Origin of the sequence: Pseudomonas sp., from assembly GCF_048265905.1 — a bacterium.
GTDB lineage: Bacteria > Pseudomonadota > Gammaproteobacteria > Pseudomonadales > Pseudomonadaceae > Aquipseudomonas.
In genome coordinates this window covers 63,688-120,662 of sequence record NZ_JBLXAP010000013.1, presented here as the reverse complement: position 1 = coordinate 120,662, position 56,975 = coordinate 63,688, and the positions used below count along the sequence as shown (strand labels likewise).

The 56,975-nt window shown below is 54.0% G+C and carries 53 protein-coding genes and 3 tRNA genes (1 of these 56 running past the window's edge); 23 read left to right on the top strand and 33 right to left on the bottom strand.

The window, feature by feature from the left end:
- On the bottom strand, nt 1-783 hold a 783-nt coding region (locus ACN0UH_RS16560; RefSeq protein ID WP_417663084.1), incomplete at its 3' end, for a globin domain-containing protein.
- 181 nt (nt 784-964) lie between these two features.
- Here ACN0UH_RS16560 and norR point away from each other — a divergent pair.
- Both norR and ACN0UH_RS16550 read left to right on the top strand, forming a co-directional pair.
- A complete protein-coding gene (gene norR / locus ACN0UH_RS16555) occupies nt 965-2,518 on the top strand; it encodes a nitric oxide reductase transcriptional regulator NorR (protein ID WP_417663092.1) in 1,554 nt (517 codons plus the stop codon).
- Between the two features lie 96 nt (nt 2,519-2,614).
- A complete protein-coding gene (locus tag ACN0UH_RS16550) occupies nt 2,615-3,079 on the top strand; it encodes a nuclear transport factor 2 family protein (RefSeq protein WP_417663083.1) in 465 nt (154 codons plus the stop codon).
- Between the two features lie 177 nt (nt 3,080-3,256).
- Here ACN0UH_RS16550 and ACN0UH_RS16545 read toward each other — a convergent pair whose 3' ends face one another.
- Entirely contained in the window at nt 3,257-3,925 is a 669-nt protein-coding gene (locus tag ACN0UH_RS16545) for a TIGR04211 family SH3 domain-containing protein (RefSeq protein WP_417663082.1), read from the bottom strand.
- Between the two features lie 388 nt (nt 3,926-4,313).
- Between ACN0UH_RS16545 and ACN0UH_RS16540 the strand changes: the two genes are divergently transcribed.
- On the top strand, nt 4,314-4,868 hold the full coding sequence (locus ACN0UH_RS16540; protein WP_417663081.1) for a UPF0149 family protein: 555 nt from the start codon (nt 4,314-4,316) through the stop codon (nt 4,866-4,868).
- A 25-nt stretch (nt 4,869-4,893) separates the two neighbouring features.
- Here the strand turns inward: ACN0UH_RS16540 and ACN0UH_RS16535 are convergent, their stop codons facing one another.
- From ACN0UH_RS16535 to ACN0UH_RS16520, 4 genes are all read right to left on the bottom strand, one after another.
- Nucleotides 4,894-6,393, bottom strand: coding sequence for a flavin-containing monooxygenase (locus ACN0UH_RS16535; RefSeq protein ID WP_417663080.1), 1,500 nt, complete (start codon nt 6,391-6,393; stop codon nt 4,894-4,896).
- Nucleotides 6,394-6,565: 172 nt separating this feature from the next.
- On the bottom strand, nt 6,566-7,798 hold the full coding sequence (locus ACN0UH_RS16530; RefSeq protein WP_417663079.1) for a c-type cytochrome: 1,233 nt from the start codon (nt 7,796-7,798) through the stop codon (nt 6,566-6,568).
- Between the two features lie 10 nt (nt 7,799-7,808).
- The gene (locus tag ACN0UH_RS16525) at nt 7,809-9,995 is read right to left on the bottom strand and encodes a molybdopterin cofactor-binding domain-containing protein (RefSeq protein ID WP_417663078.1); all 2,187 of its coding nucleotides are present in this window, start codon (nt 9,993-9,995) and stop codon (nt 7,809-7,811) included.
- Nucleotides 9,996-10,009: 14 nt separating this feature from the next.
- Nucleotides 10,010-10,462: a (2Fe-2S)-binding protein gene (locus ACN0UH_RS16520; protein WP_417663077.1), complete on the bottom strand. Its 453-nt coding sequence runs from the start codon at nt 10,460-10,462 to the stop codon at nt 10,010-10,012.
- 761 nt (nt 10,463-11,223) lie between these two features.
- Between ACN0UH_RS16520 and ACN0UH_RS16515 the strand changes: the two genes are divergently transcribed.
- Nucleotides 11,224-12,657: a catalase gene (locus ACN0UH_RS16515; RefSeq protein WP_417663076.1), complete on the top strand. Its 1,434-nt coding sequence runs from the start codon at nt 11,224-11,226 to the stop codon at nt 12,655-12,657.
- Nucleotides 12,658-12,720: 63 nt separating this feature from the next.
- On the opposite strand, the gene lpdA is transcribed toward ACN0UH_RS16515, so the two are convergent.
- Nucleotides 12,721-14,124 carry a dihydrolipoyl dehydrogenase gene (gene lpdA / locus ACN0UH_RS16510; RefSeq protein WP_417663075.1) on the bottom strand — a complete coding sequence of 468 codons (1,404 nt, stop codon included), beginning with the start codon at nt 14,122-14,124 and terminating at the stop codon, nt 12,721-12,723.
- A gap of 64 nt (nt 14,125-14,188) precedes the next feature.
- Nucleotides 14,189-15,397 carry an MFS transporter gene (locus ACN0UH_RS16505; protein WP_417663074.1) on the bottom strand — a complete coding sequence of 403 codons (1,209 nt, stop codon included), beginning with the start codon at nt 15,395-15,397 and terminating at the stop codon, nt 14,189-14,191.
- A gap of 145 nt (nt 15,398-15,542) precedes the next feature.
- Here ACN0UH_RS16505 and ACN0UH_RS16500 point away from each other — a divergent pair, with 145 nt between their 5' ends.
- Together ACN0UH_RS16500 and ACN0UH_RS16495 are read left to right on the top strand one after the other, a co-directional pair.
- On the top strand, nt 15,543-16,082 hold the full coding sequence (locus ACN0UH_RS16500; RefSeq protein ID WP_417663073.1) for a PaaI family thioesterase: 540 nt from the start codon (nt 15,543-15,545) through the stop codon (nt 16,080-16,082).
- Between the two features lie 94 nt (nt 16,083-16,176).
- Nucleotides 16,177-16,740, top strand: a complete 564-nt coding sequence (locus ACN0UH_RS16495) for a TetR/AcrR family transcriptional regulator (RefSeq protein ID WP_417663072.1) — start codon at nt 16,177-16,179, stop codon at nt 16,738-16,740.
- Nucleotides 16,741-16,813: 73 nt separating this feature from the next.
- On the opposite strand, the gene ACN0UH_RS16490 is transcribed toward ACN0UH_RS16495, so the two are convergent.
- The 4 genes from ACN0UH_RS16490 to ACN0UH_RS16475 form a co-directional block, all read right to left on the bottom strand.
- Nucleotides 16,814-17,608, bottom strand: coding sequence for an SDR family NAD(P)-dependent oxidoreductase (locus ACN0UH_RS16490; RefSeq protein ID WP_417663071.1), 795 nt, complete (start codon nt 17,606-17,608; stop codon nt 16,814-16,816).
- A gap of 280 nt (nt 17,609-17,888) precedes the next feature.
- A complete protein-coding gene (ahpF, locus tag ACN0UH_RS16485; protein WP_087516285.1) occupies nt 17,889-19,445 on the bottom strand; it encodes an alkyl hydroperoxide reductase subunit F in 1,557 nt (518 codons plus the stop codon).
- Nucleotides 19,446-19,624: 179 nt separating this feature from the next.
- Nucleotides 19,625-20,188 (bottom strand): alkyl hydroperoxide reductase subunit C, encoded by a 564-nt coding sequence (ahpC, locus tag ACN0UH_RS16480; protein WP_087516284.1) that lies wholly within the window; start codon nt 20,186-20,188, stop codon nt 19,625-19,627.
- Nucleotides 20,189-20,441: 253 nt separating this feature from the next.
- Complete coding sequence (locus tag ACN0UH_RS16475) at nt 20,442-21,407, bottom strand: NAD(P)H-quinone oxidoreductase (RefSeq protein ID WP_417663070.1); 966 nt, start codon at nt 21,405-21,407, stop codon at nt 20,442-20,444.
- A 127-nt stretch (nt 21,408-21,534) separates the two neighbouring features.
- Here ACN0UH_RS16475 and ACN0UH_RS16470 point away from each other — a divergent pair, with 127 nt between their 5' ends.
- From ACN0UH_RS16470 to ACN0UH_RS16460, 3 genes are all read left to right on the top strand, one after another.
- Nucleotides 21,535-23,616: a carboxy terminal-processing peptidase gene (locus ACN0UH_RS16470; RefSeq protein WP_417663069.1), complete on the top strand. Its 2,082-nt coding sequence runs from the start codon at nt 21,535-21,537 to the stop codon at nt 23,614-23,616.
- A gap of 157 nt (nt 23,617-23,773) precedes the next feature.
- Entirely contained in the window at nt 23,774-25,534 is a 1,761-nt protein-coding gene (locus ACN0UH_RS16465) for a bifunctional diguanylate cyclase/phosphodiesterase (protein ID WP_417663068.1), read from the top strand.
- Between the two features lie 212 nt (nt 25,535-25,746).
- The gene (locus ACN0UH_RS16460) at nt 25,747-26,793 is read left to right on the top strand and encodes an FUSC family protein (protein ID WP_417663091.1); all 1,047 of its coding nucleotides are present in this window, start codon (nt 25,747-25,749) and stop codon (nt 26,791-26,793) included.
- A 51-nt stretch (nt 26,794-26,844) separates the two neighbouring features.
- On the opposite strand, the gene ACN0UH_RS16455 is transcribed toward ACN0UH_RS16460, so the two are convergent.
- The 7 genes from ACN0UH_RS16455 to ACN0UH_RS16425 form a co-directional block, all read right to left on the bottom strand.
- Complete coding sequence (locus ACN0UH_RS16455; RefSeq protein WP_417663067.1) at nt 26,845-27,312, bottom strand: sel1 repeat family protein; 468 nt, start codon at nt 27,310-27,312, stop codon at nt 26,845-26,847.
- Nucleotides 27,313-27,678 (bottom strand): hypothetical protein, encoded by a 366-nt coding sequence (locus ACN0UH_RS16450; protein ID WP_417663066.1) that lies wholly within the window; start codon nt 27,676-27,678, stop codon nt 27,313-27,315.
- On the bottom strand, nt 27,675-27,992 hold the full coding sequence (locus ACN0UH_RS16445; RefSeq protein WP_417663065.1) for a helix-turn-helix domain-containing protein: 318 nt from the start codon (nt 27,990-27,992) through the stop codon (nt 27,675-27,677). The genes ACN0UH_RS16450 and ACN0UH_RS16445 overlap by 4 nt, the downstream gene beginning before the upstream one ends.
- Before the next feature lie 223 nt (nt 27,993-28,215).
- Nucleotides 28,216-28,665: a YkvA family protein gene (locus ACN0UH_RS16440; RefSeq protein ID WP_417663064.1), complete on the bottom strand. Its 450-nt coding sequence runs from the start codon at nt 28,663-28,665 to the stop codon at nt 28,216-28,218.
- 368 nt (nt 28,666-29,033) lie between these two features.
- A complete protein-coding gene (locus tag ACN0UH_RS16435) occupies nt 29,034-29,783 on the bottom strand; it encodes an FKBP-type peptidyl-prolyl cis-trans isomerase (RefSeq protein ID WP_417663063.1) in 750 nt (249 codons plus the stop codon).
- A gap of 220 nt (nt 29,784-30,003) precedes the next feature.
- A tRNA-Asp gene (locus ACN0UH_RS16430) sits at nt 30,004-30,080 on the bottom strand.
- 22 nt (nt 30,081-30,102) lie between these two features.
- Nucleotides 30,103-30,178, bottom strand: a tRNA-Val gene (locus ACN0UH_RS16425).
- Between the two features lie 299 nt (nt 30,179-30,477).
- Here ACN0UH_RS16425 and rdgC point away from each other — a divergent pair.
- The 3 genes from rdgC (at nt 30,478) to sugE (ending at nt 32,969) form a co-directional block, all read left to right on the top strand.
- The gene (gene rdgC, locus ACN0UH_RS16420; protein ID WP_417663062.1) at nt 30,478-31,398 is read left to right on the top strand and encodes a recombination-associated protein RdgC; all 921 of its coding nucleotides are present in this window, start codon (nt 30,478-30,480) and stop codon (nt 31,396-31,398) included.
- A gap of 166 nt (nt 31,399-31,564) precedes the next feature.
- Complete coding sequence (locus ACN0UH_RS16415) at nt 31,565-32,512, top strand: bile acid:sodium symporter family protein (protein WP_417663061.1); 948 nt, start codon at nt 31,565-31,567, stop codon at nt 32,510-32,512.
- Between the two features lie 142 nt (nt 32,513-32,654).
- On the top strand, nt 32,655-32,969 hold the full coding sequence (gene sugE, locus ACN0UH_RS16410) for a quaternary ammonium compound efflux SMR transporter SugE (RefSeq protein WP_417663060.1): 315 nt from the start codon (nt 32,655-32,657) through the stop codon (nt 32,967-32,969).
- Nucleotides 32,970-33,027: 58 nt separating this feature from the next.
- On the opposite strand, the gene ACN0UH_RS16405 is transcribed toward sugE, so the two are convergent.
- The 5 genes from ACN0UH_RS16405 to ACN0UH_RS16385 form a co-directional block, all read right to left on the bottom strand.
- Nucleotides 33,028-34,902: an MFS transporter gene (locus ACN0UH_RS16405; RefSeq protein ID WP_417663059.1), complete on the bottom strand. Its 1,875-nt coding sequence runs from the start codon at nt 34,900-34,902 to the stop codon at nt 33,028-33,030.
- Between the two features lie 252 nt (nt 34,903-35,154).
- Complete coding sequence (locus ACN0UH_RS16400) at nt 35,155-35,484, bottom strand: AzlD domain-containing protein (RefSeq protein WP_417663058.1); 330 nt, start codon at nt 35,482-35,484, stop codon at nt 35,155-35,157.
- The gene (locus tag ACN0UH_RS16395; RefSeq protein ID WP_417663057.1) at nt 35,484-36,194 is read right to left on the bottom strand and encodes an AzlC family ABC transporter permease; all 711 of its coding nucleotides are present in this window, start codon (nt 36,192-36,194) and stop codon (nt 35,484-35,486) included. Before ACN0UH_RS16395 ends, ACN0UH_RS16400 begins: the two co-directional genes overlap by 1 nt.
- An 88-nt stretch (nt 36,195-36,282) precedes the next feature.
- Nucleotides 36,283-37,125, bottom strand: coding sequence for an AraC family transcriptional regulator (locus ACN0UH_RS16390; RefSeq protein WP_417663056.1), 843 nt, complete (start codon nt 37,123-37,125; stop codon nt 36,283-36,285).
- 4 nt (nt 37,126-37,129) lie between these two features.
- Nucleotides 37,130-37,702 carry a GNAT family N-acetyltransferase gene (locus tag ACN0UH_RS16385; protein ID WP_417663055.1) on the bottom strand — a complete coding sequence of 191 codons (573 nt, stop codon included), beginning with the start codon at nt 37,700-37,702 and terminating at the stop codon, nt 37,130-37,132.
- Between the two features lie 282 nt (nt 37,703-37,984).
- Here ACN0UH_RS16385 and ACN0UH_RS16380 point away from each other — a divergent pair, with 282 nt between their 5' ends.
- Nucleotides 37,985-41,461, top strand: a complete 3,477-nt coding sequence (locus ACN0UH_RS16380; RefSeq protein WP_417663054.1) for a NahK/ErcS family hybrid sensor histidine kinase/response regulator — start codon at nt 37,985-37,987, stop codon at nt 41,459-41,461.
- A 209-nt stretch (nt 41,462-41,670) separates the two neighbouring features.
- On the opposite strand, the gene rmuC is transcribed toward ACN0UH_RS16380, so the two are convergent.
- The 4 genes from rmuC to ACN0UH_RS16360 all read right to left on the bottom strand — a co-directional run bounded on the left by rmuC (nt 41,671) and on the right by ACN0UH_RS16360 (nt 45,422).
- Nucleotides 41,671-43,026 (bottom strand): DNA recombination protein RmuC, encoded by a 1,356-nt coding sequence (gene rmuC, locus ACN0UH_RS16375; protein WP_417663090.1) that lies wholly within the window; start codon nt 43,024-43,026, stop codon nt 41,671-41,673.
- Nucleotides 43,027-43,312: 286 nt separating this feature from the next.
- Nucleotides 43,313-43,660, bottom strand: coding sequence for a tetratricopeptide repeat protein (locus ACN0UH_RS16370; protein WP_417663089.1), 348 nt, complete (start codon nt 43,658-43,660; stop codon nt 43,313-43,315).
- Nucleotides 43,661-44,264: 604 nt separating this feature from the next.
- On the bottom strand, nt 44,265-45,017 hold the full coding sequence (locus tag ACN0UH_RS16365) for an RES family NAD+ phosphorylase (protein WP_417663053.1): 753 nt from the start codon (nt 45,015-45,017) through the stop codon (nt 44,265-44,267).
- A gap of 36 nt (nt 45,018-45,053) precedes the next feature.
- Nucleotides 45,054-45,422 (bottom strand): antitoxin Xre/MbcA/ParS toxin-binding domain-containing protein, encoded by a 369-nt coding sequence (locus ACN0UH_RS16360; protein WP_417663052.1) that lies wholly within the window; start codon nt 45,420-45,422, stop codon nt 45,054-45,056.
- Between the two features lie 229 nt (nt 45,423-45,651).
- Between ACN0UH_RS16360 and ACN0UH_RS16355 the strand changes: the two genes are divergently transcribed.
- The 3 genes from ACN0UH_RS16355 to ACN0UH_RS16345 are packed head-to-tail and all read left to right on the top strand — an operon-like array spanning nt 45,652 to nt 48,845.
- Nucleotides 45,652-48,282: an intermembrane phospholipid transport protein YdbH family protein gene (locus ACN0UH_RS16355; RefSeq protein ID WP_417663051.1), complete on the top strand. Its 2,631-nt coding sequence runs from the start codon at nt 45,652-45,654 to the stop codon at nt 48,280-48,282.
- A 15-nt stretch (nt 48,283-48,297) separates the two neighbouring features.
- The gene (locus ACN0UH_RS16350) at nt 48,298-48,489 is read left to right on the top strand and encodes a YnbE family lipoprotein (RefSeq protein WP_087516262.1); all 192 of its coding nucleotides are present in this window, start codon (nt 48,298-48,300) and stop codon (nt 48,487-48,489) included.
- Nucleotides 48,490-48,500: 11 nt separating this feature from the next.
- Nucleotides 48,501-48,845 carry a YdbL family protein gene (locus ACN0UH_RS16345; RefSeq protein ID WP_417663050.1) on the top strand — a complete coding sequence of 115 codons (345 nt, stop codon included), beginning with the start codon at nt 48,501-48,503 and terminating at the stop codon, nt 48,843-48,845.
- A gap of 71 nt (nt 48,846-48,916) precedes the next feature.
- On the opposite strand, the gene ACN0UH_RS16340 is transcribed toward ACN0UH_RS16345, so the two are convergent.
- Nucleotides 48,917-49,342 (bottom strand): organic hydroperoxide resistance protein, encoded by a 426-nt coding sequence (locus ACN0UH_RS16340; protein ID WP_417663049.1) that lies wholly within the window; start codon nt 49,340-49,342, stop codon nt 48,917-48,919.
- 274 nt (nt 49,343-49,616) lie between these two features.
- On the opposite strand from ACN0UH_RS16340, the gene ACN0UH_RS16335 reads away from it, so the two are divergent.
- The 3 genes from ACN0UH_RS16335 to ada all read left to right on the top strand — a co-directional run bounded on the left by ACN0UH_RS16335 (nt 49,617) and on the right by ada (nt 51,609).
- Nucleotides 49,617-50,078, top strand: a complete 462-nt coding sequence (locus ACN0UH_RS16335; RefSeq protein WP_417663048.1) for a MarR family winged helix-turn-helix transcriptional regulator — start codon at nt 49,617-49,619, stop codon at nt 50,076-50,078.
- Nucleotides 50,079-50,087: 9 nt separating this feature from the next.
- A complete protein-coding gene (locus ACN0UH_RS16330; protein ID WP_417663047.1) occupies nt 50,088-50,429 on the top strand; it encodes an FKBP-type peptidyl-prolyl cis-trans isomerase in 342 nt (113 codons plus the stop codon).
- A 100-nt stretch (nt 50,430-50,529) separates the two neighbouring features.
- Nucleotides 50,530-51,609, top strand: a complete 1,080-nt coding sequence (gene ada, locus ACN0UH_RS16325; protein ID WP_417663046.1) for a bifunctional DNA-binding transcriptional regulator/O6-methylguanine-DNA methyltransferase Ada — start codon at nt 50,530-50,532, stop codon at nt 51,607-51,609.
- A 14-nt stretch (nt 51,610-51,623) separates the two neighbouring features.
- Here the strand turns inward: ada and ACN0UH_RS16320 are convergent, their stop codons facing one another.
- Nucleotides 51,624-52,460 carry an alpha/beta fold hydrolase gene (locus ACN0UH_RS16320; protein ID WP_417663045.1) on the bottom strand — a complete coding sequence of 279 codons (837 nt, stop codon included), beginning with the start codon at nt 52,458-52,460 and terminating at the stop codon, nt 51,624-51,626.
- 79 nt (nt 52,461-52,539) lie between these two features.
- Between ACN0UH_RS16320 and ACN0UH_RS16315 the strand changes: the two genes are divergently transcribed.
- Nucleotides 52,540-53,163 (top strand): CGNR zinc finger domain-containing protein, encoded by a 624-nt coding sequence (locus ACN0UH_RS16315; RefSeq protein ID WP_417663044.1) that lies wholly within the window; start codon nt 52,540-52,542, stop codon nt 53,161-53,163.
- Between the two features lie 84 nt (nt 53,164-53,247).
- Here ACN0UH_RS16315 and ACN0UH_RS16310 read toward each other — a convergent pair whose 3' ends face one another.
- Nucleotides 53,248-53,685, bottom strand: coding sequence for an HIT family protein (locus ACN0UH_RS16310; RefSeq protein ID WP_417663043.1), 438 nt, complete (start codon nt 53,683-53,685; stop codon nt 53,248-53,250).
- Between the two features lie 115 nt (nt 53,686-53,800).
- Between ACN0UH_RS16310 and ACN0UH_RS16305 the strand changes: the two genes are divergently transcribed.
- From ACN0UH_RS16305 to ACN0UH_RS16295, 3 genes are all read left to right on the top strand, one after another.
- Nucleotides 53,801-54,505 (top strand): glutathione binding-like protein, encoded by a 705-nt coding sequence (locus tag ACN0UH_RS16305; protein WP_417663042.1) that lies wholly within the window; start codon nt 53,801-53,803, stop codon nt 54,503-54,505.
- A 120-nt stretch (nt 54,506-54,625) separates the two neighbouring features.
- Nucleotides 54,626-54,715: transfer RNA gene (locus tag ACN0UH_RS16300), tRNA-Ser, on the top strand.
- A gap of 253 nt (nt 54,716-54,968) precedes the next feature.
- Nucleotides 54,969-55,343: an HNH endonuclease gene (locus ACN0UH_RS16295; protein WP_417663041.1), complete on the top strand. Its 375-nt coding sequence runs from the start codon at nt 54,969-54,971 to the stop codon at nt 55,341-55,343.
- On the opposite strand, the gene ACN0UH_RS16290 is transcribed toward ACN0UH_RS16295, so the two are convergent.
- A complete protein-coding gene (locus ACN0UH_RS16290) occupies nt 55,338-56,351 on the bottom strand; it encodes a tyrosine-type recombinase/integrase (RefSeq protein ID WP_417663088.1) in 1,014 nt (337 codons plus the stop codon). The two genes, ACN0UH_RS16295 and ACN0UH_RS16290, sit on opposite strands and share 6 nt — an antisense overlap.
- On the bottom strand, nt 56,351-56,975 hold the 3' portion of the coding sequence (locus ACN0UH_RS16285) for a hypothetical protein (RefSeq protein WP_417663040.1). The gene runs 659 nt beyond the window's last position; the window shows 625 of its 1,284 coding nt (coding positions 660-1,284); its start codon lies beyond the right edge, outside the window — the gene reads right to left on this strand; it ends in the stop codon at nt 56,351-56,353. Before ACN0UH_RS16285 ends, ACN0UH_RS16290 begins: the two co-directional genes overlap by 1 nt.

The window sequence follows — 56,975 nt, the reverse complement described above, 5'->3', positions numbered from 1 at the left end:
TTTAGCCGTGAATGATGAGATTGAACTGTTTGCACCGGCCGGTGCAAACAGTTCAATCTCATCATTCACGGCTAAATTGTCATGCAAATGATTGGAGACCAAGCCCTGCGGCTCGCGCTTGACACTAATTCGATAAGTCTGACCATTACTCAGTGCAGACAATGAATAATTACGTCGTACTTCTTCACCGTTAAGCGTTACAACAAGGCAGATATATTGGCCAGGCTGATGCGCCAGCACCGCCTTGCCATCGACTGGCGTCAGGTAAAACGAAGTGATTTCATCGCTCTCAACGATCTTCTGCGCAACCTTGAAGGTACGGCGCCCACGCCAACCACCTGCCGCTTGCTCATTAGTTTTGTAGGCGCTCTCTTCAGCGGCAATCAGAATGTCTGCCAGTTGGCCGTAGGCCAGCGCCCAGGCTTCAATCACTGGGTCAGTGGCGATCTCTTCACCCAGGACTTCACGAATTGCCCGCAGCAAACAGGTGCCAACGATTGGGTAGTGTTCCGGCAAGATATTCAACGACACATGTTTACTGACAATCTGGCCGACTAGCGGGCCTAACGCCTCCAGACGATCAATATGCTTGGCATACATCAACACGCCATTAGCCAACGCACGTTGCTGATCACCACTGGCTTGATGCGTCTGATTGAACAAAGAACGCACCTGCGGATATTCAGTGAACATCAGCGCGTAAAAATGTCGAGTAAGCGCCTCACCAGCCGTTTCTAGCAATGGCACAGTTGATTTAACGATGGCACGCTGTTCTGGAGTCATTCAGGAGTTTCCTTGAGTCAATATTACAAACTGGTCGGCTTTGCGGCCGCGTGGTAATGTTCTTTCACTCATAGATAATCATTTTCCATGCCAAATAATTAAATCAATAAATTCAATGACTTATTAATTTATTAGTCTTTATGACTCGTACAACTTGCAGTCATAAAGACCCAAAGGAGTCATTTTGACAAACCCTTTGCTACTGGCCCTGATACCGCTAATCGCTGATCTTTCGCGAGACTTGTCAGACGATGAACGCTACCGACGCCTGCTTATGGCGTTGCGCCAACTGTTGCCTTGCGATGCTGTGGCACTGCTCAAGCTTGAAGGCCAAGTGTTAGTGCCTTTGGCGGTTGACGGCTTGAGCGCGGACACGCTGGGGCGACGGTTTAAGGTGGACGAGCACCCACGCCTGGACGCATTGCTGAAGAACAGTGGCCCCATGCGGTTTGCTACCGATTGCGAACTCCCGGACCCCTATGACGGTTTAGTTGAAAACCACCGAGGTCATTTGGTGGTCCACGACTGCCTAGGCTGTCCGCTGTATGTGCAGGAACAGATCTGGGGATTGATCACGCTGGACTCACTTGATCCGTCCAGTTTTGGCAAGGTGGAACTGAGCACGCTTGATGCTTTCGCCAGCCTTGCTGCGGCGACGGTGATGGCTGGCGAACGCATCAATCTTCTCGCCCGTAACGCCGAGGATCAACGCCAACTGGCCGAGATCTACAAACGCGCTGCAGGGAGCAAGCACGACCAAGAACTCATTGGCCAAAGCAGTAGCCTGCGACAACTGCGAAAAGAAATCGACGTCGTCGCCAACAGCGCTTTGAGTGTGTTAATTACCGGTGAAACCGGAGTCGGTAAAGAGTTGGTCGCCGAAGCCATTCACAAGCACTCGCCGCGAGCCAGCAAACCGCTAATCAGCCTTAACTGCGCCGCCTTGCCAGAAACCTTGGCCGAAAGCGAATTGTTTGGCCATGTAAAAGGCGCCTTCTCTGGCGCCATGAGTGAGCGCAGCGGCAAGTTTGAGTTAGCCGATGGCGGTACGTTATTTCTCGATGAAGTCGGCGAGTTACCGCTGGCCATGCAAGCCAAGTTGCTGCGCGTATTACAGAGCGGCCAGTTACAGCGTGTGGGGTCCGACAGCGAGCACCATGTTGATGTGCGGTTGATTGCGGCAACCAACCGCGACCTGGCTGAAGAAGTGCGCAGCGGTCGGTTTCGCGCCGATCTTTATCATCGCCTCAGTGTTTATCCACTGCATGTGCCCGCATTACGTGAGCGCGGTCGCGATGTATTGCTGCTTGCGGGCTACTTTCTCGAACAAAATCGCGCACGCCTCGGCTTGCGCAGCTTGCGTTTAAGCAGCGACAGCCAACGCGCATTGCTCGCCTACACCTGGCCCGGCAACGTGCGCGAACTCGAACATTTGGTCAGCCGAGCCGCGCTCAAAGCCATGCAGACGAAACCTGAGCGGCCGCGCGTTCTGACCATCGATGAAGAGGCCTTAGGTCTGGACTTTCAAACCCGGAACAACGCAGCCTCAGCCAGTGATAGTGGCGCCTCAACCGTGCGTGGACGAGACTTAAAAGAGTCGATCGATATCTACCAAAGCAGCTTGATCAGCGAGGCACTGACTCGCCATCAGGGTAAATGGGCCGAAGTCGCACGCGAACTCGGAGTTGATCGTGCCAACCTTAACCGGCTCGCCAAACGCCTGGGACTTCGCTGAGTACAGATCAAACCAATGCAGTTTTGAGCTCGCAAAATAACCAATCAATCCGCGACAGCGAATTTATCTTGCTCAAACCTAACCGAGGAAAACCAAGTGATACCGACAGTAAGCGCACTCGAATTCATGGCCATAAACGATACCTTGAGCCGTTTTTTTCTGGCATTCGATGAACGTAACTGGCAACAGATGAGTGACTGTCTAGCACCTCAACTGCATATTGATTACGCCTCTTCAGGACGAGAGCAGCCAAGCAGGATGAGCAATCAGGAATTTGTGCAACGCCGTCAAAATGCCGTGGACAACCTGAGCAAACACCACAGCTTTTCCAACCTGTTGCTATCGAAAAACGCCGCAGGCATCAACGCCCGTTGCAATTACTTGATCTTGCGATTCGACAGTACCGCGCGTGAAGACGGCGATGACTTTTTCCACTCATGCGGCGCCTATGAGTTTGTTTTCAGCGAAGTGGACGGACAACTAAAGATCGCCAGCATTACCCAGCGGGCGCTGCGCAGCTGGGGTAACCGCCAACTGCATGGCGGTTCACGAAAAAGTTAGCTCTGCTTTGGTGTGAAGCAGTGGTGGACAAGCTTCGCGTTGTCGCACCCTACCCGCCGCTTGCCGCTTGCCGCTTCACATTCAGCTTGATTTGTAGATACCGTCTTAACCCTCAGGGTGGACAACGTTTTTGTCCACCAACTGCCGCAACTGAACGCTAGATATTTACTACACAGTTTAAAACCACTGGTCATTACGCTTGCGCCGAACACGCAGCAAAGCTGGCAAGATCAAACCGGCAAACAAGCCTGCCCCGGCAATACCGCCGCCGTAAACCATATAACGCATCAATACTTGCTGCTGTTCATTGCCGAGCTGCGCCTTGGCTTCGCGCAGTTCAGAACGCGCCTGGCTCAACGCAGTATCTTGCGTGGTTCGCGCAGTCTGTAACTCGTCGATCAGTTTCTTGCGCGCATCCATGGTTTCCTGCATGCCCTGAACCCGGTTTTTCCATGTCTCGTCAATGCCAGCCAGCTCAGATGTCAGCTCAGCCAGCTTTTCTTCCAACTGCGGCAAGCGCTCAGCCTGGCCCGGTACATTCTGCAGGTCGCGACTTGGGATCCACACGCTGTCGCCATTTTCACTGCGCACTTGACTGTAATCCCCCTGGGTTTTCAGCAGCTCAAGTTTCTGCCCCGATACCAAAGTACCGACAATACGGTAACCATCTGTAGGGCCGCTGCGCACATAAGTAGTAAGGCTATCGCTCACCCAACGCACATTTGCTGCAGCCTCCTCGGCCTGCACCGAAGCACCGGCGATCAGCAAACCGCCGAGGACACAGGCGTTAAGTGCATGACGCTTAAATGGAATGACACGAACAAGGGAATGGCTAAATAGGGACATGAGGCAATATCTTCGCATGGCAATCAAAAGAAGCCCGGCAAACGGGCACGCAAAAAAATCGGCCAAGTATAAAGTGCAGAAATACGCGCTGGTGAAGGTAAAAGCTGCCAAGCAGTCCCTTGGATGACTAACACCCCACACCCACCCGGCGGGCCGACAAAGGACAGACAGCAGTTGAATGGATTGAGTTCACTGCAAAGGGATAGATGGTGCCAAGGATTTGCCAAACCGTGAAATGTAACCACTCAGACAAACTTAATTAATCCTGAAACTCATACGATTAAGCCTCGCGGAGACTGGATAAAGCCAGCCAAGAGCTCCATCCTTAGCGGATATTTTCCACGCAGCCCAAGATGCTGCTGTTATCGACTCCGGAAGGAACCCTGCCATGCAAAATCAACCTCTCAATGCTGCTGACTTCGACTTGATCGAGAACACTCTGCTCAAGTACGGAGACGACAACAGCGTACTCAACGGCTCCGAACTTGATGGCTTTTTCACCGCGCTGGTTTCAAGCCCCACGCAGGTGGATATAAGTGAATGGTTCCCGGCCATCTGGGGCGGGCAAAATCCTGATTGGGATAACCCAGACGAAGCTAAACAATTTATCGAGCTTAGCGTGCGTCACATGAATGTACTGGCAAGCCAACTGGCTTTGGAACCGCAGGCGTTTAGCCCTCGTTTTGAAGAAATTGAGCATCAAGGTCAGCCATTAACCTTGGCAGAGGAATGGTGCTTTGGTTACCTGCGCGGCGTTTCGCTGGGCAACTGGCCGGAACTGCCTGCACCACTGACCGCCAAATTCCAGACAATCACACTTTGCGCTGAACAGGACAATTTCGAGCTTCCTGCTGATCTCGACGTCGCCTTACATCAACAGAACGTTGCGGCAATTGGACCAGCAGCGCTGGCGATTCACGACTACTGGGCTGCGCAGCGTTAAGCAACGCTGCACTGACAAGCCACAGTTACCCAAGGTGCGCCTCAGCCGTAGCAGGCGCACGCACTGCACAGGCCGGACCAAACTGCAGATAACGGTCAACAATCGGTTCCTCTAGCAACATACGCGAATCGCGAGCGTAGTCATTTAGCAGTCGCCATGGCAGCTTTGAGCCTTGACGCGGCAGCACCTCATTGGCGCGTTGTACGTACCCGGACTGCAGTGAACCCATGATCGACTCACCCACCGCGCAGCCTTCAGCATCCTGTGCTTGCACGGTTTTGTATTGTTGCTCATCCATGTGCTTGAGCAGGCGGCATAAGTAACGCGCAGCGATATCGGCCTTGAGCGTCCAGGATGCGTTGGTGTAGCCGAATATCCACCCCATATTGGGTACACCTTCCATCATCACGCCTTTGTAGGTCAGCTGTTGATTGATCAAACACGGCTTACCGTCAATGCTCAACGCCATACCGCCGAGCACCTGCAACTGCAGACCTGTCGCAGTAATAATGATGTCGGCATCGAGCTGTTGCCCTGACTTGAGGCGAATCCCCTGTTCGGTAAAGGTTTCAATTTGATCAGTGACTATCGAGGCTTTACCACTGCTGATTGCCTTGAATAAATTACCATCAGGCACTGCGCACAGCCGCTCATCCCAAGGGTTATAGCTCGGACTGAAATGCCTCATGTCAAAGTCATCTGGCAGTTGTTTACGCACACCATTAAGCAATAGTTTGCGCACTTTATCTGGCCAGCGCTTGGCGGCTTTAAACATCCAGCGTTGCAGGTTGATATTGCGTTTACGCGCCAGTTTGTAAACCCAGGCATCAGGAAGAAAACGGCGCAATACGGCACTCAACTTATCTTGCCCCGGCACCGAAAAGATGTATGACGGGGAACGCTGCAGCATGGTGATATGCGCAGCACTTTCAGCCATTGCCGGAACCAGCGTGACCGCGGTCGCGCCACTGCCAATCACCACAACCTTCTTGCCTGCATAGTCCAGATGCTCTGGCCAGTGTTGCGGATGGATGCACTGGCCGTTGAACTGCTCAATGCCGGGAAAATCGGGTAGATAACCACTGCGGTGGTTGTAATAGCCGGTGCAGGAAATCAGGAAATCACAGGTCATCGTCCGGCTCTGGCCACTGGCGCTTGACTGTACCGTTAGTTTCCAGCATTGCTCAGCGCTCGACCAGTCGGCTGCCGTCACTTCAGAGCCAAACTGAATATGCTGAGTGATGCCGTATTGCTCAGCCGTTTCGCCTATGTACTCACGGATGGAGGGACCACCAGCCAGCACTTTCAATTCATTCCATGGGCGGAACTGATAACCGAAACTGAACATATCCGAGTCAGATCGAATGCCCGGATAGCGAAACAGATCCCAGGTACCGCCGATGTTTTCAGCCCGTTCGATAATGCTGAAGCGCTTGTCTGGACAATCGCGGACAAGATGGCAGGCCATGCCGATACCTGACAAACCTGCACCGATAATCACTACATGCTGATGTTCAAGAGCCATTGTTTTTGTTCTCTCGCTGAACACTTTAGGAACTCAAACAATAGCACCAAGCAGGTGCTTGGTTTCACTCTGTGACGGATATAATCATCGCCATAAAAAAACCGTCGGACCTCGATAGTCGAAGCCCGACGGTATTAATGGTTCACGCAAATGACGTACAGGACACGCTCAATCAGTGGCTTTGCACCTTGCGCCGCTCTGCCACGGCTTCTGGTGTAACCACGCCATCACTCTGGCCAAAACGCTTGAGCACGAAGGTGCTCACGGCAGCCAGTTCCTGATCGCTATAGCCCTTGGCAAAGTTGGGCATGCGTTGATCAACAGGCGCATTAAGATTCATATGACCATTGAGCAAAACACCTAGCAAATTCGCCGCCGCGGGATCATTAACTGTTTTCAGCCCAGCCAGCTTGGCAACCGGACTCTGATTACCTTCACCATCCCAACGGTGACACGCAGCACAGGCTTCAGCAAAAACTTTACTGCCCAGATCACCGGCAACCGCAGCTCTAGCGCTCAGGTCCTCGGTTACCGCACGAGCCACTCCAGTTGTTTGCGCAGGCGTACTTTTCAGGTACAGAGCTATGGCTTTTTGATCTTCAGGGGTGAGTTGGCTCAAGCTGTGCTCAACCACCGAAGCCATTGGTCCGCCAGCAAAGCCGTTGCCTGAGGAATAGCCTTTAGCCATGTAACCGGTGAGGTCTTCAACCGACCAGGCGCCAATCCCGTACTGCGGATCAGAGCTAATGTTGTATGCGTGCCAACCTTGAATCAGCGCCCCTCCCAATTGCTTGTCTGAATCAAGCGATTGGAACAAGGTCCGTGGCGTATGACACTCACCGCAGTGACCGGGGCCTTTGACCAGATAGGCACCACGGTTCCACTCGGCCGACTGCTTGCCATCCGGCTCATACCGCTGGTTATCGAGAAACAACGCATTCCAGAAGAACATGCCCCACCGTTGATTGAACGGAAAGGCTAAGGTGTTTTCAATTGGCGCTTGTTTAACCTTGGGCAAGCTGAATAAGTATGCCTTGATCGCCAAAATCTCATCTCTGGGCATCAGGGTATAGGAGGTATACGGGAACGCGGGGTAATAGTGTTTACCGTCACGCCCCACTCCTTCTTGCAGAGCGCTGACAAAATCGTCATCGCTCCAGGCACCAATTCCGGTCTCAACATCCGCCGTGATATTTGGCGAAAACAATGAGCCAAATGGCAGCTCAAACTCAACACCGCCCGCAAAAGGCTTGCCTCTCTCAGTGGTGTGGCAGGCAACGCAATCTGCTGCCTTGGCCAAGTAGGCGCCCTTCTCGATCAATCCCGCATCAACGCCAGCAGCAGTCGCGCTACCCGTTGCAACAGATAAACCTAAAAGCACCAGGATGTTTTTCAAATAGTTCATGAGTTCATCCTTAAACAATGTAGTAACCAGCGCGGGTCAACGGCAAACGGCGCACACGCTCACTAGACGCGGCATGCAGAGCATTGACCAATGCCGGTGCAATAAGCGCCGTACCAGCTTCACCCACACCGCCGGGCACTTCCAGGCTCGGCATCAGATGTACTTCCACGCCCGGCACCTCACTGATGCGCACCTGGCGATAGTTATGGAAGTTGGTTTGTTGAACCTGGCCTTGCTCTAGCAAAATCTCGTTGAAGAACGCAGCGGACAGGCCAAACAATGTGCCCCCTTCAATCTGCGCCATGACCGATGTTGGATTGGTCACCAGACCGCAGTCGATAACACTGACCAGGCGCTTGATACGCACGCCTTTGTCACCCTGCATCTCCAGCTCAACCATGGTCGCGACGAAACTACCGAACACGGCACTCACCGATAATCCGCGGCCTTGCCCAGCCGGTAGCGGCGTTTTCCAATCTGACTTTTCCGCGAGCATTTTCAACACGGCTTGTGCACGAGGCTGGTCACGCATCAGCTTGAGGCGATACTCAACAGGATCGGCCTTGGCATTGTGTGCCAGTTCATCGATAAAACTTTCGATTGCATAAGTGCTGCGCAACGGTCCAACACCCCGCCACCAGGCAACCGGGATGACTTTCGGTTCTTCGCGGATGTAATGCACTTGCAAGTTGTCCATGGCGTATATTGGGTCGATCGCCACTTCTACGGCGTCCGCATCAACACCACTTTCCGGTAGACTGCCAACATAACGAGCCAATACCGATCCACCGGCAATACGATGTTGCCAGCCCAGCAACTTATCGCCGTCAAAGGCAGCATTCATGCGGTCAACGTAATGAGGGCGATACATGCCATGAGTCATGTCCTCTTCCCGGCTCCAGATCAACTTGATCGGATAGCTGACCTGCTTGGCGATGGCCACAGCCTGAGCGATAAAGTCGACATCCAAGCGCCGACCAAAAGCGCCACCAATCAGTTGGTTATGCAAAATGACTTTGTCTTGAGCTAAACCTGCAACTTTTGCAGCGGCCTGCTGAGCAATCACTGGCGCCTGAGTGCCGACCCAAAGCTCACAGGCATCAGGGCGAACATGTGCAACACAGGTCATAGGTTCGAGCGGCGAATGAGACAAGAAAGGTTGCTCGTAAACCGCTTCAAATTGGCTGCTAGCGGCCTTCAAGCTAGCAGTGATATCACCCGCTTTATGGGCAATAACCCCATCGCGACTACTAGCGTCTTGTAGGGCCTTGTCTAGCATTGCAGAATTAACCGAGGCATGGGGGCCAAGATCCCATTCGATAACTAGGGCCTTGAGCCCCTGCTGGCAAGCCCAGTAATTACTGGCAGTGACTGCAACGGCATTGTCCAGTTTTATCACATCACGCACACCGAGCACTTTACGCGCAGCACTGTCGTCAACACTGCGCAAGGTACCACCACCTACAGGGCAAGTACGTGTCGAGGCGATCTGCATGTCCGGGACACTAAGATCAATAGTGAATTTGGCTTTGCCATTGACCTTGTTCGGTGTATCAACACGCTGCAGCGGTTTACCAATAACTTTGAACTGATCAGGTTTCTTAAGTGGCACATCAGCCGCAACCGGAACCGGCAAAGCACTGGCCGCATCGACCAGTTCACCGTAGCCAGCTCGCAAACCATTGGGGCCGAAGACGACTGCGTTTTCAGCGTGACACTGGCTCGGGGCAACCTTCCAGCCTAACGCAGCGGCCTGAATCAACAGGATTCGCGCAGTTGCGCCAGCTTGACGCAACGGCTCCCAAGTAGCACGAGTTGCAGTTGACCCCCCGGTACCTTGAAACTCCAATAATGCATCGTAATAGACTTTCTCATTAGGCGGGGCTTCGACAACTTCTACCTGGTCAAGGCTCACCTCAAGCTCTTCGGCCACCATCATCGCAATACCAGTGTGCGTGCCTTGACCCATTTCAATCTTGGGCGAGATCACTGTTACCCGGCCATCATGCCCAACCCGCACGTAGGCGCCATAACCGGCAGGGTTCTTTTCGCCGAGACGGCCTGGGGCTACAGCTTCTGCCGCAGCGCTGCGCGCCACCATTGGTGGCAGCCAAGTGCTTAAGACCAGTCCACCCATGGCCAGAGTGCTGCCCTGCAAAAAGCGTCGACGAGAAGATTTAAAGCTTGGCTTTTCCATAAGTAAGTTACTCCTTAAGCCTGGCTAACACTTTTAATGGCAGCCCGAATGCGCGTGTAAGTGGCGCAGCGGCAAAGGTTACCTGCCATGGCCGTATCGATCGCCGCGTCATCCGCGTCAGGCTGTTTCTCAAGCAAGGCCACCGCGGACATTATTTGGCCCGACTGACAATAACCGCACTGCACTACTTCGTGTTCAAGCCAGGAAGCCTGCACTTTCTTGCCGACTTCGGTTTCGCCAATAGCCTCAATAGTGCTGATCTCGTGCCCAATCGCAGCGCTGACCGGCAGCACACATGAACGCACGGCATTGCCATCAAGGTGCACAGTGCAAACTCCGCACTGGGCAATCCCACATCCAAATTTGGTGCCAGTCATCCCCAGCACATCACGCAGCACCCAAAGCAGTGGCATATCGCCAGGCACATCGACCTGTTGTTCAGTTCCATTGATCAAAAGCGTATGCATAGCAACCTCGTATTAACAATAAACAACCAAGAGATAAAACTCATCTTTGGCTAGTAAAAATGGGTCTTTTCAACCATTTGACTCAGGCGTATCAGGACCCAAAATGCAGAGAGATACAGGCTTGCGACCCTTTAAGAATAATAACTAAAACTAATCTAAAGGTAGGACAGAGCCAACAGAGCAAACCGGTGTACACCCTAACTTTATGGCTGTTTCAACTGAAAAATATCGAATAGACTTATAAAAAGTAAGGCTAACAGCTTGGCATCTGCGAGTCACGGCTCAGTAGATGCCAAATAATATCGATACCCGACCAGCATGCGAGGGACGACTTGACAATCCCATTTGCGTATCACCGGTCCACTGAGTGTCATGCCTTTTGCGCAAACTGTTGGCAACCATTTATATCCTGACTGCAACATCGCCATATCGTTACAACCTAGTAGTGATTTCACTACAGATCAGGCAGGCATCCCGGCAGAGCAAGCCTCGATAGTTGCGCCAACAGCAGCCGACTACATTGGAAGGAATAGCGGTGAAAAGCAGATTAAATCGATCTGAAAAACGCCATAAGTAACGTTGAGCAACAAAGACAGTCTAGGTTAATGACGTATACCAATAGACAGTAGAAGACATGCACTAAGCTGACTAATCTGAAAGCTCAGTCAACCTACAAACCATCATCTAAAGCTACCTTTAGTCAGCCGCCCGGATTCAAACGTTTCAACTGCAGAGCTAACTCAATAACTAGGAACTCAGCCATGACCGAGAAAAGCCTAACCCACGCCACTGGCGCACCTGTTGTCGATAACCTCAATACACAAACCGCTGGCCCCCGCGGCCCTGCACTCTTGCAGGACATCTGGCTGATTGAAAAACTGGCTCACTTCGACCGAGAAGTGATCCCGGAACGACGCATGCACGCCAAGGGTTCTGGCGCTTACGGCACCTTCACCGTGACCCACGACATCAGCCAATATTCACGCGCGGCTTTGTTTTCTAAAGTCGGTAAAGAAACCCCGTTGTTTTTACGCTTCTCAACGGTTGCCGGTGAACGTGGCGCCGCTGACGCTGAACGTGATATCCGCGGTTTCGCCGTCAAGTTCTACACCGAAGAAGGCAACTGGGATCTGGTTGGCAACAACACGCCGGTGTTCTTCTTCCGCGATCCCATGCGCTTCCCTGACCTCAATCACGTGGTCAAGCGTGACCCGCGCACCGGCATGCGCAACGCAACCAGCAACTGGGATTTCTGGACCCTGCTGCCTGAAGCGCTGCACCAAGTAACCATCGTCATGAGCGATCGGGGCATCCCGAAAGACTTCAGGCATATGCATGGTTTCGGCAGCCACACCTTCAGCATGCTCAATGCGGCCAATGAGCGGGTCTGGGTCAAGTTCCACTTCGAGTGCCTGCAAGGCATCAAAAACCTGACTGACGCCGAAGCTGAAGCCGTGGTCGGTAAAGACCGTGAAAGCAGCATGCGCGATCTTTACGAGAGCATTGAAGCCGGTGATTTCCCGTCCTGGAAGTTGCGCATCCAGGTCATGACCGAAGACCAGGCGCGCCATCACAAACACAACCCGTTCGACTTGACCAAAGTCTGGCCTCACGGCGATTACCCATTGATCGATGTCGGTGTCATGCAGCTTAATCGCAACGCCGAAAATCACTTCGCCGAAGTTGAACAAGCGGCCTTCTCGCCCGCCAATATCGTGCCCGGCATTGGCTTCTCGCCCGACAAAATGCTGCAAGCCCGTCTGTTCTCCTACGGCGACGCACAGCGCTATCGCCTGGGCGTCAACTTCAACCACATCCCGGTCAACGCGCCGATCTGCCCGCATCAAAGCTTTCACCGCGACGGCAGCATGCGCACCGATGGCAATCTCGGCTCGAAAATCGCTTACTGGCCCAATAGCCAAGGCGAATGGGCCGATCATCAAGCATTGGCCGAACCGGCGCTGCCGCTTGATGGTGACGCCAAGGCCTGGGATCACCGAGTTGATGATGATCACTACGAGCAACCGGGTGATCTGTTCCGCCTGATGAGCCCGGAGCAACAGCAAGCCTTGTTCGATAACACCGCCCGCGCAATGGACGGCGTGCCGAATGAGATCAAGCAACGCCACGTCGACAACTGCACCAAGGCTGATCCGGCTTACGGCGCAGGCCTGGCCAAGGCGCTCGGTCTGTAAAGCCTAAAAAGCCCGCCAGGCTTGACCTGGCGGGCTTTCGTCAACTACGTCCAATCTAGTTTTCTAGGCTTGCATGGCCCAGCCGTGAACATCCATTGCTGCCTGACGCAACGCCTCCGAACGCGTTGGGTGCGGGTGACAAATCAGCGCAATATCTTCCGCGCTGGCCGAAAACTCCATCGCCACACAATACTCAGCAATCAGCTCACCGGCGCTTGGGCCGATGATATGTACACCGAGAATCTGATCGGTACGCTCGTCCGCCAGCACTTTGACGAAGCCTTCGGCCTCGTGATTTATTTTCGCCCGGCTGTTGGCCGCGAATGGAAACTTGCCGACTTTATAGGCACGCCCCTGCTCCTTTAGCGCCTGTTCGCTACTACCAACACTGGCAACCTCAGGCTTGGTGTAGATCACGCTGGGAATCACCCCGTAATTCACTTCGGCAGCATGACCCGCAATGCGCTCGATACATGCAATGGCCTCTTCTTCCGCCTTGTGCGCCAGCATCGGCCCCGAGGTGACATCACCAATAACCCAGATACCCGGCACTTCGCTGCGCTGCTGCTGATTACCGAGCATGCCGCGTTTATCGGTGCTTAGGCCAACGGTCTCCAGCCCAAGGCCTTCTGTGTAGGGCCGCCGGCCAATGGCGACCAACACGTAATCAGCCTGCAAGACTTCACTCGTACCGCCAGCCGCAGGCTCGATATTGAGCTCAACACCGCTGGCCGAGCTTTGCGCAGCTACAACCTTGGTGCCCAGTTTGAAGCTCACGCCTTGTTTCGCCAGGGTGCGCTGCAGCGCAGTGGCTGTTTCTGTGTCCAGTCCGGGGCAGATACGTTCCAGATACTCAACCACAGTCACCTTGCTGCCCAAGCGGCGCCACACCGAACCCAGTTCCAGCCCAATCACTCCAGCACCGATGACTACCAGATGCTTGGGCACCTCTGGCAGTTCAAGGGCGCCGGTGGAGTCGATGATGCGCTTGTTATCGACCGTCACACCCGGCAGCGGTGTTGGCTCCGAGCCGCTGGCCAAAACGATATCGCGAGCCTGCAACTGGCTCTGGCTACCGTCTGCATGGCTGACGCTGACCTTGCCAACCCCATCAAGTTTGGCCCAGCCCTTGATCCAATCAACCTTGTTCTTGCGAAACAAAAACTCGACCCCCTTGGTCAGCGCGCTGACGCTGGCATCTTTCTGTTTCATCATCTGCGTCAGATTCAAAGTCGGTTGCACCTCAACACCCAGCTTATTCAGCTCACCGCTGCTGGCCGCTTCATACAGTTCAGATGCATGCAGCAAAGCTTTGGATGGCATACAACCAACATTGAGGCATGTACCGCCAAGGGTTTCACGACCCTCGACACAGGCAACCTTAAGCCCCAACTGACCGGCCCGAATGGCTGCGTTATAGCCGCCGGGACCACCGCCAACAATCACCACGTCGTACATTTCACTCATGTCGATTACCTTCAAGATTGCTGTTACTCGGCGTCAAACGGCATCCAAGAAACACAGCTAGAGATCATTGCACCGCAACCTCGGCAGCTCGGCGCCGGCGTTGCAGCAGGTGGAAAAGCGACCAGGCGATAAATGCGAAGCTGGCATTGAGAAAGACCATAGCCCAGGCGCTGCCATCTTGCAGAGCGCTCAATAGAACACCACTGAAAGTTGCCCCGGCCATCTGTGCAAAGCCCATGAACCCTGCTGCCAAGCCTGCTCTATGAGCATTGGGTATCACCGCTCCCGCGACGCTTGCGGGCAGCACCATGCCGCCACCCAAGGTCACTAAAACCTGTGGTAACGAAAGCCCAAGCACAGATAATCCAAAGACCTGATGAACCGCCAGCGTAGTCAGCCCACCCAACGCAACCAAACTGACGCCAAGACTGACGATTTTGTCCGGTCCCAACCGGCTGATATTGCGCTGGGTAAACAACGCGCCACCAATCAAAGCCGCCACGATCGCGCTGATGGTCATCCCGTACTGACTGGGGCTCAGGTGCAGCAGGCCGATATAAACGGCTGATGAACCGGCGATCACCGCAAACATCGCACCGTAGGTAAACGCCAATGTCAGGGCTAATGCCCGGAAGGAAGGTTCCTTGAGCAAATCGACATAGTTAGCAATCAGTTTTGTCAGCCTTCCTGCCTGAGGATCAAGCTGCCGGTTGCTTTCGCGGTAAAAGCCCAACACGGCAAAGACAATTGCGCCAGCAACCAGCAAAGCCATCAGAATAGGAGCCTGCCAACCACCCAAACGCACCAGCAAGCCACCTAATGCCGGGGAAACCACGATGGCGCAGAGCATGCCTATCACTGTCATGGCCAATGCAGGGCCCGCCTCGGCCTGCCATACATCACGCACGATAGCCCGCGCCATGACCAGGGCCGAACAGGCACCTAGCCCCTGTAAAGCGCGGGCAGCAATAAACTCAAGCATGCTGTTGGCCAGCAACATCCACAATGTCGCACACAGATAAACCAGCAACCCCGCGAACAGGATCGGACGTCGTCCCAGTCGATCAGACAGCGGGCCCAGCACCAGTTGCCCAAGGCCAAAAGCAGCCACGAACACTGACAACGCCAGCAAGCTGCTGCCTGGCTTGGCCGCCATCACCCACTCGATTGCCGAGAGGCCGGGAATGATCAACTGAGTGGAGATCTCACCTAATGCGGTGAGCGCCATCAGTAATACGAGAAGCTTGCGCGAAGGTTTAACGGCGCTGTGCATGACAGTTTTCCTGTAAGCAATGGCTCAGACTGATGATCAGATAGCCTTGGATAACTTTATATTACAACTATAATTTACATAATTAGATTACACATGTAATCTAATAAAGCAATCGACTTATCCAACATCCACAGAGGGCCGCTAGATGGACAACATCTCCCGAGAAGAAAAACTGGCAAGCTGGCTTGATGCCGAACAAATCGCCCGGAGTAAGCTGGCAGCGCCTGGCAGCATGAACATGGCGCAGGTCAGCGAAATGTCACCTGCGGAGTTCTTCAACGGCATTGGCGAAGGGCAACTACCCTGCCCGCCTTTCGGGCACTTGGTCGACTTTGTACCGATTGAATGGGCAGAGGGATTTTTCTTGTTTCAGGGCTCGCCCGATGCCCGGCATTACAACCCGTTGGGCAGCGTACATGGCGGCTATGCCGCGACACTGCTCGACTCCTGTATGGGCTGCGCGATTCATACCCGCCTGCAACGCGGTCAGGGCTATACCACCACCGACTTACGTATCAGCTATACACGCGCCTTGACCGATAAAGTCGGCCCGATACGCGCCGAGGGACGCATCGTGCATCTAGGCCGCTCAACGGCAATTGCTGAAGGACGCATCTATGATGTCGATGATCGCCTCTACGCCGTTGGCTCAACTACTTGCTTGATTTTGGGCAGTCCTAACTAAAATATCCAACGCCAGATTGCGGTTTACCTTTACCAAAAAGGTGCAGGGTCAATTAATATGTCGGTCAGCATGCAAAGAACCTGTGAGGCAAATTATGCGTTACTCAGACGATCACAAGGCCAAAACCCATCAGCGCATCATTGAAGAAGCAGCTCGTCTGTTTCGCCGTGACGGCATTGGTGCGACCGGATTGCAACCTTTGATGAAAACCCTGGGCCTGACTCACGGCGGCTTTTATGCGCACTTCAAGTCCAAGGATGAATTGGTTGAAACTGCACTGGCCCATAGCGCCGAGCAGCTCAGCGGGCGTACGCAACAGCTGTTCGCCAGTGAAGAGCCGCTGGCCACATTTATTCGTGGTTATCTGTCCAGCGCCCATTGCGCCAATCCGGGAGAGGGTTGCCCACTGCCAACCATGTCAGCGGAGCTTGGACAGCGCGGCCAGCCCAGCCCGGTTACCGATCAACTGGTGGAAAAACGCCTGAAATCCATCGAAGGTTGTCTGTCTGGCGACAATGCTGCCGAACAAAGCGTGATTCTGCTTTCTGCGGTGATCGGCGCGTTGGTTCTGGCGCGCAGTGTCAGTGATCCCAAGCTATCAGAACGGCTGCTTAAAACCGCGCGCCAACAGTTGCTGGAGCAGGTTGAAGCCGATTGATCCTTGCCTATTGAGCAGCGCAAACAAAGCGCTTGAGCTAGCTCGGCGTAGAAGCCAGCTCAAGCATATCAAGCTATTTGTAACGGGCAGCCGCCTGATTGCGCGACAGGTTCGGTCCCAGCTTGGTCCGCGCAGTGACCAGTGCCTGCCAGTCTGCCGCGTCCGGAAGCGATGGAATAGTCACCAGCTCGCCCTGGTCAAAACCTGCCAGAGCAGCGTCTACCATATCGCCCACTTCCATGATCATCTCCGGAGGCAAGGCAGCAGCATCCATACCTGAGCGTTCCCAGATTTCGGTACGGGTAACCCCGGGCAATACCGCCTGGATCTGCACCCCAACCTTACCGACTTCCGCCTGCATGGTTTGAGTGAGGCTCAGCACATAGGCCTTGCTGGCACTGTAGACCGCGTTGAACATCTCGGGAATCAATGCAACCACTGAAGCGAGATTGATGATTGAGCCGCGCCCTGCCGCGCCAAAGCTTGCCGCCGCTGCCGCAGACAGGTGAGTCAGGGCCACAATATTCAACTGAATCAAGGTATCGACCTTGGCCGAGTCACCCTCAGCCAAGGTGCCATTGATCGCAACACCGGCATTGTTGACCAACATGCTGATACTTGAGTCCGTGCGCAAACGCTGCTCGACACGCTGCAGATCAGCGTTGTCAGTCAGATCAGCCCTGAGCACCTCAACCTTAACCCCAGATTCCTGGCGCAGGGTTGCAGCAAGCGCATCGAGCCGTTGCTGGTCACGCGCCACCAACAGCAAGTCATAACCGCGTGCAGCCAGACGCTGTGCATAGGTGGCACCAATCCCTGAGGATGCGCCAGTGATCAAGGCAGTGCCTTTGTTCGTAGGTTGATTCATTGCTGCTTCCTCAGTTTGAAGTGGCTGCGATCGAGCCGATGGAGTGACTATCTCGCGTTTTATATTATGATCATAATTTTATATTTATATTAAGCCTATAATTTAAATTAACCAACACAAAAGCAAGCACAACGAAGCAAGCCTAGCTAAAGCACAACCCATGCGATGCCGGCAGCCAAATTATTCGCCAAGCACGGCGCGACCCAAGCAAAATCCAGGCACACAAAAAAGCGGGTAACCACTTCTGGTTACCCGCTTTGTATGGCGTTGCCAGCGTTGTTTAAACGCTGCGAATCAAGTGATCGAAAGCACTTAATGAAGCCTTGGCGCCCTCACCCACGGCGATGACGATTTGCTTGTAAGGCACCGTGGTCACGTCACCTGCGGCAAAAATACCGGGGACGTTGCTCTGGCCTTTAGCGTCAACGATGATTTCACCGCGTGGTGACAACTCGATCGCGCCTTTGAGCCAGTCACTGTTTGGCAGCAGGCCGATTTGCACGAAGATACCTTCCAGCTCAACAGTCACCAACTCATCAGTGTTGCGATCCTTGTAAACCAGGGCGTTGACCTTCTGGCCATCACCCAGTACTTCGGTGGTCAAGGCGCTCTTGATCACAGTCACGTTGGCCAAACTGGCGAGTTTTTTCTGCAACACCGCATCGGCGCGCAACTGGCTGTCGAACTCGATCAAGGTGACATGAGCAACAATACCAGCTAGATCAATCGCCGCCTCGACACCGGAGTTACCTCCGCCGATCACAGCCACGCGCTTGCCTTTGAACAGCGGGCCATCACAGTGCGGGCAATAAGCGACGCCACGGCCGCGATACTGCTGCTCACCGGGCACATTCATCTCTCTCCAGCGCGCGCCAGTGGCGAGAATCACCGTCTTGGCTTTAAGCGATGCGCCACTGTCAAATTTAACCTCATGCAAGCCACCCGCTGCACTGGCCGGAATCAAGGCACTGGCGCGTTGCAGATTGATGATATCGACGTCGTACTGGCGAACGTGCTCTTCCAGGGCGCGGGCCATTTTCGGGCCGTCTGTTTCCTGCACCGAGATAAAGTTTTCGATGGCCATGGTGTCGAGCACCTGACCGCCGAAACGCTCGGCCGCAACACCGGTTCGAATGCCTTTACGCGCCGCATAAATGGCTGCTGCAGCACCAGCGGGGCCACCGCCTACAACCAATACGTCAAAGGCATCTTTGCTGCTGATTTTTTCAGCGTCACGTGCAACCGCACCGGTGTCGATCTTGGCCAGAATCTGCTCAGCATCCATACGCCCCTGTGCAAACAACTCACCATTGAGGTAAATGCTTGGCACCGACATAACCTGGCGTTCTTCAACTTCCGCCTGGAACAGCGCTCCGTCGATTGCTACGTGGCGAATATTCGGGTTAAGCACCGCCATCAAGTTCAGCGCCTGCACAACATCCGGGCAGTTCTGGCATGACAGTGAGTAATAGGTTTCAAAGGCGAAATCGCCCTCAATGGCTTTGATCTGCTCAATTACATCGGCGGCCAGCTTCGATGGATGCCCACCGACTTGCAGCAGCGCCAGCACCAGCGAGGTGAATTCGTGCCCCATTGGGATACCGGCAAAGCGCAAGCTGATATCAGCGCCAGGGCGATTTAACGAGAACGACGGCGTGCGTGCATCGACGCCATCGGTCTTCAAGGTAATTTTGTCGCTAAGGCTGCGAATATCTTCAAGCAAGCCATGCAATTCACGGGATTTATCGCTGTCATCAAGGGACGCGACGATCTCGAACGGCTGGGTAACCTTTTCCAGATAGGCCTTCAACTGGTTTTTCAGATTGGCGTCCAACATGATATGACTTCCCTTATTACGAATTTCAGAGACAAAAACGCCCGGACGGATTGCGCCCAGGCGCTTATGCGTTTCAATACACTTGCCAGCTTTGTCTAGAAGCCTGAGGCGCCTATACACCTCAGCCTCCACCTGCCATTGAAAGCGCCAGCCAGTTAGCTGGCGACTCAACAGCAGATTTAGATTTTGCCGACCAGATCCAGCGATGGCGCCAGAGTAGCTTCGCCTTCTTTCCACTTAGCCGGGCAAACTTCGCCTGGGTGTGCAGCAACGTACTGAGCGGCTTTTACTTTGCGCAGCAGTTCTTGTGCATCACGGCCAATGCCACCGGCGTTGACTTCAACAATCTGGATTTTGCCTTCTGGATCGATGACGAAAGTGCCGCGATCAGCCAAACCGGCTTCTTCGATCATCACACCGAAGTTGCGAGTGATGGTGCCAGTTGGGTCACCAATCAGTGGGTACTGGATTTTGCCGATGGTGTCAGAGGTGTCGTGCCAGGCTTTGTGTGTGAAGTGGGTGTCAGTCGATACACCGTAGATCTCAACATTCAGCTTCTGGAACTCAGCGTAGTTATCAGCCAGGTCACCCAACTCGGTTGGGCAGACGAAAGTGAAATCGGCTGGGTAGAAGAATACGACCGACCACTTGCCTTTCAGGTTGGCTTCACTGACTTCAACGAATGCGCCGTTGTGATAGGCAGTGGCGTTGAACGGCTTAACTTCGCTATTGATATAAGACATCGATGAACTCCTTGGGAGGGTTGAAAATTTACCCTGCAAAGAGTACCCACTGAATCCTGAAAGGTCTTATTGATTGACCCCATAGTGCTGATTGAGACACTCAATCGAACCATAGTTAAATCTTTTAAAAACATAGAGATAAGGTGAGCCTTCGATTGCCGAAAAACCCACCTTATCCCTTCATATCCAGCTAATGGCCTGCAGCAGACTATAACCAGCGTCAGCCAAACAGCATTACCGGACTGAACGATGATCAGGCGAGGCTTGGATCAATCACCAATACCAATTTGCCATTTACTTGATTACCCGCCAGTTCGGCAAACGCAGCTTCAGCGTCCGCAATCGGGAAACTGCGTACCAACTGCGGGCTAAGCCGCCCTTCGCCAAACAATGGCCAAACCTGCTGCAAAAGATCACTCATCAGATCGGCCTTGAACTGGTCATCGCGACTGCGCAAAGTCGATCCCACGAGCTGCACGCGCTTACTTAACAGCAGCGCCATATCCAGCTCAGCCTTGCGCCCGCCCATCAGGCCAATATTCACCCAACGACCATCCAACCCCAGCAATTCAAGGTTCAGCCCCGCATATTTGCCGCCGACCGGATCGAGAATCACATCAAAGGGGGCAAAGTCACGCAAAGCCTGTGGTCCTTCATCACCGCGCAAAACACCGCCCTGAGCACCCAGTGACTCGCAATAAGTCAAGCGATCAGCCGAACCTACACTCACCCAGCAAGGGCTACCAAAGGCCTTACACAGTTGGATTGCCGCTGAACCAACACCGCTGGCGCCAGCGTGCAACAGTACTTTTTCTCCCGGTTTAAGCGCGGCTAATTGAAATAAGTTGAGCCAAGCGGTCGCATACACTTCAGGTATAGCCGCGGCCTCGTGCAGGGAAATGCCTTCAGGTACAGCCAAGGCATGGCGACCGTCAACCACAACTTCTTCAGCCATACCGCCACCGGCCAGTAACGCGCAAACTCGATCGCCTACTTGCCAGTCACTGCCCGCACCGACTTCAGTAATCACCCCTGAGCACTCTAGCCCGAGCGCGGTACTGGCTCCAGGGGGCGGCGGATAAAGGCCTGCACGCTGCAGTAGATCAGCTCGATTGAGCCCTGCAGCAGCCACTTTTATGCGAATTTCACCCACATCGCATGATGGGGTTGTCGTATCTAACCACTCAGTGCGACCTTCAACGCCTTGCAATGACTTCACGCTGCCTCCATAGTGCAATTGAACCGAGCCCGGCACGACTGTCGGGCTTTTGCATTGCGCCGTTAGAACTCGGCGCCCTTAAAGATGGCCTAATATGCTTTATCAACAGCCCCTACGTCGAATCAGCATGAAGCGTTCATTTATCAGCGCCACCCTCGCCCTTGCCCTCGGATTGAGTGCATTGCCTTTGGCAGCAAAGACCACCAGCGATCATAGCTGGGATTATTTGACGCCTGATCGCGAACAAGTCATTGCAAGTCTCAACGTTGTGGAGCTGCTAAAGCGCCACCACTACAGCAAGCCCCCGCTCGATGATGCCCGCTCGGAAATCATCTACGCCGGCTACTTGAAGATGCTCGACCCTCAGCGCAGTTACTTCACTGAAGCCGATATCGCTGAGTTCGACAAGTGGAAAGATCAGTTCGATGACTTTCTAAAGGGCGGCAATCTTGAGCCTGGCTTTGTCATGTACAAACGCCACCTTCAGCGCCTGAAAAGTCGTCTTAACTACGCCTTGGCAATGCTTGAAAAAGGCGTAGATAAGATCGACTACAGCGTCGATGAAGAACTGACTCTCGACCGTGAGAAATCACCGTGGGTCAAAGACGAAGCAGCGCTACAAAACCTGTGGCGTCGCCAGGTCAAAGATGAAGTGTTACGCCAGAAGATTGCGGGCAAAGATACCAAGACCATTCAAGAAACGCTGGTCAAACGCTACAAGCGCCAACTGGTTCGTCTTGATCAAACCCGTAGCGAAGATATCTTCCAGACCTACATCAACGCTTTTGCGATGTCTTACGATCCGCATACCTCTTATCTGTCACCGGATAACGCGGAAAACTTCGACATCAACATGAGTCTGTCGCTCGAAGGTATTGGTGCCGTTCTGCAAAGCGACAATGACAACGTCAAAGTCGTGCGCCTGGTTCCGGCCGGCCCTGCCGAAAAGAGCAAGCAAATTTCCCCTGCGGATAAAATCATTGGCGTCGCCCAAGGCGATGACGAAATGGTTGATGTCATCGGCTGGCGTCTGGACGAGGTGGTTAAGCTGATTCGTGGCCCTAAAGGCTCGAAGGTTCGCCTCGACGTGATTCCGGCGAGCAACGCGCCGAATGACCAGACCAGCAAGACCGTCACCATCATCCGTGAAGCGGTCAAACTTGAAGATCAGGCAGTGCAAAAAAAGATCCTCAAGCTCAAGCACGATGGTCGTGACTACAAGCTTGGCGTCATTGAAATCCCTGCATTTTATCTCGACTTCAAAGCATTCCGTGCTGGCGACCCGAACTACAAGAGCACCACGCGCGACGTTAAGCGTGTGCTGACCGAACTGAACAAAGAAAAAGTAGATGGCGTAGTTATAGACCTGCGTAACAACGGCGGTGGCTCTCTGCAAGAAGCCACCGAACTGACTGGCCTGTTTATCGATCAAGGCCCGACAGTGTTGGTGCGCAACAGCGACGGCCGGGTTGATGTGCTCAACGATGAAAACCCGGGCATTTTCTACAAAGGGCCAATGATATTGCTGGTTAATCGCCTGTCTGCCTCAGCCTCGGAGATTTTTGCGGGCGCTATGCAGGACTATCACCGCGCCTTGATTATCGGCGGCCAGACCTTCGGTAAAGGCACCGTGCAGACGATTCAGCCACTTAACCACGGCGAGCTAAAGCTAACCCTGGCTAAGTTCTATCGGGTTTCTGGTCAAAGCACACAAAACCAGGGAGTACTGCCTGATATTGCTTACCCGGATGTAATGGACACCAAAGAAATTGGCGAAAGCGCTCTGCCTGAAGCCATGCCTTGGGACACCATCAGCCCAGCCATCAAGCCTGAGCGTGACCCGTTCAAACCTTACTTGGCGCGCCTCAAAGAGCACTATGAGGAACGTACTGCGCAAAATCCTGACTTCACCTTCTCTCGTGAACGCCTAGCGCTTGCGCAAAAGCTCATGAAAGAAACCAAGGTGAGCCTCAATGAAGTCACGCGCCGTGCACAGCACAAGCAAATCGAGGGCGAGCAACTGGCCATCGAGAACAAGCTGCGCAAGTCCAAAGGCGAAGAGCCGCTAACCAAGCTCAAAGAAGTCGATGAAGAGGCAGTTCCCGACCCGGACAAGAAAACCAAGCCCGAAGATGATGCCTTCCTCAGCGAAGCCGGGCAGATTCTGCTCGACTACCTGAACCTGACCTCTGCGCTGGTTAAAAAATGACCCACTCCTGCTCAAGCTCGAAACTGAGCTTGAGCAGGGTTGAGTTTTGCCCTTCGCGGTAATTCCAGCTGTCATTAAAGAGTCATTAATTTGTCGCAAAATCAAAGGGCTGACAGCACCGTCAGCCCTTTTGTTTTTTCTGACACTGAGACTCTAAATGACCGTCCCCGAGCAGTTGAGCGCCTTGGAGCACATCCTGGCTCACGGCGACTTGCATAGCCTTTTTCAACCTATTGCCTCGCTATCCGAACGACGCATCATCGGTTACGAAGCGCTGTCCCGTGGCCCATCCAATAGCGCCCTGCACTCACCGGTTAATCTATTTAGCGTTGCGCGCCAAGCCAGTCGCCTCAGCGAACTGGAGTTGGCTTGCCGTAAGAGCGCCTGCAAAAGTTTCAGCCAGCAAAAGCTTGAAGGCAAGCTGTTCCTCAATGTTTCCCCCGACTCACTGCTCGAGGCAAATCACCGCCCGGGGCGCACTCTGCAACTTCTTCAGGCATTCGGCATATCACCCAACAATGTGGTGATCGAACTGACCGAGCACACTCCAACTGAAGACTTCTCATTGCTCCACACCGCCTTGCATCACTATCGCGCGATGGGGTTTTCAATTGCGCTGGACGACCTCGGCGCAGGTTATTCGAGCCTGCGCTTGTGGTCAGAGTTAAGACCTGACTACGTTAAAATTGATCGCCACTTTATCGACGGCATCCACCTTGATTCGGTTAAACGCGAGTTTGTCGGCTCAATCCTTAAAATGGCTCAGGCATCACGCGCAACGGTGATTGCCGAAGGTATCGAGCTTGAAGAGGAACTCGCGGTACTTTCCGAAATGGGTGTTGACCTGCTTCAAGGTTATCTACTCTGCCGGCCACAAGAACATCCGCCACGGGATGCACGGGTATTACTATCTAAACTGCTCAACTCTCCCGCCACGCTCAGCGAGGAAGAAGGAGATCTATGCGCCCTGCTCAATGAACAGCCGGCGGTGACCATCAACACGCCAACGGCTGCGGTGCTTGAAGCTTTTCGTCTGCAAGCCAACCTAAATTCACTAGCAGTGCTTGATGAACAGAAACAGCCTGTTGGTATCGTTCACCGCCAAGCGTTTGCCGACGCCCTGCTCAAACCCTTTGCCACCGAGCTGTTCGCCCGCAAACCCATTAGCCGTTTGATGAGTACGGACTTCCTCAGTGTCGAAGTCAGCCAGTCGTTGCAAAAAGTCAGTCGCTTGCTCACCAGCCGGGCACGACAGCGTATTGAGGAAGACTTCATCATCACCCTCAACGGCCGCTACCAAGGGCTTGGCCGGGTGATTGATGTGCTCAAGCTAATTACCGAATTGAAAATCCAGCAAGCCAAGCACGCCAATCCACTGACCATGTTGCCCGGCAATGTCCCCATCCAGCAATGCCTCACACGCCTGCTGCAACAAGCCAGACCCGCTGTGGTTTGCTACGTGGACATTGATAATTTCAAACCATTCAACGATTTATACGGCTATGCCAAGGGCGATGAAGTTTTGCTTTATCTGGCGCAATGCCTAAGCGAGTGTGTCGATCCAACCCGCGACTTTGTTGGCCACATTGGCGGCGATGACTTTCTTTTGGTCTTGAGTTCAGAGCAATGGCGCGAACAACTGAGCCGCATGTTTGAAACCTTTCAGAGTCAATGCAGACGCTTTTATCGCGAGGAAGATTTAAATGCCGGCTGCTTTGTTTCGCACGATCGTCACGGCAACCGCCAAGAGTTTGCGTTGCTGTCAATTTCGATAGGTATCGTGCAGATTACCCCGCAACACACTGCAGATATGGATGCCAGTCAACTTGCCGCCTTGGCCTCAGAAGCCAAACATCATGCCAAGGCAATTCCCGGCTACAGCCTGCACCTGATCGACACACAAAAATTATCTGCCTGAGGCCAAGGCCTAAGAAGCCTCTGAAAAGGTAGCGAAGCGCAGTAGTTTTTCAGAGGTTCCTGAGCAATTAGTCACAACCTAGCTGCGAGACGCTGACGGCTTACGTTAAGATTATCGGTGCGAGCCTGGCTGACGACCTGCATAATTGTCATGACCAGCGAAAGACTCTCACCAAGGCCGGTAACTTGCGCACATCCTTTATCAGCGCATTGATGCGCAAAATCGCCAGACCCATCACTGACCCTTACCGGCGTTACCGCAATGCCCGGCTGATTCATTCTGCACGCATTTCGGTAGGCCTGCTGACATCGATCCTGCTTACCAGCGGACTCAACCTACCTCACGGCGAGTGGGCGTCAGTGACCATGCTCGTGGTAATCGGCGGCCTTCAGCACCACGGCAATATCCGTAGAAAAGCAGCCGAGCGTGCGGTCGGCACCCTGATCGGTGCAGGCCTGGGTTTGCTCTTGGTTCTCCAGCACAATTACATGGATCTAGCCGGGCTCACCTATGTGTTGATGTCCATCTGCTGCGGCTTCTTTGCCTACCACGCAATTGGCAAAGGCGGCTATACAGCACTGCTGGCAGCCATCACCTTGTTTGTTGTCGCCGGCCATGGCGAGAACCCGGTCAGTGACGGCATATGGCGCGGGGTCAATATTCTCATTGGCATTGCCTTGGCGCTGGTGTTTTCCTTCGCTCTGCCGCTGTACGCCTTTTACTCGTGGCGCTACAACTTGGCGGGCGCACTGCGCGATTGCGCGACCATTCACCGGCGCATTATCACCGGCTTGCCGGTGACTGATGACGAGCACCAAAAGCTGCTCAACCGCCTGAATAAACGCATGGTTGAGCAACGTTCGCTGATGCCATCTGCATCGAAGGAAATGCATGTCTCGATGACTCGACTGGACGCCATTCAGCGTAGCCTGCGCATGTGCATCAGCACCTTGGAAATACTTGCGCACACGCGCCCAGAGGCTGGGGATACTAAAGGTCTGGAATTACTGCAGTCGACCTTGGCACCTGAGAACAAACGCATCAGAGTGTTGTTTCTGGGGATGGCACGCGCCCTGCGTCTGGACTCAGCCAAAATGCTGAATGAATCTGATCACAAACCCGAAAAGATGCTAGCACTGGAAGCTGCCGCCGCATCGGGTATGGGCGGTTACGTGCTACTGACATTTGAGTTGTCCGCTTCCCTCGAAACCTTGCGCCAACAGCTTGCGTACAGCGCCAAGCGCTGGAAAGCTCAATAAGAAGTGATTGCGAGCCTGTTAACCAGCGCATTCAGCGAAGTAATTAGCGGCTTATAAGCCGAGTGATTCTGCGCGCATAGCGAAGTGCTCAGCTTGCACGGGGTCGGCAGGTAGACCGGGCGCACCATCGCGGTATAACTCTGACAATCGCTGCGCAGCCAGCGGGTGGCCAGCCGCTGCCGCCAACGCCCACCAATGTGCAGTCTGGCTGGCATCAGGAGCTTGGCGAGTACCGCCTTTGAGGGACAACAGTCCGACCTGATAAGCCGCCTTGGCGTCACCCGCGGTTGCCGCCAACCGCAACAAACGCTCACCCTCCTCACGCGCGCCTAAGCCCTGACCGCGAAACAACAGAATATGCCCGTAGAAGCTCTGCGCCTCAACGTCACCCAAATTGGCCATACGTGCAAACTGCCCTTCGAGCCACTGCCAGCCACGCGGCTGCTTGACCATCCACGGCCAATGAAACAAGCGTCGGGCTAACCAGTAGCTGAACCGGGCACGCAGTTTGTGTAGCATTTAGTCCTCCGTCGGGTAATCAAACTCAAATACCCGCGCCACCTCAGAGGCATGCCAGGATGCAGCAGCCACGCCATCAGTCGCACCACTGAAGCGCCCAAGGCGAGTCACGCAATCAAAATAACCGGTACGTGGCAGGCGGCTAGCTCCTTGGCTAATGACGAGGGAGCTGCGCAGTGGACGATCGGCTTTGGCATCCAAGGCCGCCAAGTGCTCGAGAGCGGCGGTAAGCGTCTGCATTGCTGGCGGCGGTAACGCCAAACGCTCGATCAATGCGCGATAGGTCAGGAGGTGGCGCTGGCGCCGTGCATCATCCAGAGCGACCAGTAAAGCGTCATAGTGTTGTCGAGTAATTCGCACACTCAAGAGTCTGACTCCCAGCCCTCTACACCCAGATTCCAAGCCAGTGCCCGCTGAATCGCCGCATCAGGTTCGCGCTCGCCGCTTTCAATCATTTTCAGGTAATGTGGGCTAATCCCCACGGCACGCGCCAGTGCATCAACATCGAGGCCCTTGGCTTCGCGCAGAGCGCTCAATTTACTGATAGCGGGGACATCGTCAGACCTTGGTGCAGCGACTGCCTGAGCGGTCCCTGCGGCTTGCAACAACGCTTGATACTGCGCCCAAGGGATTACCGCATATTCAGGCTCACCGTCACGTGAGATAACTTGCACACTCATGTTCAACTCTCCACCCGCTAATTTACCAATGCAATACAGATGTTCATGAAACAGGGCGACATCTGACTAGTATTTGCATTCGCTTATCAACATCTTAGCAGCCTGGACGGGGAATAAGCGTGATCGGCGCCTGCTTGGCGCCATTGAACAAGTATCAGGCGGGTAATCGTTGACCAATACTGGGCAGTAAGCGCCCGGTATCGAGAGGCCAGTCAGACATTACTCAGGGCTTGAGCTCTTCCATTTCAAGCACCGGCGAATCAGGGACATGTTCAATGCGCTTGAGCTTTTCGGCAGGCTGCTGTGATTGCCATAGACGGAACATGCGCAACTCGTCAGACCATTTGCGCAAGACCCAAGCCAGTACCGCGATGTCATCAACAAAACCAACACCGAGGATCCAATCAGGTAACGCATCAAGCGGTGTTACGAAGTATAACAATGCCCCCACGAACGCCAGTAACGCTTCGTGACTAATCGCGCGATACTCGCCCCGCCACCAAGCAATGCATAGGCTTTGCAGAAGGTTTAAATCTTCCTTCAAACCGCTCAGTGCCGGGCCTTTCTGGGTAATTTTTTTAGTTGTAGCGGCCAATAAAGCTGGCAGCCTTCCGTTGCCTAAAAAATTTTGCGCAAGCTTGAGGTAACGCGAAAAATTCCAGGGTGCTTTCATAGTGCCTCCCTCGCCAACCCGCGTCTTATAAGGGCTGGAATGGGTTATCCACCAAAGCTGTGGATAACCTTGTGAACAAATACTTGATTAGCTTACCAAACGCCCAGCTCATGCGGCTTGTCTACAGATCGGGCATTTTTTGCTCAGCAAATAAAACCTTTTAATTTCAATAAGTTATATAAATCAAAAGGTTTTTTTAGGCATACTGAATTTGCTAAAAATGTAACCCCTAATAAATGTGCATAACCGTAACAGTCACCGAGCACTTCCTTCATTTTAAGACCGGGGAGTCGCTTTTTGGTTCTGTTTATGACTCGCAGAAACGACAACGCCCCGTCGAAACGGGGCGTTGTTTAAGCGAGTATGTATTACTCAGCTTTTGGTGCTTCTTCAGCTTGAGCTTCAGGAGCGGCAGCTTCAGCTTTCGGGTCCTTGATGCCGATCAATTCCAGATCGAAAACCAGTACCGAGTTTGCTGGAATAGCCGGGCTTGGGCTTTGTTCGCCGTAAGCCAATTCACTCGGGATATACAGCTTGACCTTCTCACCAACGTGCATCAATTGCAGGCCTTCTACCCAGCCCGGAATTACGCCGTTAACTGGCAGATCAATCGGGCTACCACGCTCAATTGAGCTGTCGAAAACAGTGCCGTCAGTCAGCTTGCCTTCGTAGTGAACAGTTACGGTATCAGTTGGCTTCGGCTGCGCACCGTCAGACTTCTTGACGATTTCGTACTGCAGACCAGAATCAGTAGTCACAACACCATCGCGCTTGGCATTTTCTTCCAGGAACTTCTTACCAGCAGCTTTCGACTCATCACTCAGCTTGGCCAGACGCTCTTCAGAACGCTTTTGCAGCGAGGCAAATGCCTCAACCAGCTCATCGTCTTTCAGGCGCTGATCTTTTTTGCCGATTGCATCTTCAATGCCTAGAGCAACTGCTTTCGAATCAAGATCGTCCATACCTTCTTGAGCCAGGCTTCTGCCCATGTTCAGGCCGATACCATAAGAAGCTTTTTGCGCTGGGGTTTTCAGCTCCACGCTGCTGGTCTGCGAATCACAACCAGCGAGCACCAGCCCTACCAGGGCTACCGCAGCTGCTAAACGATGCTGTTTCATGCTTATTCCTTGTTCGGTGCACGCCCGTAGGGCATTCGAGTGAAAGCGCGAGCTTAGCAGGCCACAACGATCACTGGCTACCAGCTTAGGATTAGGAAAATGCTTATAAGTTCAGCTATTTAAGTCGAAATTCGACGAAAACATTCGATCTTAGGAGAAAGAGATAAATCTTTAAGAGGTATTACAAGGAGGGGGAATAACGAGTGAAGCGAGGAAAAAATGGCGCAGCGGACGGGACTCGAACCCGCGACCCCCGGCGTGACAGGCCGGTATTCTAACCAACTGAACTACCGCTGCGCGTAACTTCAAAAAGCGAGTTTGGTGGGTGATGACGGGATCGAACCGCCGACCCTCTGCTTGTAAGGCAGATGCTCTCCCAGCTGAGCTAATCACCCTTCACTCTCGAAGTGGGGCGCATTCTAGAGAGCCAATCGCACCTTGGCAACCCCCTTTGAGAAATAAATTTTATTTATCCAGCAAAGGCTTAGATAAATCCTGAAAAGCTACCGCGCCAGGCACTCCTGCGTTAAAACGTTGCCCAAGCGACAGACTTACTGCCGTATGTCTTTACACCTTTATAGATTTGCATGGCCGCCACTCACCTACTTTTAAAGCGATTCCTACACTCAGGGTTGGCCTGAGACGATTAGGCGGGAATAATGGCGGCTTTGCGTTAATGGAGAGTCACCCTGCTATGTGGTTTCGTAACCTGCTGGTTTATCGCCTCACCCAAGATGTGCCGTTTGATGCAGATGCGCTGGAAGCCGCACTCGCAGCCAAACCGGCGCGCCCATGCGCTAGTCAGGAACTGACCACTTACGGTTTTGTTGCACCGTTTGGCAAAGGTGCAGACGCGCCACTGGTTCACAGCAGTCAGGGTTTCCTGTTGATTGCTGCGCGCAAGGAAGAACGCATCCTGCCGGGCAGCGTGGTGCGCGACGCAGTGAAAGATAAGGTTGATGAGATCGGAGCTGAGCAAATGCGTAAGGTCTACAAGAAGGAGCGCGATCAGATCAAAGATGAGATCGTTCAGGCCTTCCTGCCCCGCGCGTTCATCCGCAAGTCAGCAACCTTCGCAGCTATCGCCCCAGCTCAAGGCCTGATTCTGGTAGACGCATCCAGCCCTAAACGTGCTGAAGACCTGCTTTCGACTCTGCGTGAAGCCATCGGCTCGCTGCCAGTTCGTCCATTGACGGTCAAGATTGCTCCGACCGCAACCATGACCGACTGGGTCAAGACCCAGAAAAGCGCCGACGACTTCTATGTGCTTGATGAATGCGAACTGCGCGACACCCATGAAGATGGCGGCGTGGTGCGGGTCAAACGTCAGGACCTGACCAGCGATGAGATTCAGCTACACATGGAATCTGGCAAGCAAGTCACTCAGCTGTCACTGGCGTGGCAAGAGAAACTGTCGTTCATTCTCGATGACAAGCTGACCGTTAAGCGCCTGCGTTTTGAAGACTTGCTGCAAGAGCAGGCAGAGCAAGACGGCGGTGATGACAACCTTGGCCAACTCGACGCCAGCTTCACCTTGATGATGCTGACCTTCGTTGAGTTCTTGCCAGCGCTGTTTGAAGCCCTTGGCGGCGAAGACACTCCACAAGGTCTCTAAGCCTGTCTGCTAGGATGCGTTCTATTGACGCATCCTAGCGCCAGCTATCCTGCTGGCTACACAGCTACATCGGCAACACCCAATAACAAGCAAGTCTCCTAATAAATAAGAGCGGCACATGCCCAAGGCATCGGCCACCACTTCTGCCTTTTAATGGATCAACAACATGCGTGCATTGATTAGCCTGAGCCGTTTTATCGGCAATACCTTTGCTTTATGGGTCCTGCTATTTGCAATCCTGGCCTTTATGTTGCCAAGCGTATTTTTACCGCTCACCGCTTGGATCGTGCCGCTGCTGGGGCTGATCATGTTCGGCATGGGTCTGACTCTGAAAACCGAAGATTTCCGTGAAGTCGCCCGACGCCCAGCTCGCGTTTTCGCCGGGGTTATCGCTCAATTTGTGATCATGCCGTGCCTGGCGTGGCTGCTGTGCAAACTGCTGAATCTACCTGCAGAAATTGCAGTTGGCGTGATTCTGGTGGGCTGCTGCCCTGGCGGGACTGCCTCCAACGTCATGACCTGGTTCGCCCGCGGCGATGTTGCTCTGTCGGTTGCAATCACCTCTGTTACTACCCTGCTCGCTCCGCTGGTGACGCCAGCGCTGATCTGGCTGCTTGCCTCGCAGTGGTTGCCGGTGTCGTTTATGGCAATGTTTATCTCGATTCTGAAAATGGTTCTGCTACCAATCATTCTCGGCCTGATCGTCCAGCGCCTGCTGGGTGAGCGGGTAAAACTGGCGGTCGATGTGTTACCGCTAATCTCCGTAGTCAGTATCGTTGCGATCGTGGCTGCCGTGGTTGCCGCGAGCCAGGCCAAGATTGCTGAGTCTGGCCTGTTGATCATGGCGGTTGTAATTCTGCATAACGGTATCGGCTTGGCGCTCGGCTACTTCGCAGGACGCGTGATGGGCATGCCGTTGGCGCAGCGCAAAACCATGTCAATTGAAGTCGGCATGCAAAACTCCGGGCTTGGTGCTGCACTGGCCAGTGCGCATTTCTCACCATTGGCCGCCGTGCCGAGCGCGTTGTTCAGCGTTTGGCACAACCTGTCCGGGCCATTGGTCGCCAGCATTTATCGACGCATGAAAGATGACGCGCCTGAGAAAAACCAATAAATCAGAAATATTTGGATATTGCGGCGAGTTGCTTCGCCGCTCAGCTCAGTTAAACTAGCTGCGCAATGAGGACGACCTCAGGCTGTATGTCCATTAATTGGGGACGACCCCAGCGACGTTTATATATCGTCTGGAGGTTTGTATGTCTTGGATCATTCTGTTCTTCGCCGGCCTATTCGAAGTTGGCTGGGCTGTCGGCCTTAAGTACACCGACGGCTTTACCCGCCCCTTACCTACCGCGCTAACCATTGCCGCCATGGCGATAAGCCTGATGCTGCTCGGCATCGCCATGAAAGACCTGCCGTTGGGCACCGCTTATGCGATCTGGACCGGCATTGGCGCCATCGGCACGGTGATTGCCGGGATCATCCTGTTCGGCGAGTCAATGGCCCCGATGCGCATACTCAGCGTGGTCTTGATCATCAGTGGATTGCTGGGTTTGAAGCTCAGCCACTAACCCCGTCAACCTTTGCCAGCGCGGCGACAATCACCGCGCTGGCAAACGATTCATCGCCTCAACGAATATCGCCACGCAGCGCTGCAACCTGCTCCTGCAGGTAACTGCGATTCGCTTCTTGTGCGGCAATCGGCGAACCTGCAACCAGACAAATGCGCGACCACAGGCGCTTTAAAAACCCCTTGTTCGGGTCGCGACTGAAGAAACTCCCCCACAACCCCTGCAATGCAATCGGAATGACCGGCACCGGGGTCTGCTCAAGAATGCGATCAACGCCGCCCTTGAACTCATTGATTTCACCGTCAGTGGTCAACTTGCCTTCGGGGAAGATGCACACCACTTCACCATTACGCAGATATTCCGCAATTTTCTTAAATGCAGCGTCGTAGATCAGCAGATCTTCATTACGCCCTGCAATCGGTACAGTTCCCGCAGTGCGGAAGATAAAGTTGAGCACCGGTAAATTATAGATTTTGTAGTACATCACAAAGCGCACTGGACGCCGAATAGCACCGCCAATCAGCAGCGCGTCTACGAACGAGACATGATTGCAGACCAGCAATGCCGCGCCTTCATCTGGAATTGCATTCAAGTTCTTGTGTTCAACGCGGTACATGGAATGGCTCAGCAGCCAGATCATAAAGCGCATGCTGAACTCGGGAACGATCTTGAAGATGTAACTGTTGACGGCAATGTTCATCAGCGAGATGACCAGGAACAACTGCGGAATCGACAGCTCGGCCAAGGTCAAAAAAGCAATCGAAACGATCGCTGAGATCACCATAAACAACGCATTAAGGATGTTGTTGGCAGCGATCACTCGCGCCCGCTGACTCTCAACGCTGCGCGACTGAATCAGCGCGTACAGCGGCACGATATAAAAACCACCAAACAGGCCAATCCCCATGATCGAACCCATGATTGCCCATGCCTGAGCATGACCCAGCACACCGAGCCAATCATGCGGCTGCGCGGCTTGAGGGAAGCCTCCAGACACCCACCAAAGCAAAATCCCAAATACGGTCAGACCAATAGAGCCAAACGGCACCAGACCGATCTCGACCTTTTCTCCCGACATCTTTTCGCAGAGCATCGAGCCCAGACCAATGCCCAGCGAAAACACAGTGAGAATCAAGGTCACTACGCTCTCATCGCCATAAAGCCAGTCTTTCGCGTATGCCGGGATCTGCGTCAGGTACACCGCGCCGAGAAACCAGAACCATGAGTTGCCCACCAGCGAACGTGAAACGGCTGGGGTTTGGCCCAAGCCAATTTTCATGGTGGTCCAGGACTGGCGGAAGATATTCCAGTCCATCTTCAGGTCAGGCAAGGCCGCAGGCCCGGAGGGAATCTTGCAACTGGTCAGGTAGCCCAGCACCGCAACGCTCACCACCGCCCCGGCGACGATATTGGCGTAGCTGCTACTTGCCATGATCACACCGGCGCCGATGGTGCCTGCGAGGATCGCCAGAAAAGTGCCCATCTCAACCAGCGCGTTGCCACCAATCAGCTCACGCTCTTGCAAGTGCTGCGGCAGAATTGAGTATTTAACCGGGCCAAATAGCGCCGACTGAGTCCCCATCGCAAACAGCACCAACAACATTAGCAGCAAGCTGCCCAGCAAAACCCCGGCTGCACCTGCCAGCATGATGATGATTTCAGCGAACTTGATCTTGCGGATCAGCCAGTCTTTATCAAATTTCTCGCCGAATTGCCCGCCGAGTGCCGAGAACAAAAAAAACGGCAGAATAAATAGCAATGCGCACAGATTAACCAGTAAATCGCGGTCTGCAGCCACAGTCAGCTTGAACAGAATTGCCAGAATCAGTGATTGCTTGAAAATATTGTCGTTAAAAGCACCGAGCAACTGAGTCAGAAAAAACGGTAAAAACCGCTTGGTGCCGAGCAACGCAAACTGCGATTGTTGGGTCATCTTCCATGTACCTAATGCGAATTTGTTATGCATTTGACTGCATCACATCCGCCGAAAGCTACACCCAAAGCGTTTTTTTGCAGGCGATTAACTAAAAAAGTGCCGTGGGCGCTCTTTTGTTTAGTAAACCTCGCCCGGTAGGGTGAAAGACGTTTCACCCTTCCACCAGCATTTGGCACCGATGTTTCGCGCCCCGCGGTGGACAAGCTTCGCGTTGTCACACCCTACGTCAGGGTGAGTGATGGGCTTCTGTTAAATCTGCAACTGCCCCATGGCCCAGCGCAACAGGAAAAACACCAGCAAGCCACCGCCAATAGTTGCCAGCAAATGCCGGGTAACTGCTGCAATTGCAATGGTGATCAACCCCGCGAGCAGATAGGCATTATCCAGAGAAAACTGCCAGTTCTGCCCATCTGGCAGCAGCATGCCGGGCACAACAATGGCGGTCAGCACCGCAGTCGGCACATAGTGCAGGCCTTGACGTACCAGCGGCGGAAAACTCAAATTGGGCATAGCAAACAAGCTGTAGCGAATGCTGTAGGTAATCACTGCCATGCCGAGGATCAGTAACCAATTTTCCATCACGCAAGTTCCTCTTCTGGCAACACAGAGCGCCGCTCCAAAATCACGCCGACAACAATCCCGCTAAATGCTGCGGCCATCAGCCCCAATTTATAAGGCAACTCATGACAGACCAGTGCAACCGCCGCCGCGACCAAGGCGGCTGCCACTTGCGGGCGATTACGCAGCATGGGCACCACAATCCCGATAAATGTCGCGAGCATGGCAAAATCCAACCCCCACTCGGCCAGGTTCGGCACCGACTGCCCGAAGACCAAACCAATGACAGTGCACAGCAGCCAGTTGCTGTACATCGCCAGTGAAGCGCCGAGAAAATACCAGTGTTTGTTCGGCGACTCATCACGCAAGGCATACCGGTGCTGCACCACCGCAAAGGCCTCGTCTGTCAGCCAGAAAGCCAAGCTCATGCGCCAACGCGCTGGCAAGTGCCGCACAAAGGGCTGCAAGCTCGCGCTGTATAACGCATGGCGCAGGTTGACCACCAAAGTAGTCAGCAACAGCACAGTGATACCCACGCCACTGCTGAGCAGACTAATTGCAATAAACTGCGCTGAACCGGCGAAAACAAACACCGACATTGCCAGGGTTTGCCATGGGCTCAGACCGGAAGCAACCGCCAGGCTGCCGTAGATGATGCCGAACGGCATGGCGCCCAACAGCATCGGCAACATGTCGCGAACACCTTGATAAAATTCCTGCACGCGGGTCATAACGCATCTCCTTGACCCGCAAGCCTAACGCAATCATGTCCGAGCATCTTGAACGATATTGCTCACTTGAGATGTTTGCCCTGAAACATTATGAGCAGCTTGCCAGCCCCGAACTTGCAGTCCGATAAACACCGGGAGCGACGCCGAAAACCTGTTTGAACTGGCGACTCATATGGCTCTGATCAGCAAAGCCAAGCTGCATTGCTACTTGTAGCGGCATGCAACCTTGCTTGAGCATGGCGCGGGCCTGGCTTAAACGACGCTGTTTCAACCAGGCATGCGGTGGCAGACCCGTTGCGCGGCGAAATACCCGAGCGAAATGAAATGGCGAGAGGTTCACCGCAGCCGCTAAAGCTTCAAGTGACGGCGGCGCAGCCAGTTGGGTGCTGAGCAATTCTTTAGCCTGCTCAACCGCGCGTGTCTCACGACCGGGCGCGCGCGGTTCAGCAACCTTGGCGTAGCGTTGAAACAACAGCAAGACGGCTTCACGCCAGACGATTTGCTGGTGCAAGGCATCAGCGCCGCCTTCGAGCAAAAGATGTAAATGCGTGAATGCTGCGTGCAATTGTGGGTCATGAAGCACGCTAACGGCAAAGCTCGGCAACCCGCCACCCGCTAGATCAAGCTCTTGCAACACACCGAGCACTTGACGGTTATCCGGATAAAAAGCTCGGTAACGCCAGCCATCGTCATGCGCCTTGGAGCCGGTGTGAACCTCATCCGGGTTAATCAGCACCATGCTGCCTTGCGGCGCTAAATGATCACTGCCCCGATGCCTGAACTGCTGGGCACCGTTCTGGATGACGGTGAAGACAAATCCTTCATGCACATGCGGAACAAAGCGCTGCTGAACATAACGTGCATGCAGCAGTTCGACATCTGCGAGCCCCTTGGCCTGCCAAAAACGGGTTTGTTCACGCGCCTCACTCATGACGTCACAACGCGCCGAACCGCGCCTCCAACTGCTGCTTGATCGCAGGCCACTGTAAATCCGTGATGCTGTACAGCACCGTATCATCCAAACGACCGTCTGCGAGTCGCCGATGATTGCGCAGCAGGCCTTCACGCTCAGCACCGAGTTTTTCGATCGCAGCTTGTGAGCGCAGATTGCTCGCAGCGGTTTTTAGCTGCACGCGAACCATGCGCCAGTTTTCAAATGCATGGCGCAGCATCAGGTACTTGATCATGCTGTTTAGCCCAGTGCCATGCTGGGCTTTATCAAGCCAGGTCCAACCGATCTCAGTGGCGGGCAGCTTGGGCATAAAGTCAGCAAAGCGCGTGGTGCCAACCAGTTGATCACTCAGGCGAATGGCGAAGGGCAAGGCTTTGCCCTCGCGCTGCTCTGCCAACCCCTGACGATACCAATCAAGACGCTGCGCACCATCGACATACACCAGCTCACGGCGATTGGCATCAGCCAGAGTGACCAACTCTGGAATGTCCGCATCAACCATGGGTTCGATGCGCAGAGCGCCGCGCTGCAGGGTTATTAATTGCGGCTTGAACATAAAGCTCCTCTACATGCGTCTACGCCAACAGATCAAGTTAACAGGGTGATAACCACTTCACAATTAACAACCGCTGAATTTTCCTTGCCACAGCCCTGCGACCAAGGTCGCAACTGACGTTTGCTGACTTTGCTGCGACACTGTCGGTCGTAACGCTCAAGCACATGAAAGCAGCTGCAAAGGTGCAGCCTGTTACTGTTCACTAGCGCGCAAAATGTCATAACCATCGGTTGTTGAAGATAAGACCGAGTTAATTCTACTTAGTTTGCTGTTGGAGTCTGCATGTCGTTGTCTGGCGGGCTGATCGCTGCGGTTGCCCTGATTTATATGGCTGTTTTGTTCGTCATCGCATTTTACGGCGACAGGCGCAGTAAGCCTTTGCCGCCGAAAGTTCGCGCGTGGGTCTACAGCTTGTCGCTGACAGTTTACTGCACCAGCTGGACATTCTTTGGCGCTGTGGGCCAGTCGGCCGAACAGCTGTGGTCGTTCCTGCCAATTTATATTGGCCCCATTCTGCTGCTGCTGTTCGCACCTTGGGTGTTGCAGAAAATGGTGCTGATCAGCAAACAGGAAAACATCACCTCGATTGCTGACTTCATTGCCGCGCGCTACGGCAAATCGCAAGGCCTGGCCATAGCCGTTGCCCTGATCTGCCTGGTTGGTGTGCTGCCCTACATTGCGCTGCAGCTCAAAGGCATCGTGCTCGGGGTAAACCTGCTGGTTGGCTCCGTGCCAAACTCCACCGGCACCCGCGCACAAGACACGGCTCTGATTGTTTCACTGGTATTGGCGCTGTTTACCATTTTGTTCGGCACCCGCAACCTTGACGCCACCGAGCACCACCGCGGCATGGTATTGGCCATTGCCTTTGAATCGCTGGTAAAGCTGCTGGCATTTCTGGCGGTTGGTGCTTTCGTCACCTTTGGTCTGTTCGACGGTTTTGCTGATGTTTTCACTCAGGCCAAAAACGCCACTGAACTCAATGATTTCTGGCAAGAGGCAGTCAACTGGCCCGCAATGCTGGTCCAAACCGGCCTCGCGATGATTGCGATAGTCTGCCTGCCGCGACAATTCCACGTCACCGTTGTCGAGAACATCGAACCGCAAGACCTGCGTCTGGCGCGCTGGGTATTCCCTGTTTATCTGGTACTGGCTGCAATGTTTGTGGTGCCTATCGCCCTCGCCGGGCAGATGCTACTGAGCCCAGACGTGACCCCGGATTCGTTTGTGATCAGCCTGCCACTTGCAGAAGCGCATCCAGCGCTGGCAATGCTCGCATTCATTGGTGGCGCATCGGCGGCAACCGGCATGGTGATTGTTGCCTCTGTTGCGCTGTCGACGATGATTTCCAACGACATGCTCCTGCCTTGGCTTTTGCACCGCAACAGTACCGAGCGGCCTTACGAAGCATTCCGCCACTGGATGCTTACCGCGCGGCGCGTGAGTATTGTCCTGATTCTACTGCTCGCCTACGTCTGCTACCGCCTGCTCGGCTCCAACGCCAGTCTGGCAACCATCGGCCAGGTTTCATTTGCCGCGATTGGTCAGTTGGCGCCCGCCATGTTCGGCGCTTTGGTATGGAAGCAAGCCAATCGCCGGGGCGTGTTCGCCGGGCTTATTGTTGGCGCTCTGATCTGGTTCTACACTTTGGTAATACCCTTGATTACCGGCAGCATGGGCTGGTCGATTGAGCATGTGCCCGGCTTACACTCATTGCTTTACGCACCGATTGGCTTCGAGGTCGATGCACTCACCCGAGGCGTGGTGTTGTCACTGGCTGGCAATATGTTGTTATTTAGCTGGGTCTCATACTTCTCGCGCACGCGCGTATCGGAACATTGGCAAGCCGGGCGTTTTATCGGTCACGACCTGGGCAGCAAACTCGGTGCGCGCAACAGCCTCGCGGTACAAGTGAACGACTTGCTGCTACTTGCCAGTCGCTTTGTGGGCGAGGAACGCGCCAAACAAAGTTTTATGCGCTTTGCCGCGCGCCAGGAACTTGAGTTCAACCCCAACCATCAAGCCAACAGTGAATGGATCGCCCACACCGAGCGTTTGCTCGCCGGTGTGCTCGGCGCATCCTCAACACGCGCGGTGGTTAAAGCGGCCATTGAAGGCCGTGAGATGCAGGTTGAAGACGTCGTGCGCATCGTCGACGAAGCCTCTGAAGTGCTGCAGTTCAATCGTGCTCTATTGCAAGGCGCGATCGAAAACATCACCCAAGGCATCAGCGTGGTCGATCAATCGTTGCGGCTGGTGGCGTGGAATCATCGCTACATCGAGCTGTTCGAATACCCCGAGGACTTGATCTACGTTGGCCGCCCAATCGCCGACATCATCCGCTACAACGCTGAACGTGGATTGTTTAAAGAAGGTGGAGTCGAAACCAACGTCAGCAAGCGCTTGTACTGGATGCGCCAAGGCACACCGCACACCTCCGAGCGTATGTTTCCGAACGGCCGCGTGATCGAGTTGATCGGCAACCCCATGCCGGGTGGCGGTTTTGTCATGAGTTTCACTGACATTACTGAGTTCCGCCAAGCCGAGCAGGCCCTTAAAGAAGCCAACGAAGGCCTCGAACACCGGGTAAGCGAACGCACCCACGAACTGTCTCAACTCAATATTGCGCTGACCGATGCCAAGGGCAACGCCGAATCCGCCAATCAGTCAAAAACACGATTTCTCGCCGCAGTGAGTCATGACTTGATGCAGCCCTTGAATGCAGCCCGCTTGTTCTCGGCAGCACTGTCACTGCAGGACGATGCGCTACCGCGTGAAGCTCAGGATCTGGTACGCCACCTTGATACCTCGCTGCGCTCAGCTGAGGAATTGATCACCGACCTGCTGGATATTTCACGACTGGAAAGTGGTCGCATCACGCCCGACTGCAATCCCTTCCCGCTGAGCACCCTGTTCGATCCGCTTGGCGCTGAGTTCAAGGTGCTCGCTGCTGAGCAAGGTATCGATTTTCGACTGCGCGGCAGCCGTCAACGCATCGACAGTGACATCCGCTTATTGCGCCGCGTGCTGCAAAACTTCCTGACCAACGCCTTCCGCTACGCTCAAGGTCGCGTGATTCTCGGCGTGCGCCATATTCCGGGCCATTTGCGCCTTGAAGTATGGGACCGCGGCCCCGGCATTCCGGAGAACAAGCGCAAGGAGATCTTTGAAGAATTCAAGCGTCTGGACAGTCACCAAACCCGCGCCGAGAAAGGTTTGGGCTTGGGTTTAGCGATTGCCGATGGTTTGTGTCGCGTGCTTAACCATTCACTGGAAGTGCGCTCATGGCCGGGTAAAGGCAGTGTGTTCAGTGTCACTGTTCCACTGGCGCGCACACCGCAACGCAAGCCTGCCAACACCCGCATCGAACAGAACAATGCCCTGTTGCCGGGCTCCCACGTGCTGTGCATCGATAACGAAGACAGCATTCTGACCGGTATGCACAGCTTGTTGTCGCGCTGGGGCTGCCAGGTTTGGACAGCGCGTAACCGCCTGGAATGCGAACACCTGCTCAGCGAAGATGTGCGTCCGCAGCTTGCCTTGATCGATTTCCACTTGGATGAAGGTGACACCGGCACTGAACTGATGGCATGGCTGCGCACCCGTCTCGGCGAGCCCGTACCTGGCGTGGTGATTAGCGCGGACGGTCGCCCGGAACTTATAGCCGCCGTACACGCGGCCGGGCTTGATTACCTGTCCAAGCCGGTCAAGCCAGCCGCATTACGCGCCTTGCTCAGCCGCCATCTGACCTTGCGGTGAACGTGCTTGTGGTGGGTAAAAAAGCCTTACCCACCCTGCTTTAAGCTTGGAAACCGTCCGTGGGGTGTGACAACGCGAAGCTTGTCCACCAAGATCGCAGGCCATCAGCTAAATATTCGCACCCGCGGATGCTAGGCAAAAAAGCGTTACCCACTCTTGTGGTGCAACGCGAAGCTTGCCCACCAACGACACCCACTTACTGACGCGCCTCAGGCACCTTCATCAAAAGGTAATTGCGCGGCCTGCTCAAGTAAATCTACAGGCAAGCTCTTGCTTGCCCGTGCGCCCAGCAGCTTCAGGTTTTCAACACGGCTAATAATATTGCCTCGCCCGTCACAGAGCTTGTTACGCGCCGAGGCATAGGCTTTATCCAGTTGTTGCAGGCGCGCGCCAATCTCATCAAGGTCCTGAACAAAGGCATAGAACTTGTCATACAGCGCCCCGGCACGCTCGGCAATTTCACGTGCATTCTGACCTTGGCGCTCCTGTCGCCAGAGACTGTCGGTCACGCGTAAAGTCGCCAACAAGGTGGTTGGACTGACGATCACGATATTCTGCTCAAACGCTTCCTGAAACAGCCCCGGCTCAGCCTGAAGCGCGGCGGCAAATGCGGCTTCAATCGGCACGAACAGCAATACAAAATCAAGACTGTGCAGGCCTTCAAGGCGCTGATAATCCTTCAGCGACAAACCTTTAAGATGGCTGCGTAGCGATTGCACATGCTGCTTAAGCGCCTGTTGGCGCGCGCCCTCATCTTCGGCCGCAACGTACTGTTGATAGGCCGTCAGGCTGACTTTTGCATCCACCACAACTTGCTTGTCACCGGGCAGTTGAATCAATACATCGGGTTGAAAACGCTCGCCTTCCGCGCTTTTGAGGCTGACCTGAGTTTGATACTCACGGCCCTTCTCCAAACCGGCATGCTCAAGCACCCGCTCAAGTATCAACTCCCCCCAGTTGCCTTGCGTCTTCTGCCCTTTCAACGCGCGGGTCAGGTTGGTCGCCTCATCCCCCAGACGCTGATTAAGCTGCTGCAAACGCTCAAGCTCTTTGCCCAGGGAAAACCGCTCACGCGCCTCTTGTTGATAGCTTTCCTCAACGCGTTTTTCGAACGATTGAATCCGCTCCTTCAATGGATCAAGTAACTGGCCGAGGCGCTGCTGACTGGTTTCAGCAAAGCGTTGCTCGCGCTCATCAAAAATTTTCCCGGCCAGCTCAGCAAATTGCGCACGCAACTCATCCCGCGAGCCTTGCAGGTCGGTGAGGCGTTGCTGGTGGTGTTCTTGTTGATCGCGTAGCTCCGCAGCAAGCCCTGCCCGTTCGGAACCCAAGCGACGCAGCTCAGCTTCTTGCTGCTCACGCTGTTGCTGCCACTCTCGCGCAGCTTCGCGGGATATCTGCTGCTCATGCTGCAACAGTTCGGCTTCACGGCGCATTGCTGCAAGCTCGGCTTGTTGATCGGCTTTGATCTCGGCGATCTCGGCAACTTCTTCGCGGCAGGCATCGAGCTGCGCACTCAGGCCAGTTTGTGCCAATTGCGCGCTGCTCAGGCGCTCCTGCAACAAACTGCATTCAAAGCCCAAGGCCGAAGCACGGCGCTGTAACACCAGAACCAGCACCAACAAAGGTATTCCCGCCCCGGCAAGGCCGACAAACAAGCTCGGTAAATCGATTGGCATACGCAACTCCGCATCAGCATTACTGGAAGTATACCCAGTAGTTTGCCAATACGTCAGGCACCTGTTGCGCGACTTGAATCATTCGACAGACAACAGCTCAGCGCAGGCATGCATAGCTGCATGCCTGAATATTCTGGCTGAATTGGCTTTTGCCTGATTCGGCTTCGCCGCTTTAGAGCGACTTGAGCAGGGCTTTGGCTTCTTGCGAGCCATGTGCAGCAGCTTGTTCCAGCCACTGATGCGCCTGACGTGGCTCGTTAACCCGCGGCTTCAGGTAGTGACGTCCAAGCTCTAGCTGGGCGCAGCTGTCTCCGGCCCGTGCGGCCAGACGCAACATTTCAAGGCCCATGCGGCGATCACGGGTATTGCCGCAATCACGGCACAACATTTGCCCCAAACGGCTCTGCGCAACGACGACGCCTTCAAGCGCTGGCTGCTTTAACAGTTGGCCTGCGAAACGCTTGACCGAAGGCGCCTGACCCAGGCGTGGGCTGTCCAGCAACCACAGCGCGACGCGCATGGGTAATTTGGTGCTGATGGAGACGGGTGCAGAATGAGTACGGGGTAATACGCGAGGCATAAATAACGGCGATAGGGTGGAAAGGCGCGCCACTCTACTCTCTTTTTTTCAGAGGTAAACCCCCAAACAGATCAATGTGACAAACGTATGTAGCTTCACCGCAGACAATCCACAGAACCTGTGGATAACTCGGTGGACAAGATGGGAGCAAGCGCCGTAAACGCCTGTATTTTGGGGGCTGAGCTTAAACTGACGATTTTTTCACCAGCAAAAAAAATTGATATTTTTCATTGACTTAAAAAATCTCTATGAATAATCAATGATTTACAGCGCTCTTTGAATCAAGCTTGCTAAGGCGCGTTGAAATTGTGCACAAGTCAATTTACCACAGGTCAGAAATGCCCTATTTGGGCGCATATTTGCCATTTCCAGAAGCTTGCCTATAACTGTCAAAGTCTTGACCCTGACACGCAAGCCCAGTAGCCAAGCCATCTCCAGCAACTATGCCAATTAACCGCCAAAAAAACTGCGACAAATGCGCGCGCACCCATTTATGAGTCTTCAGTGCAATTGATTAACCCTTGATCCAGCATTCAACTCATTGCTAAGCGGGCAAGGGTAAGTATCCGTCTGGTTGAAAGTCGCTCAATCTGAACACCTTCAGCGCAGCCGCCGAATGCGGATTTTTGAAAGCCACGTACTCTGCGGTGGTCTCACAAAACCATGGCATCAGATTACTTGGGCGTTTCTCCGCCAGCGCTCGCGGAGTGTAGAGCGCAACATTGATTCCACCTTGAACACAGCGCGCTGAGCGATATTCAAATGCCTCAACCTCAGCCTCGCGCATCTGCGCACCTAAGGCCTGGGTTTGCTGGTATTGACTGGGGTGCATCAACTGCGCGCGATACTGATCAAAGGGTGATTTATGCAGCGCAACGCCACGCGTCACCTTATAACGCGCCTCAAACGAGCAATGCTCAGACAGAATTCGTGCGCTGGGCGGCGCCACGGACATGCCATCCCAGAGCACAAATCGATAATAAGCCGCCTCAGCCATCGCCGTTTCCAGACGTTGAGCCGCATAAAACAAACTCGGCTCAAAGCGCGAGCCAAAGCGTGAACCCCAGCGCAGCGGTGGATAGCGAAACGGCGTCTTTAATAAATAGTGCAAACCCTGCGCGGACTCAGGCAGCGGCGGTTTACTGGTTTCGAGCATTTCTTCGAGCAATGCCTGCTCGGCCAAAGTATCAACCAACTGCAGGGTGGCCACCTGCTCCTGACTCTCAACCAAGCGTACCAAACGGCCACGTAACGCTGTGATGTGTTCTGGGCCATGACAGGCCTGCCAAATTTGCATATCAGCGCAGCCTTATAGAAGCACGGTAGTTTGCGATCAAACCTTGCCGCGAATCGCATCAAGGTACTCAACCACCCGCACCAAACCTTGCACTTGCCCCATCATGTGCAAAGGCACACCGGCCAGATGACGGTTCTCAGTGCGCAAAAAGTGGCGCATATCAGCCAAGTCACCACCAAATAGGGCGAACAATGCGCGATAGCCACGAATAAACAACAGCGCTAACTCGCCCGTTTTACTGTGCGGGTTTAACCCTGCATCCACCCAACGACTGATCGCACTACGATGGACGCCGACAATATCAGCAAGCTCTTGCTGGGTAAGGCCGAGTTGCTCGCGCGTATTGAGCAACGCTTTCGCCAATACGCTGTCAACATCGCTAACAGGCTGGACTTTTGCGCTCATGCGTAGCATCTCCTAATGTCTATTTACATCAATAATAGACCTTAATGTCGTAAATGCACAGAACCTGTAACATCCTCATTGGCAGCCCAAGCTGCATGCGCTAACGTCAGCCCATGCTTTGGCCATCATCGACGATCGCTATAATTGTCGACGCACACTTACCCAGCACTAAAGTTTCAGAGGTTGCACAGCAATTGATTGCACCAACTCATCCAATGGATCGTTACCGATGATTAGCCGCAGAGCCTGGCTGCGGCTGGCCGGATTGGTTGTGCTTCTGAGCGTGCTTGCCTGGGTTGCTGCAATCAGTTGGCAGCATTTTTTACAGCGCCAGCAGATCAGTCGTTTCGACTGGCAAGGCCTGCGCATCTCCCTCGATGGCATTCATCTGCGCGCCCTATTGATACAACAACAGAGTGACAGCGCAGTTCTGAATGTCGACGCCCAACGGTTGACCCTTAAATGGCAAGACTTCAGCACCGCTGCACCGTTCTGGCAGCACATCGAACTTGGCACACTCAACCTCGGCTGGAAACCAAACGTCAGCGATGACCCGGTACCCTCACCCGCAATTGATTTCCTGGAGATGGTTGGTCCGCTGGCGCTGGCGCCGCTATCGCTGAAGATTGAACAATTCACCGCGCAACTGCCTTGCGCCCAAGGGCACTGCACGCTGCAAGGTGACCTGCAACTGAATAAAACCTCGCACCAGCCATTAGCCATGACCCTGCTGAGCAATCTGCAAAGTCAGGATCAAGTGCTGACCATTGACGGTCAATTGCAGCATGCCGATGACGCTATCGACCTCCAGCTTGCTTTGCAGGTCGATGGGCAACCGCAGCTCGGCGCGAATCTTGGCTTGCGCAAGCTTATCGATAACTCAGGGCAATCAACCCATCAACTGATCGGTGCGATAGCTGCGCCCAATTTGAGCCAGGCCAGCGCCCTACAACATTGGCTCAGTCAGTGGGCGTTACCCGCAGGTGTTGAATTACCCAAAGCGCCGAGCGCCGCAGCGTTATCAGCTAATTGGGAGTTAGTGCTGCCTGCCGGTCCTATCAATTTTGAACAGTTACAACAGGCCAGCGGCAGCATTGCCGCAACGGCCAACTTGCCCGAACCGTGGCCGGTACCGGGAGTGGGTCAAGTTCAAGGCGAGCTCAGCTTGGCGCTGAATGCACAGGACGGGCAGTGGTTCGCCAAACACATACAGGCTGATCTAAGGCTGCAACACCTCGCCGAATCGCTGCGCAGCCAACTGCCTGCAGCTCTGCAAAACGATGAATTTCACCTCAGCGTGCAGCCTGCCGAAGCAGCAGGCGACTCATCCAGCCCCGTAAAAGAGCAACTGCGCGGGCGTAATCTCCCGCTACAACTCAGCTTCAACAGCAGCGGCGCCAGCACCTTGCAATTGCAAGCCCGTCTGGACCTCGCCAACACCCTGCCTTGGGCCGTGCAACTGCACGACGCAACGCTTAAAACCAGCAGCAAAGCCCTGCAATTAACTGACTGGAAAGCCCAAGACATAGATGCGCAGCTGGCTTTTAATGGCTATGCCGACGCGCAGCAACTCAAGCTCAACCTGGACAAAGACTCGCGACTGCAACTGGCGCAACTGAGCCACCCGGAATTTAGCGCCACTGGCCTCAGCGCTGTTCTCGCCGGGTTAAGTTTGAATGCGACGCTCAATAACTCAGCGCTGCGCGATTGGCAAGTCAGTGGCCCCCTTGCCCTGAGCACCAAGTCATTGCAGCAATCTGCATTAAAACCACAACGCTGGGATTTCAAAGGCAAGCTACAGGCTGACGCTCAGCAGCAAACTCTCAATGGCTCGCTAAATAATGGCGCGGGTCTGCAGGCGCAGCTAGATGCACAAAACACCGTGCAAAAGGGTATTCAGTTAAAGGCTAAGTTCGCTGAAATATTTTTCCGTGCAGGTAACCCGCTGAAAAGCACTCTAAATGACTGGCCAGCTCTGCTTGACCTCAATAATGGTCGGCTCAACGCCAGCGCTGATCTTCATCTGGCACCCGGCAACAGCACAGCACTTAGCCTCGACTTGGCCAGCCAAGGGCTTTCAGGCATTTATAACCGCACTGAACTCAGCGGTTTAAGCGCTGATGTGCAGCTGCGCCTGGCGAACCAACGGCTCGAAGCTGAGGTCAAACGATTGCGTTTAACGGAGGCAAACCCGGGCGTTACACTGGGGCCAATCGACCTGCGTGGCCGTTACAGCGCCACACTCAACGCACTTGATAAAGGCCAGTTAAGCTTGCAGCAAGCCACGGCTCAGGTCCTTGGAGGGCAAGTCACTTTGCCTACCAAACAATGGGACTTAAAGCAGCCCGACTTACTATTTGCCCTGACGATAAACGGCTTGAAACTGGAAAACCTGTTTGCCGCATATCCCGCCGAAGGCTTGTCTGGTAGCGGCTTGATTGATGGCTCAATTCCTTTGCGTGTGAATGCTGCAGGTTTCAGCGTTGAGCAAGGCCAGATCAGTGCGCGCCAACCCGGTGGGCGCTTGCAGTTCAACAACGACAAAATCAAAGCGATGGGCCGAAGCAACCCGGCAATGCAATTAGTGGCGCAGTCATTAGAGGATTTCCACTACACCACCCTCTCCAGCGGCGTCAGTTATGCCCCCGACGGCCAGCTCTTGCTGGCATTACGTTTGGAGGGCAGAAACCCTGCAATCGAGAACGGACGGCCGATCAACTTCAACATCAACCTAGAAGAAAACATTCCGACATTGTTGGCCAGTATCCAGCTCAGCGATAAAGTCAGTGATATCGTTCAGCAACGGGTTCAACAATTCATCCTCAATCGAAATAAAAATACCGCGCCCAAGGACAACTAAAAAGGAGCACGCAACATGCGTTTACGCAACGGTTTAGCCGCTCTGGCATTCGGCCTGATAAGCGTGGCCTGTACCCCAACGGTCCAGCTTGCGGTGCCTAACGAGCCCATCAACATCAATCTCAACGTCAAAATCGAGCACGAGATTTACATCAAGGTCGACAAAGAGCTCGACAGCATGTTCAACGAATCCAGCGGATTGTTTTAAGGAGCGACGTGATGACCCTGTATAAACGTATTGCCAGCCTGGTACTGCTGCTCAGCCTGAGCGCTCCAGCCTTTGCCATAAACCTTAATGACGCCATGAGCGCACTCGGCGGCGCTAAAGCCTCTGGCCAGTTGGGCGAAATGCAAACCGGTTATCTGGGCGTGGTTAAGCCCGGCGGCAACGCCGATGAGATAGCCAAGCTGATCAATGATGCGCGTCGTAATGAATACAAGAAACTGGCTGAGAAGAACGGCATCGAAGTCAGCGCCGTAGAGGCGATAGCCGGTAAAAAAGCCATCGAAAAAACCCCGGCCGGCCAGTACATCCAACAAGGCGGCGAGTGGGTTAAAAAGTAAGTAGCTGTAGATACAAAACGCGCCTGCATTCAGGCGCGTTTTTTGTTGCAGATCTAATTGCAGTCAGGCGATTAAACCAAGGTCAGCGTGACATCAATATTGCCGCGAGTTGCGTTCGAATATGGGCAAACGATGTGCGCGCGATCAACCAGCGTTTGCGCGATATCTTTTTCCAGGCCCGGCAAACTGATACGCAATTCAACTTCAATACCGAAACCATTCGGGATCGCGCCGATACCGACAACGCCTTCGATCGATGTATCCGCCGGAACCTGCAATTTGTCGCGAGCGGCCACAAACTTCATCGCGCCGAGGAAGCAAGCCGAGTAACCCGCGGCGAACAATTGTTCAGGGTTAGTGCCCTCGCCGCCTGCACCGCCCAATTCTTTTGGCGTGGTCAGAGCAACATCAAGTACGCCGTCAGATGAGATGGCCCGGCCATCACGGCCGCCGGTGGCTTCTGCGTATGCACGGTATGCAACAGTTTCGATCGACATAATGATTTCCTCTTAATGCTTGAATGAATTGAGTGCTGCTACAACGATAGCGGGTCGTGTTGACCGGCGCGTTACCGTTGACTTGAAATAATATTAGTGCGCATTTATTTAGCGCGCAAGTTAAATAAATACGGATTTATCTATCGCGACAATTAAGCCTCTCAATGACCCAGTTTCGTAACGTTCATATAACGCCAGCGAAACCGATCTGTTGGCGCGAAGGCTGTTAGTGCGTTAACTTATTTGCCATATTTACTGCGCACAGGTCACCTCAATGAATGCCCCGCTCGAACCCTGCAACGCCCTGCTGCTGGACAATCAGCTGTGCTTTGCCTTGCACTCGACCTCGTTGCTGATGACCAAGACCTACAAACCCTTGCTGCAAAAGCTCGGGCTCACCTATCCGCAATACCTGGCGATGCTGGTGTTGTGGGAGACTGACGGTCTTACCGTGAGCGAAATCAGTGCGCGACTGCTTACCGACCCGGGCTCAGTCACACCATTGCTCAAACGTCTTGAAGCCGAAGGCTTGCTAAAACGCATCCGAACAAAGGCTGATGAGCGCGTGGTCGAACTGCACCTGAGTGACAAAGGTCGAGCCTTGCATGAGCAGGCCAAAGCACTTCCAGGCTGCATCCTCAAGTCCGCAGGGCTTCCCCTTGAGCAGCTTGATGAAATCAAGCAAGCATTGGTCACGCTGCGTAAGCACCTGCGCCAATCCTTGGATACCGATTGAGAACCGACCATGAGCAATGAATTAATCATCGAAGATATCCGTCTTGGCGACGGCAAGGCAGCAGTCAAAGGCGCGCTGATCACCACTCAATATCACGGCACCCTCGAAGACGGAACGACATTCGACTCGTCTTATGATCGCGGCAAGCCGTTTCAGTGCGTGATCGGCACGGGACGCGTGATCAAAGGCTGGGATCAAGGCCTGCTCGGTATGAAAGTCGGTGGCAAGCGCAAACTCTTCGTTCCCGCCGAACTGGCCTACGGCGAGCGGCAGATGGGCCAACATATCAAGCCTCACTCGAACCTGATTTTCGAGATAGAACTACTTGAAGTGCTGACCCGCGACGAATAAACCTCTCGAATTGGCTGCGAATTGCAAAGCAAGACTCGGAGTTTTGGTAACTGCCTGATCGCTTAAGCTTGAGTCACTTTCACTGCTTGTGAGCACCGCGATGAAACCGACCAAATCTGTAGCAGCCAAAGTAACTACCAGCGAGCATGACTGGCGCTGGCAACGTGTGCTCGCTCGCGATCCGTCACTGGACAAACCCTTTGTCTACGCGGTCAAGACCACGGGAATCTACTGCCGCCCCAATTGTCCGTCACGGCGTCCGAAGTTAGACAATGTTGAGTTTTTCGACACGCCGCAGCAAGCAGCTGCTGCCGGTTACCGTCCTTGCAAGCGGGCGAACTGCGGCGACACCTCGCTTAGCCAGCAACACGCCGCGATAGTCAGCAAGGCCTGCCAGATTATCGATCACGCCGAACAGCTGCCCAGCCTCGACCAGCTTGCTCAACAAGTCGGCGTCAGCCCGTATCACTTTCACCGTTTATTTAAAGCCGCAACCGGCTTGACGCCAAAGACCTACGCAGCAGCAAATCGTGCGCACAAGCTACGCACGCAATTGCAACAAGGCAGTTCAGTCACCGACGCTTTTTATCATGCCGGCTTCAACGCCAGCAGCCGCTTTTATGAAAGCAGCGCAGCTGTATTAGGCATGAAGCCCAGCGACTACCGCGCCGGGGGCGCCAAGACTGATATTCGCTTTGCCGTGGCGCAATGCTCGCTCGGGGCAATTCTGGTCGCACAAAGTAGCCGTGGCGTGTGCGCAATCTTACTCGGCGATGATCCCGAAGCCTTGGTCCATGAGCTGCAAGACACCTTTGCTCACGCCAACCTGATTGGCGCTGACGATGACTTCGAGCAGCTAATCGCCAAAGTCATTGGTTTTATCGAGGCGCCGGCAATCGGCCTGGATTTACCGCTGGATCTGCGCGGCACCGCGTTCCAAGAGCGGGTCTGGCAAGCGCTGCGCAATATTCCGGTTGGCAGCACCGCCAGCTATGCAGAAATCGCCAAACTAATCGGCGCACCAAAATCATTCCGCGCCGTCGCCCAAGCCTGCGGCGCCAACAAACTCGCAGTGGCCATCCCTTGCCACCGCGTGGTCAGAAGTGACGGCAACCTGTCTGGTTATCGCTGGGGCATTGAACGTAAACGTCAATTGCTTGAGCGTGAAGCCCAAAGCTGATCAATGGCGACGCACTATTGAGCAGGCAAGAACTTCAGTAGCTCAGCGATGATGGCTTCGGGAGCATCTTGCTGGACCAGATGCCCGGCGCCGGGCACGCGCACCATCTGGCAATTACCAATCTGCCGTGCCAGCGCCTCGCCCCGCTCAATGGGTATCCACTCATCCTGCTCACCCCAGAGCAACAGAACCGGGCATTCTATCGACGCATATGCGCCTTGCACTTCATCGGTATAACGCTGATCCATCTGCGCAATCTGCCGGTAGAACGCGCCTTGCCCGCCCTCTCCCAGCCAAGGTTTGGTGTAGTGCTGCAAATCGCGCTCAGGCATGGCGTGACACACCGCGCCCTGTATATAGGCGGCCAATATCGCTTCGTGTATGTAACTGGGCAAGCCGCTGAATGCCTGCTGATGCTGACGCACATGCTGCACAAAAGGCGAGCCCCAGGGCGCGATTGCAACCGGGTCGATCAAGGTCAGCGTTGCGTAGGCCGCCTGATTGAGAATCAGACAACGCAAAGCCGTAGCGCCGCCAAAGTCATGGGCAACAACATGGGGTTTATCCAAGCCCCAATGTTCAATCAAGGCAGCGAGCACATGATTCTGCACACCAAGCGAAACATCCGCGCCCTCAGCCATTTCAGACTGACCGTAGCCGAGCAAATCAAAGTAATACAGACGGTAATGACTGGCCAAATGCGGCGCAATGCGCCGCCAAACCTGGGATGAAAATGGCGTGCCGTGCACCAATACCAATGCAGGGCCTTGACCCATGACACCGTAGCGGACCTCTCGACCTGCAAACTCAAAGCAGTGCGGCAAGGATAGTGATTGATCAGCAGCGTTCATATTTAACCCCTTTTAGTATCTATAAAGGTTAGAATTGAAATCACCATACCTAACCTTTATCAACTAATAAAGAGGTTATATGAATACAACTGAGAACCCTCAGTGGAGCAGCAGCGACTTTATCGCCGACGATCTTGTGCTCGACTTCCTCAACACCACAGGCAGTAAAAGCAAGCAGCGCACAAATGAAAGACTGCGCTCAAGCCGCGCACTGCTTGACTGGGGTTTGGCCGCCCAACTAATTGATGCTGACGAACAGCAACTGCTGGCACAGCTAGGTCAGGCCACCCCTGTTGCAGCCGATAGCGAGCTGAACCTGATAATCCAGTGGCGCGAAGCAGTGCATGCGCTTATGCATGCGTTTGCCCACAGCCAAGAACCTGAAGCAGGCGTTGTAAAAGGTGTGGAAACAGTTATCCAGCAAGCACTGGCCAGCGCTCAATTGCGCTACGCAGCTGGAAAACCCGCCTTTTGGTATGTCGACCCGGACAAAACAGGGTTGTCGACCATCAGGCATCGATTAGCCCTGCACCTGAATAAGAGCATCACTGGCGGTAAATACCAGCAGATCAAGGAATGCGAGGCGTGCACCTGGATGTTTATCGATACATCGCGCAGCCGCAGGCGCCGCTGGTGTTCGATGAGCACCTGCGGCAACCGGGCCAAGGCCCGGCGCTTCTATCAGAACGAAAACAAAACGTGACGCAGAACTGGCTCAGCTAGTTCGCCAGCCTATTTAGCCGCACCCAGTCAGAACTGCATACACCGGAGCAACCAAACAAAGGCTTTACGCCTTAAGACGCGTAACCAAACGCGCCTGCAGGGTTTCAAGCTCACTGGCATCCGCTTTGGCGCTGGCATGGATACCGAGGTCTTCACCGGCAAAGCGCGGAATCACATGCATATGAATATGAAAAACCGTTTGCCCAGCAGGCGCACCGTTAAATTGCGCAACCTGAACGCCAGCGGGCTGCAACTCATCGACCAGCGCGCGGGTGATTTTCTGCACCACCTGCATAACCTTACACAGGCTCTCGGCGTCAATATCAAGCATATTGCGCGCAGCGCAGCGTTTGGGAATCACTAGGCTGTGGCCGAACGACTGCGGAAATACGTCGAGAAAAGCCAACACATCATCGTCTTCATACAGCTTGTAGCACGGCGCATCGCCACGAATGATCTGGGCAAAAATATTCTGGGAGTCGTAATCGCCATGCAAGCTCATGAGAGTGTCCATAATCCGTGGATGAAAGTGTAACCATACCGGTTTTACCTAGTCAGATAAAACTCGGTAGGCTTAGCTGAACCCTACCCGCCAGAACTTTTGATGTGGAGCCCCTATGCCTGATCTATCTGCTTTCAAGATTACCCAGAAGTGGCCCGCCAGCCACCCCGAGCGCCTGCAGCTGTATTCCCTGCCCACGCCAAACGGGGTCAAGGTGTCGATCATGCTGGAAGAGATCGGTTTGGCATATGAGCCACATCTGGTCAGTTTCGAAACCCGCGATCAGTTTTCGCCGGAATATCTATCGCTCAACCCGAACAACAAAATCCCTGCAATGATCGACCCCAATGGGCCAAACGGCCAGCCACTGGCGCTGGTTGAATCAGGCGCCATGCTTGTCTATCTCGCCGAGAAAACCGGTCAGCTACTCGCCAGCGACCCCGCCCAGCGTTATGAAACCCTGCAATGGCTGATGTTCCAAATGGGCGGTATCGGCCCAATGGTCGGCCAACTGGGCTTCTTCCATAAATTCGCAGGCAAAGACATCGAAGACAAGCGCCCACGCGACCGCTATGTAGATGAAGTCAAACGCCTGCTCAACGTACTGGAGCACCGCCTGCAAGGCCGTGAATGGATCATGGGCGACGACTACAGCATCGCTGATATCGCCATCTTCCCGTGGATGCGTAACCTGGTTGGCTTTTATGACGCAGGCGACTTGGTCGAATTCAACAAGTGTCCGAACATCAAGCGCGTGCTGGACAAGTTCCTGGCCCGCCCTGCTGTCCAGCGCGGCCTGAATATCCCGAGCCGCGACTAAACCGATCTGCACGAGCCCGGACTGAAGCCTAAAAGCTATCGCAAGCACATGAAAAGATGCGAAAAAATGCACTTTAGGCTTCGCCAAATGCGAATCAGCTGATATCATGCGCGCCGCTGTGGGAAGATGCCGGAGTGGCCGAACGGGACGGATTCGAAATCCGTTGAACTGGCAACAGTTCCTAGGGTTCAAATCCCTATCTTCCCGCCACTATTCAATACTTAAGCCCCTGAAATTCCTAGAGTTTCGGGGGCTTTTGTTTTTCTGGACACGCAATGTGTCGAAAAAGTGTCGAAAATCCCGTAACAGCGAATGCTTGATTTTAGGGCTGAAGATCGAATAAGTTTATTTCGCTGACCGATATTAGGTCGGTGCTTGGCCAGTCTTGCTTTCGCAGCTGGTACCGTCGCTGTCTCTTTTCGGAGCAGACGGACTTCCTTAATCATCAGGAGGCCGTGTGCCCATGAGTAACCTCAAAAACAAGCGCCTATCCGCATACAATCGCCAACAAGGTAAATGCTGCTACTGTGGCTTCTTGATGTGGATTGACACCCCAGACAAATTTGCTCTCGATCACAGACTATCCCTAGATCAAGCAAAGCACTTTCAATGCACAGCTGAACATTTGACTGCTAGGCAAGATGGTGGCGATAACTCTTCTGCAAATATTGCAGCAGCTTGTTCGCGGTGTAATCGCTTAAGGCATACCCGCAAGTACCCGTTAGACCCAATCGGCTATCAAAAACGAGTCCAAATGAAGCTTGATAAAGGCCGCTGGCTCACCCTACCGACAAAGGCTAGCTTGGTTCGTGGAAAGGTGGTTCAACTCAGTCTATGACGGCCAATTGCTGAAAAACACCGAGAAATCAGCCATAGGGCCGTACCTGATAGCGTCCTGCAGATGATCTGGAGCCAAGTGCGCGTAGCGCATGGTCATAGCCAAGGATGTGTGACCAAGGATTTTCTGGAGGGTCAAAATGTTGCCTCCGTTCATCACGAACCGGCTAGCAAACGTATGCCGGAGAACGTGCGAGGATTGCCCTGCTGGTAGGGGAATCTTTGAGGCAGCTAGGGTCTGGTCAAAGCTATTCAGGCAGTTTGACAACAAACCGTGTTGCTTGAAGTGGCTCAATATCTTTGCCTGTAAAACCGGGTCTATCGGGATTGACCTGGAGCGCTTGCCTTTGGTGTTGATGAACGTTACCAAACCATCACGCACCCTATCAGGCGTTAATGCCTGAACCTCACCCCAGCGACCACCAGTGGCCAAGCAGATAGCAGCAACCATTGCGACATGCGGTGTCTTGCAGCGTGAGTGGATCACTGAAAACAGGTGCTCGATTTGCTCCTGGGTAAGATAGCCCAGTTCCCTTTCTTGAAGCCTTAACGGCTTAACCCTAGCCAACGGGTTTGGGTAATCAATTTCCTCAAGCTGATACAGAACATTGAATACAGATCGCAGGTAGCCCAAGCGGTTGTTTAGAGTCTTCGGATTCGCACCCGCCTGCAGCATTGAAGTGCGGTATTGGGCGTATTGAGTACCCGTTAGCTTTATCGCAATTGGATTGCCAAGGGACTTAACCAGGTCATCCAGCAAACGACGCCGAGCCGGTCCATCTGCAAGGGTATGACTGTGCAAAATTGCCCAGCGCTCTACCAGGTCAGAAAGACGACGCCGGTCTTTAGGCTTGGGTGACCAGTCAGGCGTTTCAATCGCTTTATTTCTGCAAGTTGACTCAAAGCGTTGAGCCTCGCCCTTGGTCTTGAAATTTTTTCGATAACGCTTGCCCTTGATGGGTTCAACATCGACCCGCCAACGTCCATTTGGTAGTTGAGTTATCGCCATCAGACAGCTACGCCCCACCTAATAGTGCGCTCCTTTAGCAACTCCCTGATGTGCTGGTAGATCCCGTATTCAGTCTTGCCCTTCGCTGCGTAATGATCGCGAATTACTGGCCAGCACTCCCACTCTTGAAGGCTGGCAAAGGCTTTTTTTGCGCCAACACGCTCGCGAGCTAGAAGGCTAACCATGTTGCCGATAAATAGATCGACGTTCTTACCGCTAAAGCCGTTAGCCGTCTTGTGGTGGCGCTTGTAGGTGGTGTGCTCGACGAGAGAAGCAACAGGCACAGATACACGCACATCCTGACTAATCAGCGTCCAAAACGGGTTGTAGCAGCCAGGACGGTCAAGCAACCGGAAAGCTTCACAGCCATAGCGCCACAATCCGTCCAGGTGCGGGACTAATGCAGCATAGGTATGGCCGCCGATCACTTCCCCGGTGTGGACGTTGAGCGAACCCAGGGTGAATTGCTGGACAATTGAATGGTGATAGCGCAGCTCGATACGGGTTACATCTTGCCCTGGGTTGTAGTCATACTCGGGATCAGCTTCAAAAGGGTTATCAGAGGAGCGCCACACGCTTTCCCAATAGTCGAGTTTGTCAGTAGCTCGGGCTTGCTCGGTCTTG

Coding starts and splice junctions, on each gene's coding strand:
- ACN0UH_RS16545 (WP_417663082.1), bottom strand. CDS start 3,925: ATGTCCCTATTTAGCCATTCCCTTGTTCGTGTCATTCCATTTAAGCGT.
- ACN0UH_RS16540 (WP_417663081.1), top strand. CDS start 4,314: ATGCAAAATCAACCTCTCAATGCTGCTGACTTCGACTTGATCGAGAAC.
- ACN0UH_RS16535 (WP_417663080.1), bottom strand. CDS start 6,393: ATGGCTCTTGAACATCAGCATGTAGTGATTATCGGTGCAGGTTTGTCA.
- ACN0UH_RS16530 (WP_417663079.1), bottom strand. CDS start 7,798: ATGAACTATTTGAAAAACATCCTGGTGCTTTTAGGTTTATCTGTTGCA.
- ACN0UH_RS16525 (WP_417663078.1), bottom strand. CDS start 9,995: ATGGAAAAGCCAAGCTTTAAATCTTCTCGTCGACGCTTTTTGCAGGGC.
- ACN0UH_RS16520 (WP_417663077.1), bottom strand. CDS start 10,462: ATGCATACGCTTTTGATCAATGGAACTGAACAACAGGTCGATGTGCCT.
- ACN0UH_RS16515 (WP_417663076.1), top strand. CDS start 11,224: ATGACCGAGAAAAGCCTAACCCACGCCACTGGCGCACCTGTTGTCGAT.
- lpdA (WP_417663075.1), bottom strand. CDS start 14,124: ATGAGTGAAATGTACGACGTGGTGATTGTTGGCGGTGGTCCCGGCGGC.
- ACN0UH_RS16505 (WP_417663074.1), bottom strand. CDS start 15,397: ATGCACAGCGCCGTTAAACCTTCGCGCAAGCTTCTCGTATTACTGATG.
- ACN0UH_RS16500 (WP_417663073.1), top strand. CDS start 15,543: ATGGACAACATCTCCCGAGAAGAAAAACTGGCAAGCTGGCTTGATGCC.
- ACN0UH_RS16495 (WP_417663072.1), top strand. CDS start 16,177: ATGCGTTACTCAGACGATCACAAGGCCAAAACCCATCAGCGCATCATT.
- ACN0UH_RS16490 (WP_417663071.1), bottom strand. CDS start 17,608: ATGAATCAACCTACGAACAAAGGCACTGCCTTGATCACTGGCGCATCC.
- ahpF (WP_087516285.1), bottom strand. CDS start 19,445: ATGTTGGACGCCAATCTGAAAAACCAGTTGAAGGCCTATCTGGAAAAG.
- ahpC (WP_087516284.1), bottom strand. CDS start 20,188: ATGTCTTATATCAATAGCGAAGTTAAGCCGTTCAACGCCACTGCCTAT.
- ACN0UH_RS16470 (WP_417663069.1), top strand. CDS start 21,535: ATGAAGCGTTCATTTATCAGCGCCACCCTCGCCCTTGCCCTCGGATTG.
- ACN0UH_RS16465 (WP_417663068.1), top strand. CDS start 23,774: ATGACCGTCCCCGAGCAGTTGAGCGCCTTGGAGCACATCCTGGCTCAC.
- ACN0UH_RS16460 (WP_417663091.1), top strand. CDS start 25,747: ATGCGCAAAATCGCCAGACCCATCACTGACCCTTACCGGCGTTACCGC.
- ACN0UH_RS16455 (WP_417663067.1), bottom strand. CDS start 27,312: ATGCTACACAAACTGCGTGCCCGGTTCAGCTACTGGTTAGCCCGACGC.
- ACN0UH_RS16445 (WP_417663065.1), bottom strand. CDS start 27,992: ATGAGTGTGCAAGTTATCTCACGTGACGGTGAGCCTGAATATGCGGTA.
- ACN0UH_RS16440 (WP_417663064.1), bottom strand. CDS start 28,665: ATGAAAGCACCCTGGAATTTTTCGCGTTACCTCAAGCTTGCGCAAAAT.
- ACN0UH_RS16435 (WP_417663063.1), bottom strand. CDS start 29,783: ATGAAACAGCATCGTTTAGCAGCTGCGGTAGCCCTGGTAGGGCTGGTG.
- rdgC (WP_417663062.1), top strand. CDS start 30,478: ATGTGGTTTCGTAACCTGCTGGTTTATCGCCTCACCCAAGATGTGCCG.
- ACN0UH_RS16415 (WP_417663061.1), top strand. CDS start 31,565: ATGCGTGCATTGATTAGCCTGAGCCGTTTTATCGGCAATACCTTTGCT.
- sugE (WP_417663060.1), top strand. CDS start 32,655: ATGTCTTGGATCATTCTGTTCTTCGCCGGCCTATTCGAAGTTGGCTGG.
- ACN0UH_RS16405 (WP_417663059.1), bottom strand. CDS start 34,902: ATGACCCAACAATCGCAGTTTGCGTTGCTCGGCACCAAGCGGTTTTTA.
- ACN0UH_RS16400 (WP_417663058.1), bottom strand. CDS start 35,484: ATGGAAAATTGGTTACTGATCCTCGGCATGGCAGTGATTACCTACAGC.
- ACN0UH_RS16395 (WP_417663057.1), bottom strand. CDS start 36,194: ATGACCCGCGTGCAGGAATTTTATCAAGGTGTTCGCGACATGTTGCCG.
- ACN0UH_RS16390 (WP_417663056.1), bottom strand. CDS start 37,125: ATGAGTGAGGCGCGTGAACAAACCCGTTTTTGGCAGGCCAAGGGGCTC.
- ACN0UH_RS16385 (WP_417663055.1), bottom strand. CDS start 37,702: ATGTTCAAGCCGCAATTAATAACCCTGCAGCGCGGCGCTCTGCGCATC.
- ACN0UH_RS16380 (WP_417663054.1), top strand. CDS start 37,985: ATGTCGTTGTCTGGCGGGCTGATCGCTGCGGTTGCCCTGATTTATATG.
- ACN0UH_RS16370 (WP_417663089.1), bottom strand. CDS start 43,660: ATGCGCGTCGCGCTGTGGTTGCTGGACAGCCCACGCCTGGGTCAGGCG.
- ACN0UH_RS16365 (WP_417663053.1), bottom strand. CDS start 45,017: ATGCAAATTTGGCAGGCCTGTCATGGCCCAGAACACATCACAGCGTTA.
- ACN0UH_RS16360 (WP_417663052.1), bottom strand. CDS start 45,422: ATGAGCGCAAAAGTCCAGCCTGTTAGCGATGTTGACAGCGTATTGGCG.
- ACN0UH_RS16355 (WP_417663051.1), top strand. CDS start 45,652: ATGATTAGCCGCAGAGCCTGGCTGCGGCTGGCCGGATTGGTTGTGCTT.
- ACN0UH_RS16350 (WP_087516262.1), top strand. CDS start 48,298: ATGCGTTTACGCAACGGTTTAGCCGCTCTGGCATTCGGCCTGATAAGC.
- ACN0UH_RS16345 (WP_417663050.1), top strand. CDS start 48,501: ATGACCCTGTATAAACGTATTGCCAGCCTGGTACTGCTGCTCAGCCTG.
- ACN0UH_RS16340 (WP_417663049.1), bottom strand. CDS start 49,342: ATGTCGATCGAAACTGTTGCATACCGTGCATACGCAGAAGCCACCGGC.
- ACN0UH_RS16335 (WP_417663048.1), top strand. CDS start 49,617: ATGAATGCCCCGCTCGAACCCTGCAACGCCCTGCTGCTGGACAATCAG.
- ACN0UH_RS16330 (WP_417663047.1), top strand. CDS start 50,088: ATGAGCAATGAATTAATCATCGAAGATATCCGTCTTGGCGACGGCAAG.
- ada (WP_417663046.1), top strand. CDS start 50,530: ATGAAACCGACCAAATCTGTAGCAGCCAAAGTAACTACCAGCGAGCAT.
- ACN0UH_RS16320 (WP_417663045.1), bottom strand. CDS start 52,460: ATGAACGCTGCTGATCAATCACTATCCTTGCCGCACTGCTTTGAGTTT.
- ACN0UH_RS16315 (WP_417663044.1), top strand. CDS start 52,540: ATGAATACAACTGAGAACCCTCAGTGGAGCAGCAGCGACTTTATCGCC.
- ACN0UH_RS16310 (WP_417663043.1), bottom strand. CDS start 53,685: ATGAGCTTGCATGGCGATTACGACTCCCAGAATATTTTTGCCCAGATC.
- ACN0UH_RS16305 (WP_417663042.1), top strand. CDS start 53,801: ATGCCTGATCTATCTGCTTTCAAGATTACCCAGAAGTGGCCCGCCAGC.
- ACN0UH_RS16295 (WP_417663041.1), top strand. CDS start 54,969: ATGAGTAACCTCAAAAACAAGCGCCTATCCGCATACAATCGCCAACAA.
- ACN0UH_RS16290 (WP_417663088.1), bottom strand. CDS start 56,351: ATGGCGATAACTCAACTACCAAATGGACGTTGGCGGGTCGATGTTGAA.